We start from the raw sequence: 51,834 nt of genomic DNA, 5'->3' as shown, positions 1-51,834 counted from the left end.
AGTGGTCCTCGCGCAGGTCGGCGTCCGGACGCGCGGTCAGCCGCAGCTCCGTCGCGTGGGTGATCGTCATACGCCGACCGTAGGAAGAGACGCGGCAATATCGGTTCCGCATTAGATATATGCGAATTGCATATAATATCAGGGCATGAGCACATCGGAGCGGACAGAGGCGGCCGTGGGCCGTTGGCACGAGGTCGTGAACGGCGGGGACCTGGACGGCGTGCGCGCGGTCGTGGCCGACCCCGTCGTGGTCAACGGGCCCAAGGGGTCCGGGCCCATCACGCCCGGCGACTTCGCCGGCTGGATCGTGCGGTCGGGGATCGAGCTGCGTCCCCGCTCGTGGCATCCGGTCAACGAGCGGGTCGTGGTCGTCGAGCAGGACGCGCGCTGGCCGCAGGACCGCGAGTGGAGCAGGGTCGCGACCGTGTTCCGGGCCAGCGGGGACCGGGTCTCGGCCGCGTTGCGCTTTCCCGAACTGCGGGCGGCGCTCGAGTTCGCCCGCCTGTACGCCGACCTGGCCGCGACCGAATGAGCGGGCCGGGACCCGGACAGGCGCTGTTCCACTTCGTTCGCCACTGGTCGCGGCGCTGGAACGCGGGGGCCGAGCGCGGGCGCGACGTCATGGTGGCCGAGGCGGTCCACGCGCTGGACGGGCGGCCGGAGATCACCGTCAACGAGGTCGCCGCCGAGCTGGGGCTCGACCAGTCGGGCGCCTCCCGGCTGGTCGCCCAGGCGGCCGGGCGCGGCTATCTCGCCGTCACCGCCTCGGCCGCCGACGGGCGGCGCCGTACCGTCGAGCTGACCGAAAAGGGACGGGAGCTGCTGCGCGACGCGCACGCCTGGCAGGAGGCGGTCTTCGCCAGGCTCACCGGCGACTGGACCCCCGAGGAGCGCGCGGACCTCCACCGCGCGATGCTCCGGCTGATGAGCCGCTCACCGGAGCTCACGGCAGGGTTCGCGGGCGAGAAAGTTACGCGGGCTTGATCTTGTCTCGACGGCGGCCAGGCAACTGACAGGGCATGACCCAAGGCCGACCCGCCGCGGCGCTGGCCCGGCTCGCGCTGCCCGCGCTGGTCGTCGGCGTCGCCTGCAGCCTCATCCTGATAGTGGTCGACATCGCCGCCGAGGCGCTGCAGGAGGTTCTGTGGCACCACCTGCCCGCGGCGATGGGCCTGGACGGCGCCTCGCCCTGGTGGACGCTGGCCATTCTCACGCTGACCGGCCTGGCGGTCGGGCTGGTGGTGTGGAAGATCCCCACGGGCCCCGACCCGGCCACCGAAGGGCTGGTGGGCGAGCCGCTGCCGGTGTCCGTCGTCCCCGGCATGCTGCTGGCCACCGCGCTCACCCTCGCCGGGGGTGTCAGCCTCGGACCGGAGAACCCGATCACCGCCGCCAACGTCGCCCTGGCCGTCGCGGTGGGCGTGCGCCTGCTTCCCGGCGTCAAGGCGCCGGTCTGGCTGGGCCTGGCCGCGGCCGGGACGATCGGCGCGCTGTTCGGCACGCCCGTGGCCGCCGCGCTGATCCTGTCGGAGCTGGCGCTCGGCCCGAAGGACGTGCCGCTGTGGGACCGCCTGTTCGGCCCGCTGGTCGCGGCGGGCGCCGGGGCGATCACCACCGTCCTGATCGCCAGCCCGGTCTTCCACCTGGGCCTGCCCGACTACTCCATCCAGCCCCTCGACCTGCTCAGCGGCATGGTCATCGCGTGCGTGGCCGTCCTCGCGGGGCTGGCGGCCGTCTACGCCTTCCCGCACGTCCACCGCCTGTTCCACCTCATCCGTCACCCCGTGCCCCGGCTGACGCTGGCCGGCGTGGCCCTCGGCGTCGCCGGGATGATCGGCGGCCAGATCACCCTGTTCAAGGGCCTGGCGGAGATGAAGGAACTGGTCGCCACCTCTTACGGCGCCGCCGCCCTGGCCCTGATCATCCTGGTGAAGCTCGCCGCCCTCCTCATCGCCTCCACCGCGGCCTTCATCGGCGGCCGGATCTTCCCCGCGGTCTTCATCGGCGTCGCGCTCGGCCTGCTCGCCTCCGCCCTGGTGCCGGGTGTGCCGCCGTCGCTGTCCGTCGCCTGCGGCGTGCTCGGCGTGACTCTCGCCGTGACCCAGCAGGGCTGGCTGAGCCTGTTCATGGCCGCGGCCGTCGTCACCGACCTCGACCTGATCCCCGTGCTCTGCCTGGCCCTGCTGCCCGCGTGGCTACTGGTCACCGGGCGCCCTCAGATGATCATCGAAGAGAAGACGTGAAGAACGCGCGCAGGTCGGCTACCAGCAGATCGGGCCGCTCCATCGACAGGAAGTGGCCGCCCTCGCCCAGCTCGGTCCAGCGCACGACGTTGTGGTCGCGCTCCGCCCACGGCCGGATCGTCACGTCGTGGGCCGTGACCAGCACCCCGGTCGGCACCTTGCCGCGCTCGGGCGCTTCGCCCCATTCGACGGCCGAGATCTCCTCGTAGTAGATCTGCGCCGCCGAGCCCGCCGTGCCGGTCAGCCAGTAGATCGAGACGTCGGTCAGCATGCTGTCGCGGTCGATGCTCTCCTCCGGCAGGCCCTCCTCCGGGATCGTGAGCTCCTTGAACTTCTCCATGATCCAGGCGAGCTGGCCGGCCGGCGAGTCGTTCAGGCCGTAGGCCACGGTCTGCGGGCGCTTGGAGTTGCACTGCAGGTAGCCGTCGTTGAAGTTCTCCATGCGCTCCCACCGGCCCCGCTCGACCTCCGACAGCGCGTCCATCTCGCCCTCGGCGCCGGCCGGGAACGTGATCATGCCGTTCATGTGCACGCCGATCACGTGTTCGGGATCCTGCCTGCCGATCGCCGGGGCCACCCAGGAGCCGGTGTCGTAGCCGTGCGCGCCGTAGCGGTCGTAGCCGAGCTCGGCCATGAGGCGCACGAACAACCCCGCCATCCTGGCCGCGTTCATGCCCGGCCCCGCCAGCGGCGTCGAGAACCCGAAGCCCGGCAGCGACGGGATCACCAGGTGGAAGGCGGCCGACGGGTCGCCGCCGTGGGCGCGCGGGTCCGACAGCGGGCCGATCACGTCGAGGAAGTCGGTCACCGCGCCCGGCCAGCCGTGCAGCAGGAGCAGCGGCGTCGCGTCCGGCTCGGGGGAGCGGACGTGCAGGAAGTGGATGTTCTGCCCGTCGATCGCGGTGAGGTACTGCGGGTGCTCGTTGATCGCCGCCTCGTGCGCCCGCCAGTCATAGCCGGCACGCCAGTAGCCGGCCAGTTCCCGCAGGTACTCCACCGGTACGCCCCGGCTCCAGCCGACGCCGGGCAGCTCGTCCGGCCAGCGGGTCGCGGCCAGCCGGTCGGCCAGGTCGTCGAGCCGCGCCTGCGGGATCTCGACGCGGAAGGGACGGATGCTCATCGCGGTTCCTCTCGTTCGGTCGTTCACCCCTTGGGCGCAAGACGCGCTCTAGCGTCCGCTATTTCCGATGTAGCGTGACCGACAGCACCGCCTTGCCGGCCCAGCCGATGTTCCGCACGCTGCCGCCCGCCGCGAGCAGGTGCCACGCCGCGGCGAGTTGCGGCCCGCCCACGTTGTCGAGGATCAGGTCCACCGGCCGGTCGATGCCGTCCAGGCCGATGACGATCTCGTCCGCCTCCAGTCCCCGCGCGCGGGTGGGCGAGCCGACCGAGGCGATCACGTGCGCCCCGCCCATCCTGGCCAGCTGTACGGCATAGCGCCCCACCCCGCCCGCCGCCCCGGTGACCAGAACCCGGCGGCCCAGGATGTCGCGCGTACGCAGGGTGCGCAGCGCGGTGAGGCCCGCCATCGGCAGGGCGGCGGCGTCGGCCGGATCCACCCCGGCCGGGATCTCGGCCACCGCGGTGGTCTCCACGGCCATCCGCTGCGCCCAGGCTCCGGCCCCGAAGGCGGCGACCCGGGTCCCGGCGGCGGGCCCGGAACCGTCGGCGGCCGGGTGCAGCACGACCCCCGCCGCGTCGTATCCGTGCACGGTGCCCGGCGGGCGGCCGCCGGCGAAGGTCACCTCGCCGCGGTTGAGCGAGATGTGGCTCACCTCCAGAACGAGCTGCCCGGCCGCCGGCCGCGGTTCCGGCGCCCGCCCGGGAACGCCTGCTCGCCTTCCTCGGTGGGCTCTGCGCGATCGCGGAGGGCAACGCCGTCCTGCTCTCGGCGCACGAGCAGGCCTGCGCCGGCGACAAGTTCGCCGACCCGAGCTACCGCTTCTGGCACGCCCACCTCACCTCCCTGCTGGAGGGCGCGGGCACCGACCCCGGCTTCCTCGCCCACGCCCTGCTCGCCCTCTTCGACGGCGCCCTGATCCGGCACGTGGGACCGGGCCGCTTCACCGACTCCGTCAAGGACCTCGCCGCTACCCTGATCTAGGCCGCGAAGGTGCAGCAGGCTGTAGTGACGGTGCGCAGGCGCCGCCTGGAGACTGGGCGGCATGCGCGAACGATGGACCGCGGTGTGGCGCGGGCTTCGATATCTGCTGGTCAACCTGGTCTGCGGGCTCGCCACCCTGCCGCTGCTGCCGCTCGCCGCGCTCCCGGCCGCGGCGCCGGGGTTGCGGCGGTGGGCGGCGTGGAACCGGCGGCGGGCCGCGGCTCTCCTCGGGGTTCCCGCCCCGGTCACGGGCCCGGGGCGGTGGTGGGGCGTGGAGTTCGCGCTCACCGGGGCGCTCGCCGGGTTCGCCGCGTTCCTCGCCGCCGGCAGGGTCGTGGCGGTGCCGGTCTGGTGGCTGTACCCGGCGGAGCGGCCGCTCGTCCTGCTGGCGCCGGTGGACGGGTGGGGGCCCGCGCTCGGGTTCGGCGCCGTGGCGCTGGCGCTCCTGGTCGCGGGAGCGCCGCCGGTGGCCCGCCGGCATGCCCGCAGGACCCTGGCCGGGCCCGCCGACCTGGACCGGCTCACCGAGCGGGTCGCGGAGCTGGGTGAGAGCCGCGCCGCCGTACTGGACGCCCATGGGGCGGAACTGCGCCGCATCGAACGCGACCTGCACGACGGCACCCAGGCCCGGCTGGTCGCGCTGGCCATCAGGCTCGGCGTCGCCAGGGAGGCGCTCGGCGAGCGCGGACCGGTCGCCGACCTGCTGCGGGAGGCGCACGAGGGCGCGGAGGAGGCGATGGTGGAGCTCCGCGGGGTGATCCGCACCATGTACCCGCCGATCCTGGCCGACCGCGGGCTCGACGGCGCGCTCGCCGCGCTCGGCGCGCGGTGCGACGTCCCGGTCGACCTGCGCCTCGAAGGGGCCGGCGAGCTGCCGGCCGCGCTGGAGGCCGCGGCGTACTTCACCGTGGCCGAGGCCCTCACCAACGTCGCCAAGCACAGCCGCGCGAGCCTGGCCACCGTCCGCGTCGGGCGCGCGGACGGCGTCCTGCACATCGAGGTCGCCGACGACGGCGTGGGCGGCCTGGACGAGACGCGCGGCACCGGCGTCGCCGGCATCCGCCGCCGCGCCGCCGCCCTCGACGGCGCGCTCCGGGTGACCAGCCCGCACGGCGGCCCGACGCGCCTGGTGGTGGAGCTGCCGTGCGCGTCGTGATCGCCGAGGACAACGTCCTGCTGTCGTCCGGGGTGGAGCTCCTGCTGGCCGCCAAGGGCATCGAGGTGCCGCAGGTCGCCACCGACGGGCCCGGGTTCGTCGCCGCCGTGCGGCGCCATCGCCCCGACGTGACCATCGTGGACGTACGGCTGCCGCCCACCTTCCGCGACGAGGGCGTCAGGGCGGCACTGGAAGCCAGGCGCGCCGTCCCCGGCCTGCCGATCCTGGTGCTGTCGCAGTACGTCGAGCGCGTCTACGCCCGCGAACTGCTCGCCGACGGCGGCGGCGCGGTCGGCTACCTGCTCAAGGACCGCGTGGCCCGGGTGAGCGAGTTCGTCGCCGCGCTGCGCACGGTCGCGGCGGGCGGCACCGTCATGGACCCGGAGGTCGTCGCCCAGCTCATGTCCGGCCGCGAACGCCGCATCGACGCCCTCACCGCCCGCGAGCGCGAGGTCCTCACGCTCATGGCGCAGGGCCGCGGCAACGCCGACATCGGCGCCCTGCTCACGATCACCGGCAGCGCCGTGCACAAGCACATCGGCAACATCTTCACCAAGCTCGGCCTGCCGCCCGAGGAGGGCGGCCACCGCCGCGTGCTCGCCGTCCTGGCCTTTCTCGGCAGCGAGCGCTGAAACCCCACCATCGAAGGAGCTCTCCTTGCGTGTCCTCGCGCGCTTCACCGCGGCCGCACTCGCCGCCGCGACCCTCCTGTCCGCCACCCCCGCCGCCGCCACCGGTGACATCCGTGCCGCGCTGCGAAGTCATCTGCGCGACGCGGTCGCCGACGGCTCGCTGGCTGTCCTGGCCGAGGTGCGGGCGGGCGGCCGTACGCACAGGCTGGCCGAAGGCAGGATCCGGTACGGCGGGCCGCACCCGGCCCAGGCGGCGGGCAGGTTCAGGATCGGCAGCCTGACCAAGGCGTTCACCGCCACCGTCGTCCTGCAACTGGCCGCCGAGGGCCGCCTCACCCTGGCCGACCCGCTCGCCAGGTGGCTGCCCGGCGCCGTCCGCGAGGGCGAGCGCGTCACGCTGAGGGACCTGCTGCGGCACACCAGCGGCATCCCCGACTACTTCCCCACGCTCCTCGACGCCGCGGGCAACCCGCGCGAGCCGCTGCGCACCTGGCGCGAACAGGAGCTGGTGGGCCTGGCCGAGAAGCTGCCCCGCACCCCCGAGACGTTCGCCTACTCCAACACCAACTACGTGCTGCTGGGCATGGTCATCCGGGCCGTCACCGGACGCGGTTACGCCACCGAGATCACCGAGCGCGTCATCCGGCCAGCCGGGCTGACCAGGACGTCCGCTCCGGACGCGGTGCCGTCGATCAAGGGCCCGCACCCGCACGCCCACGCCCTCACCGGCGGCGTCGTCACCGACATCACCGCGCTCAACCCGACCGTCCTCGGCGCGGCCGGCGGCATGGTGTCCACCACCGCCGACCTCAACCGCTTCATGCGCGCCCTGCTCGGCGGACGGCTGCTGCCGCCCGCCTGGCTCGCCGAGATGAAGAGGCCCCTGCCCGGCGGCTCCTACGGGCTGGGCCTGGCGAGCATCCGGCTGCCCTGCGGCACCTTCTACGGCCAGGCAGGCGGCGTCGCGGGCTACTTCGCCGCCGCCTTCCGCAGCGAGGACGGCCGGCGCGAGGTCGGCCTGGCGGCCACGCCGTACCGGGGGGACCCGGGCCGCGCGCTCAACACCCTGCTGGCCCGGACTGCCTGCGAAAGTGGCGGGCCGTCGGCGTGAGGGCGGCGGCGGCCGGCGCCAGGAAGCAGACCAGGGCGCAGACCGCCAGGACCGGGGCGGCGCCGAAGGACTCCATGGCCGGGGCCAGGACGGCCAGGCCGACGGGGGCCAGGCCGTAGGAGAGCAGGAAGTCCAGCGACGAGACCCGGGCGAGCAGGCGCGGCTCCACCTCGCGCTGCGTCGCGGTGAACCACGGCACGTTGAACAGCTCGATGCCCAGCCCCGCCAGCAGGTACGCCCCCGCCACCAGCACCGGGTGCACCGGCAGCAGCAGGCTGAGCGGCGCGCAGCCGTACAGGGCGAGACCGGCGAGCGCGGCCCAGCCCTGGGAGCGCGGCCGCCAGCGCGCCATGAGCAGGGCCCCCGCCAGCGCGCCCGCGGTGTAGGCGGTCAGGGCGGCGGCCAGCACCGCCTCGGTGCCGTAGCGGTCGCGGCTGATCAGCGGGAGCGCGACGCCCGTGACCGAGTAGCCGGTGAAGACGACGGCGGTCAGCGCGGCCAGCCCGGCCAGGAACCACGGATGCCGCCGCGCCTCGCGCACGCCCTCGGCGAACTCCCCGAGCAGCGCCACCGGCGCGGCGGCGGGTGCGGGGCGGCGGCCACGGGGCGGCAGGAGCGCGGCCACCAGCCACAGCAGGCCGGTGCCGGTCAGCAGCGCCCAGGTGTCCAGGACGGTCGCGAGCAGCGCCGTCGCGGCGGGCGCGGCCAGCGTGGTGGCCCGCACCGCCAGCGTGATGGCGGCGTTGGCGCGCTGACGCCCGGCCTCGTCGACCACCTCGGCGGTCAGCGCCTGGAAGGCGGGCCGGCAGGCGCCCTGGCCCGCGCCGGCGACCGCGGCGGCCACGCTCATGAGCAGGACCGAGCGGCCGAGGCCCAGGGCGATGACCGGCGTGGCCAGCGCGGCGGCCAGCCCCGCCCACAGGACGACGGCGCGGCGCGAGTACCGGTCGGCGAGCACGCCGCCGAACGGCACCGCGACCAGGAACCCGGCGGTCCTGGCGGCCAGGACGATCCCGAGGCCGGTCGCGGTGAGGCCGCGGTCGAGTACCGCCAGCGCCAGAACGAACGGCAGCGCCCACGTCGCCAACCCGGAGGCGGTCGTGCCCGCCCACAGCCGCGCGAACGCCGGGTCGCGCAGAACGGTCGCCGTGCTCACCCGGGCAGCCCGCGCAGGTAGGCGGCGAAGCCCTCCAGGCCGTCGATGTTGCGCGGCCCGCTGATGCCCTCGTTGTAGTCCAGGACGTGGAAGCGGTCGTTGACGACGGCGGGCAGCTTGGCCGTCACCGGCGACTCCTTCAGGAACCGGATCTTCTCCGCGGCGGGCTTGTCACCGTAGTCGAGGATGATGATGACCTCGGGCTTGGCCGCCACGACCGCCTCCCAGGTGACCTCGCTCCAGCGGGCGTCCAGGCCGGCGAAGACGTTGCGGCCGCCGGCGAAGCGGATGATGTCGTTCGGTGGCACCTGGCTGCCGGCGGTGAAGGGCTTGTCGGTGCCCGAGTCGTACAGGAAGACGGGCACGGGCTCGCCCTTCGGCGCCTGGGCGCGTACCGCCTCGACCCGCTCGCGGTAGCCGGCGACCAGCGCGCGGGCGCGGTCCTCGACGTGGAAGATCCGGCCGAGGCGTTCGAGGTCGGTGTAGAGGCCCTCGAACGGCGTGACGCGCTCGGGGAAGCCCGGGTAGTTGAAGCACGACTCGGCGTGCATGAAGCTCTGGATCTTCAGCCCGTCCAGGATGGCCGGGGTGATGCCCCGCTGGTCGCTGAAGCCCGAGCGCCATCCGGCCACCACGAGGTCGGACTTGGCGTCCACGACCAGTTCGCGGTTGAGCAGGTCGTCGCTGAGGAACTTGGTCTTGGCGTACTCGGCGGCCCAGGGCGACTCCTCGACCGGCGGGTTGGCGGGCGGCATCACGTAGCCGTGCACGTGCGCGGTGAGCCCCAGCGCGAACATCTTGTCCGCGCTGCCCGCCTCGTAGACGACGGCGCGGCGCGGGGTCGTGTACTCGACCTCCTGCCCGCACCGCTTGACGCGCGCCTTCTCCGATACGGCGGCGCCGCCCTCGACCCGGGCGCCGCAACCGGTGAGCAGCAGGGTCCCGGTCAGGGCGCAGGCGGTCAGCATGCGGTTCACGCGGTGGTTCCTTCCAGATGGGCGGATCCCAGGTCGTACAGGACCTGGGGCACGCCGGTGAGGGGATGGGGGACGACGCTGGCCTCGACGCCGAAGACGTCGCGCAGCAGCGCCTCGGTGAGGACCTCGCCGGGTGTCCCGGCGCTCACGAGCCGGCCGCCGGACAGTACGGCCAGCCGGTCGCAGGCCGAGGCGGCGAGGTTGAGGTCGTGCAGGGTGACCAGGGCGGTGTGGCCGGCGGCGCGCAGCATCGACAGCAGCCTGATCTGGTGGTGCAGGTCGAGGTGGTTGGTCGGCTCGTCGAGGATGAGCACCCGCGGCTCCTGGGCGAGCGCGCGGGCCACGAGCACCCGCTGGCGCTCGCCGCCCGACAGCGACAGCACGCCGCGCCCGGCCAGGTGCGCGACCTCCATGCTCTCCATCGCCCGGCGGCACACGTCGCGGTCGTGCGCGCCGAGCGCCCGGTTGCCGCGCAGGTGCGGGACCCGGCCGAGTGCCACGGTCTCCTCGACGGTGAAGTCGAGGTCGGTGTGACCCTCCTGGGTGAGCGCGCCGACCAGCCGGGCGGACTCGCGCATCGGCAGGGCGGCCACGTCCCGGCCGTCCACGCGCACCACTCCTGCGCTCGGCCGCAGCGCGCGGTAGACGCAGCGCAGGGTGGTGGTCTTGCCCGAGCCGTTGGGGCCGACCAGGCCCACGACCTGCCCGGCCGCGACCGTCAGGCACAGGTCGCTGACGAGGTCGGCCGCGCCCGCGGAGACGGACAGGCCGTCGAGGAGCAGGGCCATGTCAGGCCCTCCCGAACAGGTAGCCGCGCCGGCGCAGCAACGTGACGAACACGGGCACGCCGACCAGGGCGGTGATCACGCCGATGGGCAGTTCCCTGGGCGCGACCACGGTCCGGGCGAGGAGGTCGGCCCACACCATGAAGATCGCGCCGGCCAAGGGGGCGATCGTGAGCACGCGGGTGTGGGCGGCGCCCACCAGCAGCCGGACCAGGTGGGGCATGACCAGGCCGACGAAGCCGATCGCGCCGCTGACCGCGACCATCGCCCCGGTGGCCAGGGAGGTGAGCACGAACAGGCCGCGGCGCAGCCGTACCGTGTCGACGCCGAGACTGGCGGCGCTCTCGTCACCCTGCGCGAGCACGTCCAGGCGGCGGCCGAGCCCGCGCAGGACGACGAGCGCGGCCAGCGTGACGGCGGCGATGACGGGCAGGGCGCCCCAGGTCGCCGCGCCGAACCCGCCCATCGACCAGTACAGGACGGTGCTGGTGGCCTCGCCGTCCGGCGCGAAGTAGACGATCACGCTCATCACGGCCTGGAAGCCGAACGCCGCCGCCACGCCGGTCAGCACGAGCCGCAGCGGTGTCAGCCCGCCGCCCTGCCGGGCGGCGAAGTAGACGAGGGCGGAGGCGAGCAGGGCGCCGAGGAAGGCGCCGGCGCTGACGGCGTAGATGCCGAGCGCGGTGAGCGCGCCGGTGACGCCGACCAGCACGGCGCCGGCCGAGGCCCCGGAGGAGACGCCGAGCACGAACGGGTCGGCCAGCGCGTTGCGCACCATGGCCTGGATCGCCACGCCGGCCGCGCTGAGCCCGGCCCCGACCAGCACCGCGAGGATCACGCGCGGGGTGCGCACCTGCCAGACGATCTGGTACGCGCTCACCTCGTCGGGCGTGATCGCGGCGCCGGACAGCGCCGCCCAGAGGTAGCGCAGGGTCTGTCCGGGCGGGACCGCCGCGGCGCCGACGCCGATCGCCAGCAGCACCGAGACCGCGAGGACGGCGGTCAGTAAAAGGACAAGGGATCGCACGATTGACTCCGATAACGGCAATCATTTTCACACGACCCTACCACCGGCGGAGCGGCCCGGGGGACGGCTACATGATCGGCTCAGCGCCTCCCTCGCAGCCGGTCCAGGAAGCCCCTGGCCTTCTGCCGTGTGCGGGGATCGCGGGCCATCCGCTTCGCCTTCTCGACGTTCTGCCTGCCACGCGGGCTGCGCAGGTACGCGCGCACCCGATCGATGATTGTCGCCATGCCCTTCCAGCTACCCCCGTGAGACGGTCTATGCGCCGGGTGAGGTAGACAGGGTGCGCAAACGTCGCGAGAGGACCCCATGAGCCGCTACGCACTGGTCGGCGCCCGGGTCGTGCTGGCCCGCACGATCGACGCCGACCTGGCCGTGCTGGTCCGCGACGGCGAGATCGAGGCGCTGATGCCGTACGGCGAGCTGCCGCCCGGCCTCACCCGCCTGGACGCGGGCGGGCGCTACCTGACCCCCGGCCTCATCGACCTGCACACCCACGGCGCCGCCGGGCACGGCTTCGACACCCCGGACGCCGCCGGGTACGACGCGGTCCTGGCGGCCCACGCCCGCTCCGGCGTCACCGCGGTGCAGGCGTCGCTGGCCACCTCCGCGCTGGCACACCTGGCCGAGTGCCTGTCCTTCGCCGCGGGCTACCGCCCGTCCGGTGTCCGGCTGATCGGGGTCCACCTCGAAGGGCCGTTCCTGGCGCCGGAACAGGCCGGGGCGCACGACCCGGCGCTGCTGCGCGACCCCGGACCGGAGGACGTGAAGGCCCTGCTGGAGGCCGGGTCGCCGACGATGGTCACGCTCGCCCCCGAACTGCCGGGCGGGATCGCGGCCACGCGGGCGTTCGCCGGGGCGGGCGCGGTCGTGGCCATCGGGCACAGCCAGGCGGCCGGGGCGGAGTTCGCCGCCGCGGTGGCCGCCGGGGCCACCCACCTGACCCACCTGTGGAGCGGGCAGTCCGCGCTGCGCCGCGAGGGGCCGTGGCGGGTGCCTGGACTGCTGGAGGAGTCGCTGGCCTCCACCGGGCTGAGCGCCGAGGTCATCGCCGACGACCGGCACCTGCCGCCCGAGCTGCTGCGCATCGCCTACCGGTGCCTGGGCGGGCGGCTGACCGTGGTCTCCGACTCGACGCCGGGGCTGGGGCTGGCGGAGGGCACGCCGTACCGGCTGGGAAATCTGTGCTGTGTCGTCGAGGACGGCGTCGGCATGCTGCCCGACCGCACCGCCTTCGCCGGGAGTACGACCGGGCTCGATCGCATGCTCGGCCACCTGCGCCGGGCGGCCGGGCTGAGCGTGCCCGAGACCGTCGCCACCGCGACCAGGGTGCCGGCCGCGGTGCTCGGGCTGCGCCGCCAGGGCACGCTGCGCCCCGGCGGCCACGCCGACCTGGCCCTGCTCGACGACGACCTGACCGCGCGGGCCACCGTCGTGGGCGGACGCTGGCTCATGGATCTCGACGGCGTGGCCGGTGACGGGGTTCTCACGAACTGAGCGGGATCCACTCCACGCTCGTGGTGCACGCCTCCAGCGCCTCGGGATCGGGCGCGATGCCGATGCCGGGGCCTTCCGGCACGGGCAGTTCGCCGCCGTCCAGGACGAACGGGCGGGTGATGTCGCGATGGTAGTAGCGCTCGGTGGCCGAGATGTCGCCCGGCAGCGTGAAGCCGGGCAGGCTGGCGAGCGCCAGGTTGGCCGCCCTGCCCAGGCCGGTCTCCAGCATGCCGCCGCACCAGACGGGCACCCCGCTGGCCTCGGCCACGTCGTGCACGCGCCGGGCCTCCAGGTAGCCGCCGACGCGGCCGGGCTTGATGTTGATGATCGAGCAGGCGCCCGTCCTGATGGCCTCGGCGGCGTCGCGGGCGCTGGTGATGCTCTCGTCCAGGCACACGGGGGTGTCGAGGCGGGCGGCGAGCGCCGCGTGTGAGCGCAGGTCGCCCGGCGCGAAGGGCTGCTCGATCAGCGCCAGCCCGTACGCGTCGAGCTGGGCCAGGTGCCGCAGGTCGGCCGGGGTGTAGGCGGTGTTGGCGTCCACGGTCAGCATCACGCCGGGGCCGAACGTCTCGCGCACCGCCCTGACCGGCTCCAGGTCCCAGCCGGGCTCGATCTTCAGCTTGATCCGGGCGTAACCGGCGGTCAGGTGCTTGTCCACGGTGTCCAGCAGCGCGTCCACGGTCTCGGCGATGCCCACCGAGACGCCCACGCGCACGCGCCGCCGTACCCCGCCGAGGTGCCCGGCGAGGCTGACGCGGTGGGCGCGCAGCCAGCAGTCCAGCACCGCCGTCTCCACGGCGGCCTTGGCCATGACATGGCCGCGCAGGTGCCGCAGGGCGGGCCCGACGGCGGCGGGGTCCAGGCCGGACGGCGCGAGGGCGGGCAGCACGAAGCGCCTGATCAGGTCGGCGGCGCCCGCCAGGTACTCGGGGGAGTAGGTCGGCTCGTCCTCGGCCGCACACTCGCCCCACCCCACGGCCTCGCCGCTCACCACGCGCACGAGCAGCGCGTTGCGCTCGTGCTGCGTGCCCAGCGAGGTGCGGAACGGGCTGACCAGCGGCAGCGCCACCTCACGCAGTTCGACGCCGTCGATCCTCACTTCTCGCCTCCCTTGGCCAGCAGGTACCAGCCGCCGCGGGTGAACCCGGTGACCTCGTAACCCCGGGCCAGCGCGCCGCCGAGCCCGTCCTCCATCGCCGCGCGCCACCGCAGCGCCTCCCGCGGCTCGGCCGTCCGCAGTGCCTCCACGTCGTCCGGCGTCGCGCACCGCAGCACGTCAGCGCCGTCATGACCGTGTACGGTCCCCGACTCGTCGACCACGACCACGCCCCGCTCGGCCCCGTCCGGCGCGGGGGAGGGGTCGGCGGCCCACGTCGGCCAGGTCACGAACAGCCGGTCGGAGGGACCGCCGTCGTTGATGCCGTCGTGCATCGGCCCGTAGAAGTCGGGCAGGTACGCCACCACCCGCGCGCCCAGCCTGGCCAGGTTGAAGAACGCGTTCCTCCTGACCAGCGGATCGAAGGTCCAGGAGACGGCGCTCAGGCCGCGATCGGCCGCCCACGCCCGCTGGTGCTCCTTCAGCGCCCTGCCGACGCCACGCCCGCGCGCGCCCGCCGCCACGCCCGCCACATGCGAGTGCAGGCTGCGGTCGCCCGCGATGAACCCGGCTGCCACGCCCGCGAGCTCGCCGTCCAGGAAGGCGCCGCCCACATACCCGCCGGTGTGGGCGAAGGCGCACATCAGGTCGAGCGCGAGCGGCGGGTCGTCGCCGGGTCTGGTCCCCCAGACCTCGCGCAGCAGTCGGTCGGCCCGCCGCAGCGCCGCGGTGCCGTCAAGGGAACGGATGAGGAGTTCGGCCATGGACCACAGCATCGCGGCGCGCGCCCGCGCGGGCGTTGGCGTGCGCGCCCAACTTCACCCGCCCGCCTTTGTGGCGCCGCTCAGCCGTAGCTGCAGGGCCAGCACCAGGCGGGTGTCCGGGTCGTCGAGCGCGATCAGCTCGCCGATCCTGCGCAGCCGGTAGCGCAGCGTGTTGGGGTGCAGCGACAGCAGCTCGGCGGCCCGGGGGACGTCGTAGTGGGCGCCGATCCAGACGGCCAGGCTGCGCACGTAGTCGGTGCCGTGCTTGGCGTCGTGGGCGGAGACGAGGTCGAGCGGCTCGCCGTACAGGGAGGGTTTGGGGCGCAGCGCCGCGTCCACGTCCATGAGGAACAGCGCGGCCGACAGTTCCCCGTGCGCGCCGACCGGCTCCTCGGCGAACGGCCCGCAGACCGCCCGCAGCGCCTCCTCGGCCTGGCGGGCGCCGGCCGGCACCCCGCCCACGCTGTTCGCGGTACGGCCCAGCCCGGCCCGCCACCCGCCGCCCAGGCGCTCGCTCACCCGGGCCAGCGTGTCCAGGGTGATCCGGCGCAGCAGCGGCGCGCCCGCCTCGGCCGCGACGATCGCGTAGGCACGGCCCCCCGATACGCCCGCCGCCGCCCTGATCCGGTAGGCCAGATAGGCGGTACGCAGCATGTCGGCGGCGTGGGCGGCGGCGAAGGCGTCGGCGGTGCCCGCGTACGGGCCGAGCGTCACCACGGTGAGCGGCTCGCCGGGCAGCAGGCCGAAGGAGGTGGCCAGCTCGTCCACGGCGCCGACCCCGCGCAGGAGCCAGCCCAGGCACTCGTCGCGCCGCCGCCGCGCCTCGTCGGCGGCCAGGTTGATCCGCGCCAGGTGCGGCGCCGCGGCGGCGGCCGCCTCCATGAGCGCCACCTCGGCGTCGGCGGCCAGGGGCTGGTCGGCCTGCACCGCCCAGATCGTGCCGAGCGCCTCGCCGTGGGCACGGATCGCGATTGCCAGGCGCGGGTAGAACTCGCGCGGCACGTAGCTCCAGACCGCGCCGTCGGCGCGCAGCACGCCCGCGTACTCCTCGGCGTTGGTCGGGTGCTCGGGCACTCTGCGGCCCAGGATGCCCTCCTTACGCAGGTCGTCGATGCGCTGGCCCTCCACGGTGGAGTAGGCGAGCACGCGCATCGCCAGGTCCTCGATCGCCACCGCGCCGCCCACCTTGCGGGCCACCTCGTTGGCCAGCGCGAACAGGTCGGCCGCGCGGGTGCCGCCCGGGTCCTGGGCCGGGGCGACCAGCGCGAGGAGGGCGTCGATGAGCGTGTACAGCTGGCCCCACGACAGCTCCGGCGGTACGGCCAGCAGCGCGGTGCCCGCCGCCCGCGCCGCCGCGGCCAGCGCGTCCGGGTCGCAGGTGCCGGGTTTGACGAACACCGCGGCCACCCGGCTCTCGCCCGCGCGGGCCAGGATCTCGGCCGAGGGCCGCCCGGTCACCAGCAGCGCCGCCCCGTCGAGCCCGGCGAGCGCTTCTTCCGGGTCGTAGATGACCGGCGAGCCGACCAGCGGCTCCCTGCCGCGCGGCAGGGCCAGCGGGCGCGCCACCTCGGGGCCGAGGCTGTCGACCAGGACGCCCAGCGTGACCCGCCCGCCGGCCGTCACCGGGCCCCTCGCCTGAGGATCCGGCCGTGCTGTCGTACGGCCGTCATCGTGTGCCTCGCCTGAGGATCCGGCCGTGCCTGCCGCCGGTGAACTCGCCGCCGGCGATCACCTGGCGCCCGGCGAGGAAGACGTGCTCGACGCCGGTGGGCCGTACGTCCGGCCGCTCGTAGGTGCCCGCGTGGCCGATCCGGTCCCGGTCGAGGACGACCACGTCCGCGATGGCCCCGGGCGCCAGCCAGCCGCGTCCCTCCAGGCCGAACTGGGCCGCCGCGGCGGAGCTGACCTTGCGGATCGCCTCGGGCAGTTCCTCCTCGGTGACGTACTCGCCCAGGTAGACGGGGAAGGCGCCGAAGGTGCGCGGGTGGTTGGGCCCGACCGGCGGCCCGCCGTCGGAGCCGACCGACACCAGCGGGTCGGCCAGGAAGGCGCGCAGGTCGCCCTCGTGCATGGTGTGGAAGACGCCGGAGGCCTGCGGGTCCAGCCGTACCAGGTCGCACAGCGTCTCCCACGGGTCGCCGCCCAGGTCGGACAGGCGCTTGCCGGCGATGCCCGGGTCGGTGTGCGTGAGGATCTGCACGTCGGCCGGGTGCAGTTCGCGCCAGATGCCGACGCCGGTGCCGGTGTCCGGGCTCTCGGCCAGCGCGCGCAGCGCCGCCCGCTCGGCCGGGTCGGCGAGCCTGGCCAGCAGCGCCTGCTCGCCGCCCTCGCACGCGGCCGGCGGCAGCACGGCCACCAGCCCGGTGCCGAAGGCGAGGTAGGGGTAGACGTCGGCGCGCACGTCCACGCCCTCGCGCCGGGCGCGGGCCAGCTTGTCCAGCACCATCGCCGAGGCGCCGTGCACCGCCCGTCCCGACGCCTTGCAGTGCGAGACCTGCAGCCGCACGCCCGCCCGCCGCGCCACCGCGATCGCCTCGTCGAGCGCGCCGGCCAGCCCCTCGCTCTCACTGCGCATATGCGTCGCGTACGGCAGGCCCCACCGCTTGCCCACCAGCGCCAGCGCGACCAGCTCGTCCACGTTCGCGTAGGCGCCGGGCACGTACTCCAGGCCGCTGGAGAGCCCGGCCGCCCCCGCCTCGAAGCTCTGGGCGGCCAGCTCGCACATGTGCGCCAGCTGCTCCGGCGTGATCTCGGCGTTCATGCCCGAGGCGGCCAGGCGCAGCGTGTTGTGGCCGACCAGGACGGCGAGGTTGTTGCTCGGACCGGCGGCCTCGGCGGCGTCGAGGTAGTCGCCGAACGCGCGGAACTCGTGGCTCGACAGCAAGGAGGGCATGAAGCCGCTGGTCGCCGGGTCTGTGGGGCCGCAGGAGAAGCCGCAGTTGCCGACGATCTCCGTGGTGACGCCCTGGAAGAGCTTGAACGGCTGTGGCTCGTCCAGGAAGGGCACGGTGTCGGAGTGGCTGTGCGGGTCCACGAAGCCCGGGGCGACGACGAGCCCGGAGACGTCGATCACCCGGCGGGCGGGGCCGAGGCCGCGGCCGACCGCGGTGACGCGGCCCCCGGTGATCGCGACGTCGGCGGTCCGGGGCGTGCCGCCGAGGCCGTCGTGCACGGTTCCGTCGCGTAGTAGCAGGTCATGCATGGTGAAAGACTCCCCTGCCCGGTGTCGCGGGCGCTAGTGAGAAAGGCTGAAATGTCATGGGATAGCTGGTACGGAGGCCAAGAGGCGGCGCGTGTAGTCGTGAGCAGGGGAGTCGAGGACCTCGGCGGTGCCGCCGCTCTCCACCACCTCGCCGCGCGAGAGCACCACCAGCCGGTCGGCCAGCTGCCTGACCACCGCGAGGTCGTGGGTGATGAACAACATGCTGCCGCCCACCTCCCGCAGCAGCTCCAGCACGTGGGCCTGGACCGAGACGTCCAGCGAGGCCACGGGCTCGTCACAGATCAGCAGCTCGGGCCGGACCGACAGCGCCCTGGCGATGGCCACGCGCTGCCGCTCGCCGCCCGACAAACCTGCGGGACGCCGGTCGGCGTAGGCGGCGGGCAGGCCGACGAGCTCCAGCAGGTCGCGCACGCCCAGCCTGCCTTCCTCCGGGCCCTGCGCCGCGGCGTCGGCCAGCGCGGCGCCGACGGTCATGGCCGGGTTGAGCGAGGTCGAGGGGTCCTGAAAGACGCACTGCACGAGCCGGTGCCGGGGACGTACGGCGTCGGCCAGCGCGATCGTGCCCGAATCGGGGGTGGCCAGCCCGAGCACGCAGCGGGCCAGCGTGGTCTTGCCCGAGCCCGAGCCGCCGACCACGCCGACGGTCTCGCCCCTGCCCACGTGCAGGGAGACGCCGCCGAGCGCGACCTGCCCGCCGTAGCGTTTGCGCAGGTCGGTGACGCGCAGCACCTCGACCTCCGCGGCCGGGCGCTCGGGCGGCGCGGCCTCCTCCACGCGGGGGCGGGGCCGCACCTCGTGCAGGCACGCCGTGCGGCGGCCGGGACTCAGCTCGCGCAAGGGCGGCCGTTCCTCCTCGCACGCGTGCGTCGCCTGGTCGCAGCGGGCGGCGAACGCACAGGTGGCCGCCACCTCCGCGGCCGTGGGAACGCTGCCCCTGATGCCGCTCAGCCGGGCCAGGCGCCGGTCCGCGGCCGGCACCGCGGCCAGCAGCCCGGCGGTGTACGGGTGCGCGGGGGAACTGGCCAGCTCGGCGGCCGGGCCCTGCTCGACGACACGGCCCGCGTACATGACGGCGACCCGGTCGCACAGCTCGAAGGCCACCCGCAGGTCGTGGGTGATGAGCAGCACGCCCATGCCGCGCGCCGCCTGCAGGCTCTTGATCAGCATGAGGATGTCGTGCTGCGTGGTGGCGTCCAGGGCCGTGGTGGGTTCGTCGGCGATGAGCAGCTCGGGATCGCCGGCCAGCGCGGCGGCCAGCGCCACCCGCTGACGCATCCCGCCGGAAAGCTGGAAGGGATGGCGCCCGGCCACGCCGGGGTCGTCGATCCCGACCTCCGCCAGCCGCCGCGCCACCTCCGCCCGGCTCTCGCGGCCCCGCAGCGACTCGGCGACGTGGGCGCCGGCCGTGCGCAGCGGGTTCAGCATGGCGAAGGGGTCCTGCATGAGCAGGCTCACCCGGGTGCCGCGCACCGAGCGCCACGTCCGCTCGCGCGCGCCCAGGAACTCCTTGCCGTCGAAGACCACCGAGCCCTCGGCCCGCAGCCCCTTCGGCAGCAGCCCGGCAGCGGCCCGCGCGGTCAGCGACTTGCCGCTGCCCGACTCGCCGACCAGGCCCACGGTCTCACCCGGCAAGACCTCCAGGTCAACACCGTCCACAATCAACCCAGCCCCGCGACCGGCCCCAGCCCCGGCCCCGGCCCTGGCCCTGGCCCCGGCCTCAGCCCCGGACTCGGTCGCGGTCCGGGGCCCGGCGCCTTCCCTGGTCACGCGCAGCGCGGAGATCCTCATCGCCGCCCTCCCTTCGACAGCGACTCGAACGCCCGGTCGCCCAGCAGGGTCGCCGCGCAGGCGACCACGGTGATCAGCGCCGCGGGGGCGATGGCCGCCCACGGGTTCAGGTCGAGCAGGCCGCGGTTCTCCTCGACCATCAGGCCCCAGTCGGGCGTGCCCGCCGGCAGCCCGACGCCCAGGAACGACAGCCCGGCCAGCGCCACCAGCGCGGCCACGAAGCTGAGCAGCGCGCTGGCCACCACCGTGGGCGCCAGGTTCGGCAGCAGGTGCCTGAACATGATCCGCGCCGGCCGCAGCCCCAGCGTCCTGGCCGCCTCCGCGTACGCGAGCTCGCGCTGGGCCAGGGTGAGGCTGCGGATCACCCGGATGTCGCCCGGCGTGAACAGCACCGCCATCGCCAGGACGGCCCAGCCGTACCCGCCGCCGAGCACGCCCACGACCACGATCAGCACGAGCATGCCCGGCAGCGCGATGGCCAGGTCGACCGCGCGCATCATGACCGCGTCCACCCAGCCCCGCCGGTAGCCGGCCAGCAGTCCGAGCGAGGTGCTCAGCAGCATCGTGCAGACGGCCACCACCACCGGCCACAGCAGCGCCGAGCCCGCCCCGGCCAGCAGCCGCGACAGCACGTCGCGGCCCAGGTCGTCGGTGCCGAGCCAGTGCGCCGCGCTCGGGCCGGCCGCGCCGAGCGCGAGGTCCTGCGCGCCCGGATCGTACGGCGCCAGCCACGTCCCCGCCACGGCCGCCACGAGCGCCAGCCCCAGCACGCCCATCAGGAACGCCCTCATGCCCGCCGCCTCACCCTCGGGTCGACGGCCACGTAGGCCAGGTCGATGAGCAGGTTCACGGCGATCACGATCGCGCCCCCGAGCAGGACGAGCGCCTGCACCACCGGGATGTCCTTCTGGCCGACGGCGCCGATCAGCAGCGCGCCGAGACCGTGCAGCCCGAAGGCCTGCTCGATGAAGACCGAGCCGGTCAGGTTGGCCGCCAGCAGCAGCCCGCCCACGGTCAGCACCGGCAGCGCCGCGTTACGCAGCGCGTAGCTGATCCACACGCGCCGCCTGGGCAGGCCGCGCGCTCTGGCGAAGGTCAGGAAGTCCTGCGCGGCCAGGTCGAGCGCGGCGGCGCGCATCTGCCTGACCACGATCGCCGCCTGCGCGGTGGCCAGCGCGATCGCCGGCAGCGTCAGGTGGGTCAGCCGTTCCAGCGGGGTGTCCCCGGCCCCGAAGACGGGGAACCAGCCCAGCGTGACGGCGAAGCCGTACAGCAGAAGGATGCTCAGCGCGAACGGCGGGATCGACAGCGCGACCAGCGAGGTCAGCGTGATGCCCTGGTCGAGGGCGCCGCCGCGGCGCATCGCGGCGGCCAGGCCGGCCGGCACGCCGACCACCACCGTGAGCGCGAGCGCGTAGCCGGCGAGCGCGGCCGTTACGGGCAGTCGCTCGGCGAGCACGGCGGTGACGGGCTCGCGGGAGTAGATCGAGGTGCCGAAGTCGCCGCGCACCGCGTCGCCGAGCCAGCGCGCGTAGCGGACGGGGAAGGGATCGTCGAGATGGTACTGCTCGCGGATGGCGGCCCGGGTCTCCGGAGTTGACGGGCGGCCGCCCAGCAGCACGTGTTCGGGGCCGCCCGGCGCCGCCGCCAGCAGGCCGTAGGTGAGCACCGACAGCACGCCGAGCAGCAGGACCGCGGAGCACAGGCGTTTGACGACCGCCATGTCAGCGGCCCGCCGGGCGCAGGTTGGCGAAGGTGTCGGTGGTCCAGGTGTCGAAGCCGACGGTGAACTTCTCGCTGAGGGCGGCCGCGTAGTCGGCGGAGTAGAGCGGGACGTAGGGCACCTGCTCGGCGATCTCCTTCAGCAGTGCGGTGACCTGGGTCTTCTTCTCCTCGCCGGTGGCCGAGGAGAGCACGTCGAGGCGCCTGTCGGTCTCGGCGGTGCCGTAGCCGGAGAAGTTGAAGCCCTGCGGCTCGGCGGAGGCGCGGCTGACCAGGTCGGGCAGCACCTCGATCGGCTCGGGCGTGCCGTAGGCCAGGTTGACGAACTGGATGGACAGGCGGTCGTGCTCCATGACGCGCGAGACGTACTGGTCGGTCGGGCTGGGCTCCAGGACGAGCTTGATGCCGATCTTGGCCAGGTCCGCGGCGACCGCCTGCATGACCGTGCCGGTGTCGCCGGTGGAGGCGTACGGGGCCTTCAGCTCGAAGCCGTCCGGGTAGCCGGACCTGGCCAGCTCCGCCTTGGCGGCGGCCAGGTCGTGGGCGTGCTCGGGCAGGCCGGGCAGGTCGTCGCCGTACAGGGCGGTGATCTGCGGCTTCGGCAGCATGATCGTCGCGGGGGTGCCGTGGCCTGCGGTCATCAGCCGCGCCACCGCCTCGCGGTCGACCGCGTGGGCGATGGCCTTGCGCACGTGCGGGTCCTTCAGCGGGCCTGACTTCAGCGCCAGCGACAGGTACGCGATCGCGTTGCCCGGGTAGAAGATCGCCTTGACCCCGGGCAGGTTCGTCCATTTGCGCGCGTCGCGGACGTTGACTCCGTCGGTGGCGTCCACCTCGCCCGACCTGACGGCCAGGCGCAGCGTCTCCGGGTCGGCGATGGTCTTGAACTCGATCTTGCGCAGCGCGGGCGGCTTGCCCCAGTAGGACGGGTTGCGCTCCAGCACCACGCCCGAGGTGAGCGAGAACCTGCTCACCTTGAACGGGCCGGTGCCCACCGTGCCCACCTCGGGGCTGCCCAGGTCCTTGGGATGCGCCTCGGCCAGCTTGCGCGGCGTCACCTGCCAGGCGGTCGCCGCCACCGCCAGGAACGCCGGGCTCGGCCGCTTCATCGTGACCCTGACCTGCCCCTCGCCCACGGCCTCGACTCGCTTGACCCCCGTGAAGTAGGAGGCGGCCTGCGAGGCGACCTTCGGATCGAGGTGGCGGCGCAACGAGAAGGCGGCGTCGTCGGCGGTCAGCGGGCTGCCGTCGGAGAAGCGGATCCCCTCGCGGAGGGTGAACAGGTAGGTGGCCGGGTCGGGCTGGGTCCAGCCGGCCAGCCTCGGCACCGGCTTGCCCGTGGAGTCGAGCGCGACCATGGTGTCGAGGACGGCGCTCTGGACGAGGGTCGAGGACTTGTTGAAGCCGTGCGCGATGTCCAGGCTGTTGGGCTCGGAGGCCAGGCCCCAGACCAGCGAGTCGCGGGTCTGGGCCGGGCTCGCCCCGGAGGAGCAGGCGGTGGTGAGCGCGAGTACGACGGCGGCGGTCGCGGCCTTCGCGTATGTCATGGGACCACCTCGGAAATGAACGGGCGGGGACAGTCGGACGCTAGAAGCCGGACAGCCGCCGTTCACTGACCCGGCAGCCAAAACCCGCGGTCCCCGCCTCGTCCTGCAGGCCAATCAGCGCATCAGCCACGTACGGGCTGAAGGCGCGTCAGCGGCGTACGGCCTGGAAGCGCACGAGGGGCGTCAGCCGCGTACGGGCAGGAAGCGCATGCGGCGCAGACCGCCGCCGCTGAGCAGCAGCTCGCCCTCGTGCAGCCGCAGCGTGAACGGCCCCGCCTCCCACACCCCGCCGGGCGCGGGCGTCAGCGGCTCGGCCAGGGTGCGGCCGACGCGCACCACGCCGTCGCGCAGGCTCGCCTCCACGCCCAGCTCGGCGCTGCGGAACACCCCGTCGGGCGGCGGCGCCTGGCCGGGTGCCGCGGCCGGGTAGAACACGACGGGACCACGGGCGGGATGGTCGGTGCCGGACAGCAGCCGCTCGCCATCCACTTCCAGCCAGGAGCCCTCGGCGTCGCCGGTGCCGTGCCAGCGGCCGTCCCGGCGGGCGGTGAACGTCCCGGCGCCCTTGACCTCCAGGCCGGACTCCGTGCTCGTCAGCGTGAGCGTCGCCTCCGTCACGGGATCGTGCCAGTACGGCTGCGCGGGCGCCGCCAGTGTCCCTGCCTCCGGTACGGCCGGCGGCTCCCGATCCAGCAGCAGCCCGAGCAGCCGGCCGGTCAGCCGCACCGGGTTGATCGCCGTCTGGTTCGACAGGATGGCGATGCCCACGCCCTCCTCGGGCAGGAACCACAGGTTCGACAGGTAGCCGTGCATCCCGCCCGCGTGCCCGAACCCGCCGCCGGTGCCGTGGTAGATCCCCAGCGCGTACGGCAGCGCCGTCCCATCGGCCAGCACCCCGCGCTCCAGCAGCCGCGCACGCAGGTCCGCCCCGAGCACCCGCCCGTCGGCCAGGAATCCGAACCACGGCGCCAGCCCGGACACGCTGGTCACCAGGCCGCCGTCGCCGACCGCGCTCTCCTCGGTGTCGGCCCGGCGCGGCTCGCCCCGCGCGGTGGCGTAGCCGTAGGCCAGCCGGTCCAGCGGCAGGGACGCGTCGTCGCGGAACAGCGCGTCGTCCATCCCGAGCGGCGTGAAGATCCGCTCGCGGGCGAACGCGGCCAGCGACGTCCCCGACACCCGGCCGACCACGATGGCGGCGAGCACGTAGCCGGTGTTGGAGTAGGAGAAGTCCGTGCCCGGCGGGAACGTCGTGCGCCTGACGCCCTTGACCATGTCCAGCAGCCGTTGCTCGGTCATCTCCGCGAGGGGGATGCCGGTCAGGGGTTGCAGGGCGTACCACTCGGGCAGGCCGCCGGTGTGCTGCAGGCACTGGCGCAGGGTGACGGGCGTGTCCAGGCTCAGCTCGGGGACGTGCGTGCGGACGTCGTCGTCCAGCGTCAGCTTGCCGTCGCGCTCCAGCAGCAGTACGCACGCGGCGGTGAACTGCTTGCTCGCGCTGGCGATGTCGAAGCGGGTGCGCTCGTCGACCGGTACGCCGAACTCCACGCAGGCCGCGCCGCCCACGGCGGTCAGGATCGCCGCGCCGTCCCGGTACACGGCCACGGCGATGCCCGGCGAGCCGGGGCCGACCAGCGAGGACACCTCGGTTTTGACTCGTTCGAGATCCATGCGGCCAGTATCGCCAGGCGGCCGGCGCACTCCTTTGGCGTGCGCGACGACGGATGGACCGCCGCCTTTGTGCCCTGCGCCCAACGACCGCGGCTTTTAGGCCGCGCCCGGAGAAGGCAGCTCTTAGGGCGAGCGCGCGGAGGAGGGGCTGTGGGGGCACAGGGCGCAAAGGCCGCGGCTTGGCGCGTGGGGCTCGAAGGTTGCGGTTTTTGGGTTGTGTGGCCGGAGGTGGTCAGGTGCCGGCGCGGGACTGGGTGAGGCGGTAGTGGGAGGGAGGGACGCCGTAGCGGCCGGTGAACGCCTGCCGCAGCGTCTCGGCGCTGCCGAATCCGCAGCGGGCGGCCACGGTCTCCAGGGGCAGCGAGGTGGCCGACAGCAGGTGGGCGGCGGCCTCCACCCGGGCCTGCCGGACGAACCTGCCCGGCGTCTGCCCCAGGTGGCGCAGGAACAACCGGGTCAGGTGGCGCTCGCTCACCCCCGCCCCCGCGGCCAGCGTCGCGACCGCGAGGTCGGCGTCGAGGTGGGCGGTGACGTGGTCGACCACCCGCTGGACCAGGCTGTCGGCCGGGGGCGGCGCGGCGGTGAACATGCTCATCTGCGCCTGGTTGCCCGGCCGCTGTAAGTAGGTGACGAGCTGGCGGGCCACGGTGCGGGCCACCTCGGCGCCGTGGTCCTCCTCGATGAGGGCGAGCGTGAGGTCCAGGGCGCTGGTGACGCCGGCGGAGGTGTAGACGTTGCCGTCGCGCACGAAGATGGGATCGGGGTCGAGCAGCACCTCCGGGTGCTGTTTGGCGAGCATGCCGGCCCAGTTCCAGTGGGTGGTGGCGCGCCGGCCGTCCAGGAGGCCGGCGGCGGCCAGGATCCAGGCGCCCGTGCAGACGGAGGCCACGCGGCGGCTCTCGCGGGCCAGGCGGCGCACGTGCGCGACGAGCATCCGGTCGGCCGCGGCGTCCTGGCAGCCGACGCCGCCGGAGATCAGCAGCGTGTCGATCGGGCCTCTGATGTGTTCGAGCCGCTCGCCGGGCTGGAGCGTGACGGTGGGGCCGCAGTCGATGGCGCGGGCGCCGGGCGTGGCCAGGCGGACCTTGTACAGGGGGTCGGCGCCGCGCAGGTTCGCGCTCTCCAGGCAGCCGACGACGCAGGCGATGTCGAGCAGCTCTGCGGCGTCGTAGCCGACGACCACGAAATGCCTCATGCGCCGACCTTAAGCCTCTTGACAGGCTAACGGCGTTAGCCTACTGTCAAGCTAACAGCGTTAGCCGCCATCCCAGGAGGTCCCCATGGCCGTCGTCACCGCTCCCGCCCGCCGTACCGTGGCCGCCCGCGCGGCCTGGGCCGCGCTCGCCCTGTTCCTGCTGGCCTTCACCGTCCTGGAGGTCGTCAACCACGGCGCCCCCGCGCTGGTGACCGCGATCGTGTTCGCGATCGCGCCGGACCTGACGATGTTCATCGGGGCGGGCGAAGGGGGCAACGGCCGCCTGTCGCCCAAGGCGGTGCCGTTCTACAACTTCATGCACCGCCCCTGGATCCCGCTGGTGATCCTCGTCGGCTACTCCTTCGGCCCGATCGACTTCGTGCCGCTGTTCGTGGCGGGCCTCGCGTGGCTGCTGCACGTCGCCGCCGACCGGGCCTTCGGGTACGGCCTGCGCAACAGCGACGGCTCGCGCGATGTCTGAGCGGGCCGCCCAGATCGTCACCGCCGCCCGCGACCTGATCGAGGACGGCGGCGCCGAGGCCCTGACCATGCGGGCGCTCGCCGACCGGCTGGGCATCCGGGCGCCCTCGCTGTACAAGCACTTCCCCGACAAGGCGGCGGTCGAGGCCCAGGTGATCGCGGTGGCCATGACCGATCTGGCCGAGGCGCTCGAAGCGGCCGGACCCGGTCTGCCCGCTCTCGGCGCCGCCTACCGGCGCTACGCGCTGGCGCACCCCCACCTGTACCGGCTGATGAGCAGCGGGCCGCTGCCGCGCGACCTGCTGCCGCCCGGCGTGGAGGAGCGCGCGGCGATGCCGCTGGTGCGCGCCGTCGCCTTCGACGAGGCCGCCTCCCGGGCCGCCTGGGCCTTCGCGCACGGCATGGTGATTCTCGAACTCGACGGCCGCTTCCCGCCCGGCGCCGACCTCGGCAGCGCGTGGGAGGCGGGGATGGCCGCCTTCTCCGTGTCCTAGCGCTCCGCCGGGGTCTCCCGCACGCGCAGGTCCAGGCCGCGGATTCCGGCCGGGGCGGCGAGGAGGGCCACCAGTGTGTAGGTGAGCAGGGAGGCGGCCACCGCGATGAACGTGGGCCAGCCGTCGAACGCCGCCCCGACCAGCGTGTTCGGTACGTAGAGCAGCGTGTTCTCCACCCCGTACATGGTGGGGGTCAGGGCGAACAGCGCCAGCCGTACCACCAGGCCGACCGACAGCGCGGCCAGGGCGGCGCGCGAGGAGCCGCGCCTCCAGAACATGCCGAGCACGAACGGCACCGCCAGGCACGCCAGCATCAGGTCGAAGGCCAGCGTGAGCAGGACGCCGGTCTGCGGCACCCGCAGGGCCAGCAGCACCGAGCCGCCGACCACCGGGAGCATCGCCCAGCGGGTCGCGCGCAACAGCGGGTCGGCGCGGCCCGGACGGTGCACGCGGCGCACGGTGCCGACGTTGCGGACGGCCACGGCGGCGGTGCCGAGGATCGCGCCGTCGGCCGTGGACAGCGACGCGCTCACGATGCCCGCCAGCACCAGCACGCTCAGCCCGACCGGCGCCGCCTCGTCGAGCAGCGTCAGCAGGCCGTGCCCGGTGGACACCGCGACCAGCGCGAACGGCACGCCGACCACCGCCGTGCCCGCGGCGGCCAGGAAGCAGGCCCGGCGCGCGACGTCGGGGGAGCGTGCGGAGAAGACGCGCTGCATGAAGTCGATCGCGACGATGTCGCCGATGCCGAGCGCGGCCAGCGTGGCCCAGTTGACCACCGCGCCCTGCGCCGGGTCGGACAGCTGCCCCAGGTCGAGCGGGCCCATGCCGGGCTCGTGCTTGAGCCCGAAGGTCGCCGCGACCCAGAACAGCAGCGCCAGCGAGGCGACCGCGGTGACCGCCACCTGCACGATCGAGCTGTAGGCGTCGCTGAGGATGCCGCCGGCCAGCGTGTAGATCAGCACGGCGGCCACGATGATGAGCACGCCCACCCCGTACGGCGTGCCGAGGAACTTCTCGAACAGGAAGCCCCCCGCCACCAGGTTCCCCGCGACCAGGATCGCGAAGGCCATGATCATCAGCACGGCGGCGGCGACCTCGGTGGCGCGGCCGTACCGGAGCCGGAAGAAGTCGGGCAGCGTCGTCAGGCCCATACGGTTCATGGGCCGCGCGAAGAACAGGCCGGTGAGCAGCAGGCACAGCGCCAGCCCCAGCGGGAGCGTGGCGCCCGCCCAGAAGCCGAGCTTCGCGGCCTGGTCGGTGGCGCCGAGAGTGGCGTTGGTGTCGACGGCCTGGCCCATCAGCGTCGCCGCCACGACGGGTAAGGCCAGGGTGCGGCCGGCGACCAGAAAGTTTCTGCTGTCACCCGCGACTCTGCGGGCGACCAGCAGGCCGACGACGATCATGGAGAAGATGGCGAGCGCCACGCCCAGAATGACCATTGCTGGACAGCCGATCGTTGCGAGCGAAGACTCCGAAGACATGACCAACGTAAATCAAGAAGGCGCCTGGGCCCAGCGGGCGGAGGCGGAACTTCCGACCATGCGGCACGACGAGGAGATCGAGCGGGCCCTGGCCCACGGTCTGGAGGGTGCGCCGACGATCAACGACAGGACGATTCCCACGTTCGCCCGGGGGGAGCGGCCACACTTCGCCGGCGAACGCGGAACCTTCCTGAAATGTCCCTACCTGGAGGACGTCCATGACGTCGGGGACGCCGAGGTGGCGATCTTCGGGGTGCCGCTCGACGCGGGAGCCACCTACCGCCCCGGCACCCGGTTCGGCCCGCAGGGCATCCGGCGCAGCACCAACCTGTTCGGCACCTACAGCTACGAACTCGGCGTCGACCTGCGCGAACAGCTCAACCTGGTGGACATCGGGGACGTGTTCACCATTCCCGGCAACCTGGAGAAGTCGTTCGACCAGATCAGCCAGGCGATGAGCCACGTCGTGCGCCAGGGGGTGATGCCCGTGGTGCTCGGCGGCGACCACTCGATCGGGTTCCCGACCATCCGCGGCCTGGCCCCGTACCACGAGGGCAACATCGGCATCATCCACTTCGACCGGCACGTCGACACGCAGGAGACCGACCTCGACGAGCGCATGCACACCACGCCCTGGTTCCACGCCACCAACATCAAGAACGCTCCCGCCACCAACCTCGTCCAGGTCGGCATCGGCGGCTGGCAGTCGCCGCGCCCCGGCGTCCAGGTGGGCCGCGAGCGCGGCACCACCGTGATCACCGTCGGCGACGTCGAGCGCGTCGGCGTGGAACGCGTGGCCGAGACCGCCCTGGAGATCGCCTGGCAGAACGCCGAGGCCGTCTACCTGTCCTTCGACATCGACGTCATCGACGCCGGGTTCGTCCCCGGCACCGGCTGGCCGGAGCCCGGCGGCCTGCTGCCCCGCGAGGCGCTCAACCTGGTCCGGCTGGTCTCGGAACCCGGGCTGGCCGGGATCGAGGTCGTCGAGTGCTCGCCGCCCTACGACTGGGCCGAGCAGACCGCCCTGCTCAGCTCCCGCGTCATCCTCGACAGCCTCGCCGTACAGGTCAGGTCGGGCAAGCTCGGCCGCAAACCGGCCACCGGGGCGCGGCCCGCCTGGGGACCCGCCGCCTGATCGTCCCGGCCTATTTCCCGGACATGATCAGGTCGCCGTTGATGGCGACCGCGGCGCGCAGGCCCGCGGCGGCGGCGCCGATCACGGTCTCCATCAGGCCCGACACGTTACCCGCCACCCACACGCCCGGCACGTCGGTGGCGCCCGTGGGACCCGCGGGGATCTGGCTGCCGATCAGGTGGCCGTCCATCTCCTGGATCACGGGTTCGATGCCCAGGTCCTTGAGGAAGTCCGCGCGGGCGTGCATGACCGGGCTGACGACGAGGACGTCGCGGGCGACGATCCTGCCGTCGGCCAGCCGTACGCCGGACAGGTGGTCGTCGTGCGTCTCCACGGCGGTGACGACGCCGTCGACCACCTCGATGTCGTGACCGGACAGGTCGAGACCGGCCACGGTGTGCGAGAAGAGGATCACGTCCTTGCTCAGCTGACGCCACAGCGACGCCTGGTGTACGGCCAGCGGCCCCGTAGCCAGCACCCCGATCGCCCGGTCACGCATCTCCCACCCGTGGCAGTACGGGCAGTGCAGCACGTCCCGGCCCCAGCGCCCGGGCAGCCCCAGGATGTCGGGGAGTTCGTCCCTCAGCCCGGTGGCGACCAGAATCCGGGAACCCTCGGCCACCCCGCCGTCGCGCAAGGTGACCGCGAAGGCGCCATCGGGCAGCCGGGTCACCGACGCCACACTGCCCTCGCGGATCTCGCCGCCGTAGCCGGTGAACTCCGCACGGCCCTTGGCCACCAGCTCGGACGGCGGCAGCCCGTCGTGTCCCAGGTAGTTGTGGACTCCGTCGGAGGGAGCGTTGCGCGGCTCGCCCGAGTCGATCACCAGGACCGCCCGGCGGGAACGCGCCAGCGCCGTCGCCCCGCTCAGGCCCGCGGCCGCGCCGCCTATCACGATCACGTCGTAACGTCGCATCTCTGTCATGCCGCAGAGAGTGCGCCATGAGCGGGCGAATTGACAAACACCGTTGCTGTTTTGGCAAACTGGGGCCGTGGAAGAACTGGCTGCCGTCCTCGGGTCCGTGGGGCCGAGGCTGCGCGCGCTGCGGGTCGAGCACGGCGTGACGCTGAGCGAACTGAGCTCGACGACCGGGATCTCGCTCAGCACGCTGTCGCGCCTGGAGTCCGGGCAGCGCAAACCCACCCTGGAGCTCCTGCTGCCGCTCGCGCAGGCGTACCGGGTGCCGCTGGATGAGCTGGTCGGCGCACCGGAGACCGGCGACCCGCGCATCCACCTGCGCCCCTTCAACCGCTACGGCCGGACCTTCGTCCCGCTGACCCGGCAGATGGGCGGCGGGCTTCAGGCGTACAAGATGATCATCTTGCGGCAGGAGGACATGAGCGAGCAGCGCGCGCACGAGGGCTACGAGTGGCTCTACGTGCTGGCCGGGCGGGTGCGGCTGCTGCTCGGCGAGCGGGATCTGGAGCTGGCGGCGGGGGAGGCGGCCGAGTTCGACACCCGGCTGCCGCACGCCTTCACCACCGCGGGTCCCGGGCCGGCGGAGCTGCTCTGCCTGTTCGGCGCCCAGGGCGAGCGCATGCACGTACGCGCCCGCCCCGCCGCTCGTTGACCGGGCGGGACCCGGGAGTAAAATCGAATCTTGCCGGCAGTCAGATCCGCTCCAACCCACAAGGAGAGGCGATGGCCGCCATCGTCGAACGGTACGACGTTCCCTCGCAGCACTTCTGGCTGCACGGCCCGCACGAGGGGCCGCCGGTCGCCTACGACGAGGCCGCGGGGATCTGGAACGTGTTCGGATACCCCGAGTTGCACGACGTCCTCGCCGACCCGGGCACCTACTCCTCCGACACCATGCGCCTGCTGCCCAAGGGAGCGTTCTCCGAGGACGAGGGGTTCTCGCTGAAGGGCTTCCTCACCCAGATCGACCCCCCGGAGCACGGTAAACTGCGCAAGCTCGTCAGCGCCGCCTTCACCCGCAAGGTCGTCGCCGACCTCGAACCGAGGATCGCCGCGCTCACCGGCGAGCTGCTCGACGCGGCCCGCGAGCGCGGCCGGCTGGAGCTCGTCGCCGACCTCGCCTACCCGCTGCCGGTCATCGTCATCGCCGAGCTGCTGGGCGTGCCCGCCGGTGACCGCGAGCTGTTCAAGCGGTGGGCGGACACGCTGTTCTCGCGGGAGACCAAGATCTCGATGAACGAGTCCGACCGGCGTGACCCCGGCACCGAGGCGGCGCTCGGGTCCTGGAAGGAGATGACGGACTACCTGGCCGGCCACGCCGCGGAACGCCGCCGCCGGCCGCGCGCCGACCTGCTCACCAAGCTGGTCGAGGCCGAGGTGGACGGCGAGCGCCTGCCCGACGAGCAGGTGGTCAACTTCGGGATCATCCTGCTGCTCGCCGGGCACATCACCACGACCATGCTGCTCGGCAACACGGTGCTGTGCCTGGACGCCTTCCCCGGGCGGCAGGAGGAGGTCCGCGCCGACCGCGGCCGGATCCCGGACGTCATCGAGGAGTCGCTGCGCTTCTTCACCCCGTTCGCCGCGCTGGGCCGCGCCACCACCCGCGAGACCGAGCTCGGCGGCCTGACCATCCCCGCCGACGCGATGCTGCTGACCTGGCCCGCGGTCGCCAACCGCGACCCCCGCCAGTTCGACCGGCCCGAGGTGTTCGACCCCGGCCGCGACCCCAACCCGCACCTGGCCTTCGGCCGCGGCATCCACTTCTGCCTGGGCGCGCCGCTGGCCAGGCTGGAGGGCAGGGTCGCGCTGAACATCCTGCTCGACCGGCACGCCACCCTGCGCACCGACCCCGCCGACCCGGTCGCCTTCATCCCCACGCCGACCATGACCGGCGTACGGCGGCTGCCACTGCAGTGAGGCTCATGTTCGCGGACATATCGTGAAGCCTGATGGGTAGTCCTTCGTTGCCCCCGACGTGACGGCGGATGACGATGACATCAGAACGAGTCGCCCTGGTCTCCCTGGGCAGTGAAGTGGTGCGGTGCGGCCTGTGCGCGATGCTGCGCGAGCTCGACACCCTGGACGAGGTGGTCGGCAGCTCCTGCGTCGACCAGAGCATGGGCATCCTGCACTCCGGCCGCCCCACCCTCTTGGTGCTGAGCGACACCCCCGAGCCACAGCGGGCGGAGAAGCTCGCGCGGACCGCCAGCGACCTCGGCGTCCGCGTGCTGCTGGTCCTGCGTACCGCCAGTGACAGGACGCTGGCCCAGGTGGCGCCGATCCCCGCCGACGGCTACCTCCTGGAGAACGTGCTCACCCGCGAGACGCTCTCCAGCGCGCTGAGCGACCTGGAGAGCGGGCTCGTGCCGATGCCCGGCGCGGTGGCGCGCAAGCTGATGGCCCAGGTCGGGCCGGACACCCGCAACCGTGAGGCGGCCCCGGCGGCGCGTGAGGAGACGCCGGACGCGCTTTTGAGCTGCCGTGAAATGGAAGCGCTTGCACTCCTGGCCGAAGGGCTGAGCAACAAGCAGATCGCGCGCCGGCTCGGCATCTCCGAGCACGGCGCCAAGCGGCACGTCGCCAACATCCTGGCCAAGCTCAACTGCCCGAACAGGACGCTGGCGACGGCGGTGGCGATCAGTCGGGGACTGGTTCGCGATCCACGGGATCCGGGGAACTCACGCCGCTCGCGAGGGTGACCTCCGGCCGCCGGGACAGCCCGCGCAGCGGGGCGCGGGCCTTGAGCAGCATCTCCTCGTACTCCGCCGCCGGGTCGGAGTCCAGTACGATCGCGCCGCCCGCGCCCACCGACAGCCGGCCGTCGCGGGCCACGGCGGTGCGGATCACGATGTTGAGGTCGGCGCCGCCGCCCAGGCCGAAGAAGCCGATGGCCCCGGAGTACACGCCCCGCGCCCGTCCCTCCAGCCGGTCGATGATCTCCATCGTGCGCAGCTTCGGCGCCCCCGTCATCGAGCCGCCGGGGAAGCACGCACGGGCCGCCGCCACCGCGCCGACCCCGTCGTTCAGGTGGCCGCGCACGGTCGAGACGAGCTGGTGCACGGTCTCGTAGGACTCCACCGCCATGAAGCGCGGCACGGACACGGAGCCGACGTCGCTGATGCGGCCCAGGTCGTTGCGGAGCAGATCCACGATCATGAGGTTCTCCGCCCTGGTCTTGTCCGAGGTCGCCAGTTCCTCGCGCAGGGCGGTGTCGGCGCGCGGCTCGGGCGAGCGCGGGGCGGTGCCCTTGATCGGCTTGGATTCGGCGACGCCGTCCCTGCCGACCTTGAGGAAGCGCTCCGGCGAGGAGCACAGCACGTGCGTGCCGCCCAGGCGCAGGTACGCGGCGTAGGGGGCCGGGTTGAGCCGCCGCTGGGCCAGGTAGAGCTCGAACGGGGAGCCGTCGAAGGGGATCTCGGCGGTGTTGGTCAGGCAGATCTCGTAGCTCTCGCCCGCCCGCAGCAGCCGCAGGCACTCCTCGATGTCGGCGACATAGCGCGTACGGTCCCTGACCAGCCACGGCTCGGGATCGAACCCCTCCTCTGGATCGGCGGGCGCCGCGGCCGGTTCCGGTCGCGCGGCCCGGCAGGCGGCGGCGGTCCCGGCGACCCAGGCCCGCGCCGCCGACCGGCTCGCGCCGCGGCCGTCGGTCAGCGCCAGCACCCAGGACTGCCCGCGCTCGTGGTCGAGCGCGACGAGCCGGGTCGCCGACATCCAGACCGCGTCGGGCAAGGGGGAGACGTGCGCGGCCTGAGCGCCGCAGTCACGCTTGAGCTCATAGCCGAAGTAGCCGACATAGCCGCCGTTCAGCTCGAAGGGCAGCTCATCCGGTACGGCCCGCGCCGCCACCCGATCGGCCAGCACGTCGAAGACGGAGGCGAACACGGCCGACTCCGCGCCCCCCGAGCTGACCACCACGCTGCCCGAACCCGGCTGGCAGGACAGCACCTCGCCATGCGGCCCGCCCGCGTCCCCCAGGAACGAGAACCGGGCCAGCCCAGGCTCGGCACGGCTGCTGTCCAGCCAGAACGCGTACGGCTCCGCCCCGAGCACCTCCGCGAAGACCCCCTCGGCGTCGGGCACGCCGTCCACCCGCTCCACCTCCAGCGACCAGACCGGAGCGGGGGCGAGGGTGACGGCGCGGCCGTACGCCAGATCGCGGAAGTTGCGCATCAGCGCCGGCCCGTGCTCGGTGGAGATCGACTCCGGATGGAACTGCACCCCCCACCAGGGCATCTCGCGATGCCGCAGCCCCATCACCACACCGTCGGCGCTCCACGCGGTGATCTCCAGATCGGCGGGCGGCGGCGTGGCCACGCACAAGGAGTGGTAGCGCACGGCGGCGAAGCCCTGCGGCAGCCCGCGGAACAGGTCGCGGCCGCAGTGCCGGATCTCCTCCACGTACCCGTGGATCGGGATGGGCGCCGGGACCACGTCGGCCCCCGACATCCACGCCAGCGCCTGGTGGCCGAGGCAGACGCCCAGCACGGGCAGGCCGGAACGCCGGATCACCTCCAGCGTGACGCCGACGTCGCGTTCCTTCTGCGGGCGTCCGGGACCGGGGGAGACGATGAGCGCGTCGAACCGGCCGAGATCCAGGCCGTCCCAGCGCGGGTCGTCGTTGGTCAGCACGACCGGCTCCACGCCGTAGGCCTGGGCGGCGAGCTGGAACAGATTGTAGGTGTAGGAGTCGTGGTTGTCCACGATCAGGGTGCGCACGGCTGCTCCCGCGCGGGCAGGACCGGCAGCACCGCGCGGTGGCTGACGGCCTGCCGCCACTCCGCCGCCCGCGCAGAGATCCGGGCCGCCGCCCTGGTACGGCCCGCCGCGTCGGCCCAGGCCCGGACCGGACGCAGCCCGTGCAGGGCGTTGACGCTCCAGGTCTCCAGCTCCATCAGCTCGGCCACGCTCACCCGCTCGTGCCTGACCGGGCAGCGCCAGCAGGCGGCCAGCCGTTCCAGATGGATCCTGGTCACCGACGGCAGGACCGGCAGGGCACGGTCGGGCACGCACAGCGTGCCGCCGCGCCACCACACCAGCGCGCTGTGCGCGCTCTCCAGCGCGGTGCCGCGACGGTCGTAGAGCAGCGCGTCGTCGGCCCCCCGCGCCCTGGCCCGATCGCGCAGCTCCGCCAGCACCCGCAGGTCGGGGCCCTTGACGGTGGGACGGCGGCGCGGGTCGGCGGCCGGCGGGATCCAGAGGGTGACCTCCGCCTCGCCCGGCTCTGGGGCGGGCCTGGGCCAGAGCGCCAGCCGGGGACGGGCTCCCGTGTACGCCTCGACCCGGGGGAACCAGCGGCCGTGGCCGGGCAGCCGGTGGCGTACCGCGCCGAGGAAGTCGTGGACCGCGGCGGCCCGCAGGCCGGGCACCAGCTCCGTGCTGGCGCGCACGAAGCGCTCCTCGTGCAGGGGCAGGTCGCGTACCCGCTCGTCGGTGACCAGCCACGAGTCCACGACCGCGGGCTCGCCGGGCGGCCGGTCGGGGGCGGGCACCAGGCCGGAGTCCGGGTCCCACGCCAGGCGCTCGTCCGCGCGGACGGTCAGCATGCCATCACCACTTTCCCTCGCGCACCGCGAAACGGCGCAGTTTGCCGGTCGGGGTGCGCGGCAGCGCGGGGCGTACCTCCACGCTGCGCGGCACCTTGTACGGGGCCAGCCGGCGGCGGGCCAGCCCGATCAGCTCGCCCTCCAGGCCGGGTCCGGCCGGGCCGGTGAGGACGACGAACGCGCGCAGCCGTCCGGCGCCGCGCTCGTCGCGCACGACCGCCACGGCCACCTCGGCGACCGCGGGGTGCTCGGCCAGCACCCGTTCGATCTCGACGGGGGAGACGGTGATGCCGCCGACCATCTCCATGTCGTCGGCCCGGCCGCAGTGCTTGAGCGCGCCGCCGTCCACGTACTCGGCCAGGTCGCCGGTGCGCAGCCAGCCGCCGCTCAGGGCACGGGCGGTCTGCTCCGGCCGCTCCAGGTACTCGATCATGACCGCGTCGCCGCGTACCCAGATCTCGCCCTGGCCGAGCGTGACCAGCGCGCCGTTCTTGTCGCGCAGCGCGACCTCGTAGCCCGGCAGGGGGCGGCCGATGGTGCCCGGTTCGTCGCTCCAGGCGGTGTTGGAGCAGAACGCGTGCCCGGCCTCGGTCGAGCCGAGCTGGTCCAGGACCGGGGCGCCGAGCAGGTCACGGGCCCGTTCGCCCAGCTGGGCGGGCAGGGGTTCGCCGGCGGAGACGGCCAGCCGTACCGTGGAGAAGGGGCCGGGCGGGCAGTCGGCGAGCAGGTTGGCGTAGGCGGTCGGGACGCCGTACAGGAGCGTGACGCGGTGGCGCGCCACGGCCTCGGCGAGGTCGCCCGGCGCGGCCCGGTGCGGCAGCAGCACCGCCGATGAGCCGGAGAACAGCGGGAAGACCAGCGCGTTGCCGAGGCCGTAGGCGAAGAACATCTTCGAGATCGACAACGTCACGTCGTCGCGGGTCACCCCGGTCACGCCGGTCCCGGCCGCGCGCATGTAGCGGGCGAGGTCGGCGTGGCGGTGCAGCGCCGCCTTGGGCGTGCCGGTCGTGCCCGAGGTGTACTGCGCGTACAGGGGAGTCCGGCCGCTGACGCTCCGCACGGGCCCGGCGGGCGCGCTCGCCGCCAGCGCCGTCAGCCGCTCATCGGCCAGTACGGCACAGCCGCCGAACCGCCCCGCGAGGTGGTCGTCGCTGACCACGAGCCGCGCCCGGCAGTCGGCGGCCATGAAGGCGTGGTCGCCGGCGGTCAGGTCGGGGTTGACCGGCACCGCCACCGCGCCCAGCCGGGCCGCGCCCAGGAACGCGCTCACCCAGGCGATGCCGTCGCCGAGGGCGATCAGCACCCGGTCGCCGGGCCGTACGCCGTGACCGGCCAGGACGGAGGCGGCACCGGCGGCCAGCGTGTGCACCTCGCCGTGCGTGTAGGAACGGCCGGGCGCGTGGAAGGCGGGCAGCTCCCACCACCCTTCGCGCCGGGCCAGGGCGGCCAGGTGGGTGGCGCAGTTACCGGCCGGTTCCCCGTCCGGCGGGGCGGAGCGTTGCCGGGGCAGGAGCTCACGCATGGCATGTCCTCGGGAGGGTGAGAGGGGCGATCACGAAGGCGCCGTCCACGGGACCGACCGGCCACCAGCCCCGAGCGACCAGCCCGGCGAGCGCCGCGTCCCCTCTTGGGACCGTGTTACCGGGGTCGTCGTGCCGGGCGGCGGGCGGTGTGCTGCCTGAGGCATCGGCCAGGGTGGTGGCGACCAGGGTGCCGAGCAGCCAGAGGATGGCGCCGGACTGGGCGAGGGCGTCGCCGTCGCCGGGCTCTGCGGGTTCGAGGCGCGGGGTGGCCACCAGCATGGCCACGTGTTCGGCCAGCTCCAGCCGGCTCTCGCGGCCCGCCGCCACCAGGCGCGTCCTGGCGCGGGCCCGGCGGCCATCCAGCGCGGCCAGCCAGCCGGGCTCCACGCGGTCGAGCAGCGTTGCGGGCACCCGGCCGGCCTGCCGCACCGGCAGGCCGTCCACCTCGTCCGGTACCCGGCCGGGCGCCGCGGACAGGCCGTCGAGCAGGGCGAGCACGTCCTCGCCTCCGGGCCCGAGCGCGGCGGGCAGGCCGGGAGGCGGGGCGGTCAGCTCGTAGTGGCGTTCCACCGCGTCCCCACCTCCGGATAGTCCAGGCCGAGCTCGTCACACAGCAGCACGCGGGTCCGCCGCACGAACTCGGCCCGCGACTCGTCGTTGTTCAGCCGCTTGATGCCCCAGCGCCGGAAGATCTCGTTGTTCCTGGAGTCGCTGCGGCCGAAGAGCGGCAGCGTCATCCGGATGAGGTGATGGGCCGAGGACCGCACCTCGTCACGCCGGGCGGGATCGGCGGCCAGCCGCGCGGCCGTTCTGGCGCCGAAGGAGACGTGGAAACGTTCCTCCCGCATCAGCGACCGGCACAACATACGCAGCGGCACGTACGAGCATTCGCACAGGTCTTCCATCAGCACGACCTCGGCCAGATCCACGATGGCCTTGGTCATCACATATCCGGTCCACGATGTCACCTGATAGTCGAAGACGGAAAGCGGCGGCCTGTCCTGGTCGTCTTCGAGGCCGAGCTGCGCGGCGAGTTTGTTGAACTTCAAATGATGTCCGTATTCCTCCATCGCCATTCTGCAGGCCAGCCATTTTTCGTGCGGCGTGGGTGCGAGTGAAATGGAGGGCTCGTCGAACACCGCCGCGCCCGCCGCCTCGTTGCGCACGTGGCTGTTGATGATCTTGCCGAGCGCAGTGACGTACTCCTCGCCGAGCGCGTGCGCCGCGGCGGCGTCGTGGACGTCGTCCATCAGCATCTGGGGCATATCGACGGAAGTTAAGGGCGGTTGGCGAGAGCGGCAAGTGCCCGGACGGGCACCTCGAAAGAGGGGGTGGTGACTTTTTGAGGTGTACCGAAAGGGCACGTTATTTCTTTCTCCGCAGAACACGCGCTTCCGGCCGGGTAGTTAGGTAAGGCTAAATTAATGACTGAACGGCTAGTCAGCGAGCGCCCAAAGAAAGTTCGGCATTTGTCGTGTGCTTCCGCCGCGTGCCAGCGTTGTTGACTATGACGGAAACAGCGACGCGTCTGCCTTTTCAGGATCGGCTGCTTTCCGCGCCTGAGCTCGAGGCGCCGGTGAGCGAGCTGACCGGGCTGGCCTGCCGTGCCGTGCAGATGGTTCCCGGTGGTGGGCTGGTGCTGCTGGTGGAGGCGGACGGCGATCGCGGGCCGTCGGCCGCGCGGGTGCGGGCCGCCGTCCTGGACGCCTGCGGCGAGGTGGCCGAGACGGTGGTGACACTCGCCCCGGGCTCGCTGGCGGGGGAGACGGCCGAGTTGGTGAACTTGTTGCGGCGCGGCGCGTTGCCCGTGCTGGCGACGGACTCGCTGGCCGTACCGGCTGGACGGGATGAACGGGACGTTCCGGAGACCAGCTCGCGAAGACCGCAGCGGCCGGATCTCGGACTGCGGGAGATCGCGCGGGCGGCGGCCGAGTTGCTCGGGGTCGCGCCCGAGGAGCTCGGAGCGCAGGACGATCTCATCGCCCTGGGCGCCGACTCCATCCGGATCATGCAGCTCGCCAACGACTGGCAGCGTCAGGGCGTCGTGGTCAAGTTCGGCGACCTGATGGAGTCGCCGACGCTCGCCTCCTGGCACACCCTCCTGAACTCGGGCGGTCCGGTCGCACCGCCGCCCCCGCAGACCGGGCCGCCCGACCGGCACGCCCCCTTCCCGCTCACGCCCCTGCAGCACGCCTACTGGTTCGGCCGCCGCGACCGCCAGGTGCTCGGCGGCGTCGGCTGCCACTTCTACGCCGAGTTCGACGGCCGCGGCCTCGACCCCGACGCACTGGAACGCGCCGCCCGCGCCCTGTTCGACCGGCACGAGCTGCTGCGCGCCCGCTTCCTCGACGACGCCACCCAGCAGATCCTGCCGCGGAGTCCGTGGCCCGGCCTCACCGTCCACGACCTGCGCGAAGCGGCGGACACCGAGGCGCGCCTGCTGGCGGTGCGCGAAGGCCTCTCGCACCGCCGCCTGGAGGTGGAACGGGGCGAGGTGCTCGACCTGACGCTCTCCCTGCTGCCGGACGGCGCCCACCGCCTGCACGCCAACATCGACCTGCTCGTCGCCGACGTACGCAGCATCCAGATCCTCCTGGAGGACCTGGCCACCCTCTACCGGGGCGGCACCCTGCCCCCGCTGACCTACGGCTTCCCCGACTACCTCGCCGGGCAGGAGCGGCAGCGCGCCGCCGACCGCGAGGCCGACCGCCGCTACTGGTCCGGACGCCTGCCCGGCCTGCCGCCCGGCCCGGCACTCCCGCTCGCCGTGGAGCCGGGAAAGCTGGAACGGGTACGGGTGGTCCGCCGCGACCGCAGGATCACCGCCGCCGACCGGGAACGCCTGTCCGAGCGAGCCCGCGCCCACGGCCTCACGCTGCCGATGACGCTGGCCGCCGCGCTGGCCGAGGTCGTCGGCGCGTGGAGCGCCTCGCCCCGCTTCGTGCTCAACGCCCCGCTGTTCGACCGGAGCCTGCCGCACCCCGAGGTCGAGCACATGGTGGCCGACTTCAGCAACCTCATCCTGCTGGAGGTGGACCTGTCGCGGCCCCAGACGTTCGCCGAGCGGGCCGCCTCGCTGCAGGCGCGTTTCCAGCGCGACGTGGCGCACTCGGCCTACACCGGCGTCGAGGTCCTGCGCGACCTCAACCGCGGCGGCCGCCACGACCAGGTGAGCGCCCCGGTGGTGTTCACCAGCGCGCTGGGCATGGGCGACCTGGTCACCGAGGACGTCCAGCGCGGCCTCGGCACGCTCGGCTGGATGGTGTCGCAGACGCCGCAGGTCTGGCTGGACCACCAGGTGGTCGAGGTCGACGGCGGCCTGCTGGTCAACTGGGACGCCGTCGATGACCTCTTCCCGCCCGGCGTCCTGGACGGCATGGCCGCCGCCTACGACCGCCTGATCGACTGGCTCCTGACCGAGGACTGGTCCGCGCCTCCGCCCCACCCGTCCCGCCCCGCTCCAGAAACGACCGAGACGCCCCTGCCCGAGGGCACGTTGCACTCCCGCTTCTTCGACCGGGCCCGCCGCGATCCGTCCCGGATCGCGATCCGTCCCGGCCTCTCCTATGGCGAGCTGTCGGATCGGGCGCTGCGGGTGGCGGGCTCCTTGGCCGAGCAGGGTGTACGGCCGGGCGACGCCGTGGCTGTCTGCCTGCCGAAGGGCGCCGACCAGGTCGCGGCCGTGCTGGGCATCCTGGCGGCCGGAGCCCTGTATGTCCCGGTGGGCGTCGATCAGCCCCAGGCCCGCCGCGACCAGATCCTGCGCCGCGCCGGAGCCCGGCTCCTGCTCACCGACCTCCCCTCCGGCCCGCCACTGGAGGCCCCGGTAGAGGTGACCCCTGAGGCGAGCGCGTATGTGATCTTCACCTCGGGCTCCACCGGTGAGCCGAAGGGTGTCGAGATCTCCCACCAGGCCGCGGTGAACACGGTCGTGGACGTCAACCGGCGCTTCGGCGTGACCGGCGAGGATCGGGTTCTGGCGGTGTCGGCGCTGGACTTCGATCTGTCGGTGTGGGACGTGTTCGGCCTGCTGTCGGCGGGTGGCTCCCTCGTCATGATCGGCGAGGACGAGCGTCGCGACGCCGCCCGCTGGGCCGCTCTGGTGGCCGAGCACGGGGTGACCGTGTGGAACACCGTCCCGGCCCTGCTCGACATGCTGCTCACGGGCACCGAGTCCGCGCTCACCTCGCTGCGCCTGGCGATGGTCTCCGGCGACTGGGTGCCGCTCGACCTGTCCGCCCGGCTCGCCGGTGAGGCCCCCGGCTGTGAGCTGATCGCGCTGGGCGGGGCCACCGAGGCGTCGATCTGGTCCAACTACTGCCCGGTTCCGGCAGACGTGCCGTCCGACTGGGTCTCCGTCCCCTATGGCAGACCGCTGACCAACCAGTGCTTCCGCGTGGTCGACGGGCTCGGCCGGGACTGCCCCGACTGGGTGGCGGGCGAGTTGTGGATCGGCGGGGCCGGGGTCGCCAAGGGGTACCGGGGCGATCCGGAGTCGACGGCCGCGAAGTTCACCGGCGGCTGGTACCGGACCGGCGACATGGGCCGCTACTGGCCCGACGGCACCCTGGAGTTCCTGGGCCGTCTCGACCACCAGGTCAAGATCCGCGGCCACCGGATCGAACTCGGCGAGATCGAAGCCGCCCTGCTCACCCACCCCCACGTCGAGCGCGCCGTCGCCACCAAGATCGACCGCCGCCTCGCCGCCGTGGTCGTCAGCGACGGTGACCTCGGCGACCTGCCCGACCGGCTGACGGAACGGCTTCCGCCGTACATGATCCCCGACCGGATCGTGCCCGTGCGGGACCTGCCGCTCACCCCCAACGGCAAGATCGACAGGACGGTGGTGCGAGGCATCCTCGCCGGCCATGAGCAGCGCGACGAGCCGTTCGAGCCGCCGCTGCCCGGCGTGGAGAGCGCCGTCGCCGCCATCTGGGCCGAACTGCTGGAGCTGCCCGCGGTCGGCCGCGACCAGAGCTTCTTCACGCTGGGCGGTGACAGCCTGCTGGCCACCCGCCTCATCACCCGGCTGCGCGAGGGCGGCGTGTCCGGTGGGCGGCTGACGAACCTGTTCGACCATCCCGAGCTCGCCGCCTTCGCCGCGACCCTGACGCCGGGGCGGGAGGAGGGCGAGCGGGCCGCGCTGCGCGCCGACCCGGAGCACCGCCACGAGCCCTTCCCGCCCACCGACGTGCAACGCGCCTACTGGCTCGGCCGCACCGACGACTTCGCGCTCGGCGGTGTGGGCTGCCACTTCTACACCGAGTACGACCTGGAGGACCTCGACCTGCCCCGGCTGGAAGCGGCCTGGAACCGTCTCATCGAGCGGCACGCGATGCTGCGCGCGGTGTTCCTGCCCGACGGCACCCAGCGGGTGCTGCCCGAGACGCCCCGCTTCGCCATCGCGGTCACCGAGGCGGGCGAGGACGCCGACGAGGCGCTCGCCGGGCTGCGCGCGGACATGTCGCACCAGCTCATCGACGCCACCCGGTGGCCGCTGTTCGACGTGAGGGCCGTACGTTACGGCGCGGGCCGCACCCGGCTGGGCGTCAGCTTCGACAACATCATCCTCGACGCGCTCAGCACCATGACTCTCCTGCGCGAACTGGACACGCTCTACCACGACCCGGCCGCCGAACTGCCGCCCGCCGGGCCCTCGTTCCGCGACTACGTGCTGACGGTCAAGCCGGGCCCGCGGGCGCTGCGCCGGGCACAGGAGTACTGGTCGGAGCGGGTCGCCGAACTGCCGCCCGCCCCGCAGCTCCCGCTGGCCGAGGAGCCGGAGCGCGTCGGCCGCCCGCGCTTCACCCGCCGCCAGGCCCGCGTGCCCGCCGAGCGGTGGCAGGCCGTCAAGGACGCCGCCAGGGCACACGACCTGACCCCGTCCACGGTGCTGGCCACCACGTTCGCCGAGGCGCTCGGCGCCTGGAGCGCCCGCCGCGACATGACGATCAACCTGACCCTGTTCGACCGCCGCGAGGTGCACCCGGACATCGACACCGTCCTGGGCGACTTCACCTCGCTGCTGCTGGTCGCCTACGAGCCGGGCCGTACCTGGCTGGACAGCGCCCGCCGCCTGCAGCGCCGGGTCGTGCGCGACCTGGAGCACAGCGACGTCTCCGCGCTGTGGGTGATGCGCGAGCTGGCCAGGCGTACCGGTACGGCCGACGCCGCGATGCCGGTGGTGTTCACCAGCACGCTCGGCATGGACGCCACCCCGTCCGGCGCGCTGTTCGCCGAGCCGTTCTGGGGCGTCTCGCAGACGCCGCAGGTCTGGCTGGACCACCAGGTGGTCGAGGTCGACGGTGACCTGCTGGTCAACTGGGACGCCGTCGAGGACCTCTTCCCGCCCGGCGTCCTGGACGGCATGTTCGCCGCCTTCGCCGGGATGCTGGAGCGCCTGTCCACCGATGACTGGGCCGCCGCCGTCCCCTGCCTGACCCCGTCGGAGCAGCTCGTCTCCCGCGCCGGCGCCAACGACACCGCCACCTCCCCGCCCGGGGGCACCCTCCACTCCCGCTTCTTCGACCGGGCCCGCCGCGATCCGTCCCGGATCGCGATCCGTCCCGGCCTCTCCTATGGCGAGCTGTCGGATCGGGCGCTGCGGGTGGCGGGCTCCTTGGCCGAGCAGGGTGTACGGCCGGGCGACGCCGTGGCCGTCTGCCTGCCGAAGGGCGCCGACCAGGTGGCCGCCGTGCTGGGCATCCTGGCGGCCGGGGCGCTCTACGTGCCCATCGGCGCCGACCAGCCGGAGCTGCGCAGGGAGCGGATGCTCCGCCGCGCCGGCGTCCGCCTGACCCTCACCGACCTGCCCTCCGGGCCGCCGCTGGAGGCTCCGGTCGAGGTGGATCCGGAGGCGAGCGCGTATGTGATCTTCACCTCGGGGTCCACCGGTGAGCCGAAGGGCGTCGAGATCTCCCATCAGGCCGCGGTGAACACGGTCATGGACGTCAACCGGCGCTTCGGTGTGACCGCCGAGGACCGGGTTCTGGCGGTGTCGGCGCTCGACTTCGATCTGTCGGTGTGGGACGTGTTCGGCCTGCTGTCGGCAGGTGGCTCCCTCGTCATGATCGGCGAGGACGAGCGCCGCGACGCCGCCCGCTGGGCCGCCTTGGTGGCCGAGCACGGGGTGACCGTGTGGAACACCGTCCCGGCCCTGCTCGACATGCTGCTCACCGCCGACCGGGGCACCCTGGGATCACTGCGCCTGGCCATGGTGTCCGGCGACTGGGTCCCCCTCGACCTGTCCGCGAGGCTCAGCCGCGCCGCCCCCGACTGCGAGCTGATCGCCCTGGGCGGGGCCACCGAGGCGTCGATCTGGTCCAACTACTGCCCGGTCCCCGCCAAGGTGCCACCGGAATGGGTGTCGGTCCCCTACGGCAGGCCCCTGGCCAACCAGTGCTTCCGCGTCGTCGATGCTGCGGGCCGGGACTGCCCGGACTGGGTGGCGGGCGAGTTGTGGATCGGCGGGGCCGGGGTCGCCAAGGGCTATCGCGGTGACCCGGAGACGACCGCCGCGAAGTTCACCGGCGGCTGGTACCGGACCGGCGACATGGGCCGCTACTGGCCCGACGGCACCCTGGAGTTCCTGGGCCGTCTCGACCACCAGGTCAAGATCCGCGGCCACCGGATCGAACTCGGCGAGATCGAAGCCGCCCTGCTCACCCACCCCCACGTCGAGCGCGCCGTCGCCACCAAGGTGGATCGCCACCTGGCCGCCTTCGTCGTCCCAGCCGGGGACCTCGGTGACCTGCGCGACCGGCTCGCCGACCGCCTGCCCTCCTACGCCGTCCCCGCCACGATCACCCCGCTGGACGACCTCCCGCTCGGCGCGAACGGCAAGATCGACCGCGCCGCCCTCGCCCGCCTGGCCCGCGAACCCGACGGCCAGAGCCGCGACGCCCCGCCCGCCGGGCCCACCGAGCAGGCCCTCGCCGCGATCTGGCGGTCCCTGCTCGACCTGCCGGACGTGGGCAGGCACCAGAACTTCGTGACGCTCGGCGGCGACAGCGTCCTGGCCACCCGCCTGGCCGAGGAGATCAGGATCGAGTTCGGCGCCGACCTCCCGCTGCGGGAACTGTTCGCCGGGCCGACGATCGCCGAGCACGCCGCCCTGATCGACCACCGCGACGACTCAGCCTTCGAGGAGGGCTCGCTATGACAGCCGGTCAGCTCATCGCCGAACTGGCCCGGGAGGGCGTCCACCTGTGGGCGGAGTCGGGGCGGCTGCGCTTCCGCGCCCCCAAGGGCGTCCTCACCGAGGAACGGCGCGCCCTGCTGGCCGCCCACAAGGAGGCGCTGCTGGAGCAGCTGAGCCGCCCCGCCCAGCCCGAGCTGCGCCCCGACCCGGCCGCCCGCCACGAGCCGTTCCCGCTCACCGACGTCCAGGCCGCCTACCTGCTCGGCCGGGGCGCCGCCTACGACTACGGCGGCACCGCCTGCCAGGTCTACGCCGAACTCGCCTTCACCGGCCTGGACCCCGGCCGCGCCGAGGACGCCTGGAACCGGCTGATCGAGCGCCACGACATGCTGCGCGCCACCGTCCACCCGGAGGGCTACCAGGTCACCGCCCCCGACCGGCCCCGCTACCGCATCGAGACCACCGACCTCACCGGCCGCCCCGCCGCCGAGACCGAGGCGCACCTGACGGCCGTCAGGGCCGCCATGGACAGCCGCGTCTACGATCCGGCGGCCTGGCCGCTGTTCGAGCTCCGGATCACCCGCACGGACGGACGCGACCTGCTGCACGTCTCCGTCGACTTCCTCATCGCCGACTACATGAGCATCCAGCTCCTGCTCACCGAGCTGAACACCCTCTACCAGGACCCCGCGGCGCACCTGCCGCCCCTGGAGATCACCTTCCGCGACTACGTGGCCGCCACCCGGGGCGAACGCGACGGCCCCGCCCGCGAACGCGACCGCGCATACTGGGAGGAGCGCCTCGCCACCCTGCCCGGCGCGCCGGAACTGCCCCTGCGCGAGGACGAGCGCGCCCAGGCCGGCGGCTCGTTCACCCGCCACCTGGCCAGGTTCGCGCCCGGGCAGTGGCAGGCGTTGCGCGAGCGCTCCGCCGCGCACGCCATCACCCCCTCCACCGCCGTGCTGGCCGCCTTCGCCGAGGTCGTCGGCCGCTGGAGCCGCCAGCCCGCCTTCTGCCTCAACCTCACCCTCCTCAACCGCCGCCCCCTCCACCCGCAGGTGGACGCGCTCGTCGGCGACTTCACCACGGTCAGCCTCCTTGAGGTGAACGGCTCCGCGCACGCCACCTTCGCCGCCCGCGCCGCCGCGCTCCAGGCCCGGCTGTGGCAGGACCTCGACCACCGGCTCCACTCCGGGGTTGAGGTGATGCGCGAGATCGCCCGCACGAAGGGCCGCGACGCCGCCCTCATGCCGGTCGTCTTCACCAGCACCCTCGGGCTCGGCGAAGCCGGCGACGGCATGGGCGACGTGGTGTACGGCAGGAGCCAGACGCCGCAGGTGTGGATCGACTGCCAGGCCCTCGTCGAGGACGGGACCCTGGAGGTCAGGGCCGACGTGCGCGACGGCGTGCTCCCGGCTGGGCTGGCCGAGGACCTGTTCGGGGCGCTGCGCGAACTGCTGGCCGACCTGGCCGCCGGCGACGACGCGTGGGCGGCGGCCTCGCCCGTGGGGCTGCCGGCCGTACAGGAGGCGCGGCGGGAACGCGCGAACGCCACCGCGGCGCCGCGCCCCGGCGGGCTGCTGCACGAGCCGGTCGTCGCCCGCGCGTCCACCACCCCCGGCGCGCCCGCCGTCATCGCGGAAGACCGCACGCTGACATACGGCGACCTGCTCGCCCGAGCCACCGCCGTAGCCGAAACCCTCACCCGAGGCGGCCCCATGGCGGACCCCCTCACCCCCGCCACCGCCCGAGCGGAGCCCCTCACCCGAGGCGGCCCCGCGGCGCAACCCCTCACCCCCGCCACCGCCGTGCCGGCAGCCCTCACCCCCGCCACCGCCGTGCCGGAGCCCCTCGCCCGAGGCGGGGCGCCGGTGGCGATCCTCATGGACAAAGGCTGGGAGCAGGTGGTCGCCGCGCTCGGCATCCTGCTGGCCGGAGCCGCCTACCTGCCGGTCGACACCGGCCAGCCGCCCGCCAGGCGCGCCCGCATCCTGGCCGACGCCGGTGTGGACACCGTCCTGACCCAGTCGTGGATCGGCGAGCGTCCCGACGGCGTGCGCTGCCTGGACGTGGACACGCTGGCGCCCGCCACCACCTCCGTCCCCCGAAGCGCCGCGCGGCCGGGCGACCTGGCCTACGTCATCTACACCTCGGGCTCCACCGGCGACCCCAAGGGCGTGATGATCTCCCACGAGGCCGCCCTCAACACCGTCGCCGACATCAACCGCCGCTTCTCGGTGACCCCGGCCGACCGCGTCCTCGGCCTGGCGGCGCTGGGGTTCGACCTGTCCGTCTACGACGTCTTCGGCGTCCTGGCCGCGGGCGGCACGCTGGTGCTGCCCGGCGCCGCGGGCAGGGGCGACCCGGCCCGCTGGGCCCGGCTGGTCGCCGAGCACGGCGTCACCCTCTGGAACTCCGTGCCCGCCCAGCTCCAGATGCTGGAGCACTACCTGGCCACGCAGCCGGAGACCACTCTGCCGACGCTCCGGCTGGCCCTGCTGAGCGGCGACTGGATCCCGATCACGCTGCCCCCGGCCATCCGCGCCCGCCTGCCCCGGCTCGACCTGGTCAGCCTGGGCGGCGCCACCGAGGCGTCGATCTGGTCGATCTTCCACCCGATCGGCGAGCCCGAGCCCGGCTGGACGAGCGTCCCGTACGGCAAGCCGCTGGCCAACCAGACCTTCCACGTCCTGGACCACCACCTGCGCCCCTGCCCCGACTGGGTGGCGGGAGAGCTGTACATCGGCGGCGCGGGCGTAGCGCTCGGCTACCTCGGCGACCCGGGCAAGACCGCCCGGCGCTTCGTCGGCCACCCCGCGACCGGCGAACGCCTCTACCGCACCGGCGACCTCGGACGTTACCGCGAGGACGGGCTGATCGAGTTCCTGGGCCGCGAGGACCGGCAGGTCAAGATCCGCGGCCACCGGATCGAACCGGCCGAGGTCGAGGCCGCGGTCCAGGACCATCCCGCGGTCGCCGCCGCGCACGTGCTGGTGGACGGCGACGGCATGGAGCGCCGCCTGGCCGCGTTCGCCGAGCCGGCCCGCCGTACCCCGGAGGTCATGGACGGGGCGGCGGAGGAGCTGCGCGCGGCCGGATCGCGCGCGGGCGACCCGCACACCGCGCACATCTCCCGCGAGGAGCTGACCGAGTTCATCGCCCGCCTGGACCGGGCCGCGGTCGTCGGCATCGTGCGCGCCCTCGCCACCCGCGGCCTGTTCCGGCAGGTGGGGGACACCGCCACGACCGAGCAGGTCATCGCGGCCCTCGACGCCGCGCCCCGCCACCACCGGCTGGTGCGCCGCTGGCTGCGCGTGCTGGAGCACGAGGGCTACCTCGAACGCGGTCCCGCCGGCGTGCGCACGGCCGTCCGCACGGCCGGTCCCGGCGACCTGGACGCCGCCTGGCGCGCGGTCGGCGAGCTGCAACGCGAGGACAGCTACCCGGCCGAGCTGATCGCCTACTTCAGGACCAGCACCGCCCACCTGCCCGAACTGGTCAGGGACGAGTTGGACCCGCTGCCGCTGCTGTTCCCGGAGGGCCGCCTGGAGATCTCCGAGGCCGCCTACCGGGAGAACATCATCAGCCGCTACGTCAACCACGCCGCCGTCGAGATCCTGCGCCGCATCGCCGCCGGGCACCCCGGCCGCCTGCGCGTGCTGGAGGCGGGGGCGGGCGTCGGCGGCACCAGCGCGCGGACGATCCCGGCCCTGGCCGGGCACGACGCCGACTACCTGTTCACCGACGTCTCGCCCTTCTTCATCAACGAGGCCCGCGCCCGTTTCGGCGAGCTGCCCTGGGTGCGTTACGGCCTGTTCGACATCAACGAGGACTTCCGCGCGCAGGGCTACGCGCCCAACGACTTCGACGTCATCCTCTGCGCGAACGTGCTGCACAACTCCCGCCACGCCGGCCGCGTGCTGGAGCGGCTGGTACGCATGCTGCGCCCCGGCGGCTGGCTGGTCTTCATCGAGACCACGCGGGACAGCTACCAGATCATGACCTCGATGGAGTTCATGATGCCGGACAAGGACCCCCGCAAATGGGACTACGAGGACCTGCGCCAGGGCCTCGACCAGACCTTCCTCGGCCGGGACCAGTGGCTCGGCCTGCTGCGGGAGGCGGGCGCCGGCGCGACCGTCTGCCTGCCCGGCCCCGGCGACGTGACCGGCCCGCTCGGCCAGAACGTGTTCGCCGCCCGGTTCAAGACCGACCGGCGGCCCCTGGACGTCGCGGGCCTGGCCGGGCACCTGGCCAGGCGGCTGCCCGACTACATGATCCCGGCCCACCTGCAGATCGTCGACGAGCTGCCGCTGACGGCCAACGGCAAGGTGGACTCCACCACGCTCCGCTCATGGCTGCCCCGCGCCGCCGCGAGCCGCGCCTCGGCCGGTGGGCCGCCCCGCGACGACCTCGAACGCGCGCTCGCCGGCGTGTGGGCCGAGGTGCTCGGCGTGGGCACGGTCAACCGCGACGACGACTTCTTCGACCTCGGCGGCGACTCGCTGGTGGTCGCCAAGCTGGCCGCCACGCTGCGCGAGCGCGTACCGGCCGCGGCCGATGCGCACTGGGACGACCTGGTCCGCCGCATCCTGCACCAGCCCACCGTGGCCGCGCTCGCCGACGGCCTGCGCGACGGCGCCGCCGAGGAGGACGGCGCCCCCGCCGAGCGCACGCCGCTGATCCCGCTCGGCGGCGATCCACCCGGCGACGGGCCGCTGCGCGTGCTCGTCCACGAGGGCAGCGGCACCCTCACCCCCTACCGCGCACTGTCCCGCCTGCTGACCGCCAAGGGCGGCCCGCTGGCCGGACTCGCGATCACCGACGTGGACGCCTATCTGGCCGAGGAGCCGCGCGGCCTGATCGCCCGCCGCGCCGCCCGCTACGCCCGCACCCTCCTGGAGACCGGCGCGCACTCCTTCCACGTGGTCGGCTACTGCATGGGCGGCCTGCTGGCCACCGAGGTCGCCAGGAACCTGACCGAGTCCGGCGCCGACGTCAGCGCCCTCACCGTGGTCAGCAGCTACACGCTGCCCCGGACCATCGAGGACGACCTCGTGGCCGAGTACGTCTTCGCCAAGGTCATGGGCGTGGACCCGGCGGCGGCCGGCTACCCCGCCGACGAGGAGCTGATGGCGAAGGTCTTCGCCGCCCTGCTACGAGAGGACCCCGGCCGCGTGCCCGCCGGCTCGGTCACCGCGCTGACCGGCGACCTCGCCCCCGCCGCCGCGGCCTTCCGCGCCCAGGCCGCCCGCCCGCAGGCCGAACGGCTGGCCGCGATCGGCCACGCCGCCACCTCCGGGACCGCGGGCCCCGACGTCGAGCGGCACGTCGCCACCTCCTTCCAGGTGGTACGGCACAGCCTCCTGGCCGTCGCCGCCCACGAGCCGGAGCCGTACGCGGGCGACATCGCCTTCCTGCGCCAGCGCGGCGGCACGAGCTTCCTGCCGTGGCTGCGCGACGACATGACCGGCTTCTGGCGGGAGCTGTGCCTGGGCGAGCTGACCGTCACCGACGTGCCCGGCGACCACTTCACCTGCCTGCGCCCGCCCCACGTGGACGAGGTCGCCGCCGTGCTGGAGGAGTCATGACCATCGGCGTGAGCGGATGCTACGGCGCCGTCGGCCGCGCGCTGACCCGACGGCTGCCCGGCCCGCTGCGGCTCGGCGGCCGGGACCCCGCCCGGGTGCGCGCCCTGGCCGGGCCGGACGACGAGGCCGTCATCCTGGACCTGGACGACGCCGCCGCGCTGGCCCGGTTCTGCGCCGGGTGCGAGGTGGTGGTCAACTGCGCGGGGCCGTCCTCGGACATCCGCGACACCGTGGCCAGGGCCGCGCTGGCCGCGGGAGCGCACTACGTGGACGTCGCGGGCGACCGGCTCGACCTCGACCCCCTCACCGGCCTGGCCCTGCGGGCGCCCGGCGGGCCCCGCGGCGCCGTGCTGGCGGCGGGCATGATGCCGGGCCTGTCCGCGCTGCTGCCGCGGGCGATGGCGGGGCCCGCGCCGTCCCGGCTCGTCGCCCATGTCGGCGGCCTCGACCGCTTCACCAAGGCCGCCGCCCTCGACTACATCGCCTCCCTGACCGGCGAGTACGCCACCCCGCAGGCCGCCTGGCGCGGCCACCGGCAGGTCCGCGGCGCGCTGCGCCCGCTCGACCGGGTACGGCTGCCGCACTTCCCCGGCCGTGTCAGCGCCTATCCCTACCTCAGCCGCGAGAGCGCCCGCCTGGCCCGCGAGCTCGGGCTGGCCGAGGTCGAGTGGTGGGGCGTCTTCGACGGCGAACGCGCCCCGCGCGCCCTGGCCGGCGCCGCGGACAGGGATCCCGGGCAGGCGGCCCGGGACCTGGAACTGGCCGCCCGGCTCGACGCGGTGGGGCGGGAGCCGTACTTCCAGCTCGTCTTCGACCTCGACGGCAGGATTC

At 73.8% G+C, this 51,834-nt stretch carries 41 protein-coding genes; 16 read left to right on the top strand and 25 right to left on the bottom strand.

Annotated features, from left to right (window positions below):
* Positions 1–145: 145 nt before the first annotated feature.
* Genes ACFWYW_RS54205 through ACFWYW_RS54195 form a run of 3 tightly spaced genes read left to right on the top strand, consistent with a single transcriptional unit; the run spans position 146 to position 2,243 of the window.
* Positions 146–532, top strand: a complete 387-nt coding sequence (locus tag ACFWYW_RS54205) for a hypothetical protein (RefSeq protein ID WP_379612800.1) — start codon at positions 146–148, stop codon at positions 530–532.
* A complete protein-coding gene (locus tag ACFWYW_RS54200) occupies positions 529–984 on the top strand; it encodes a MarR family winged helix-turn-helix transcriptional regulator (RefSeq protein ID WP_379612799.1) in 456 nt (151 codons plus the stop codon). Before ACFWYW_RS54205 ends, ACFWYW_RS54200 begins: the two co-directional genes overlap by 4 nt.
* A 35-nt stretch (positions 985–1,019) precedes the next feature.
* Complete coding sequence (locus ACFWYW_RS54195) at positions 1,020–2,243, top strand: ion channel protein (protein ID WP_379612798.1); 1,224 nt, start codon at positions 1,020–1,022, stop codon at positions 2,241–2,243.
* Here the strand turns inward: ACFWYW_RS54195 and ACFWYW_RS54190 are convergent.
* From ACFWYW_RS54190 to ACFWYW_RS54180, 3 genes are read right to left on the bottom strand one after another with little or no spacing between them, the layout of a single operon-like run.
* Positions 2,224–3,363, bottom strand: coding sequence for an epoxide hydrolase family protein (locus tag ACFWYW_RS54190; RefSeq protein ID WP_379612797.1), 1,140 nt, complete (start codon positions 3,361–3,363; stop codon positions 2,224–2,226). The two genes, ACFWYW_RS54195 and ACFWYW_RS54190, sit on opposite strands and share 20 nt — an antisense overlap.
* A 58-nt stretch (positions 3,364–3,421) precedes the next feature.
* Complete coding sequence (locus ACFWYW_RS54185; RefSeq protein WP_379612796.1) at positions 3,422–4,018, bottom strand: hypothetical protein; 597 nt, start codon at positions 4,016–4,018, stop codon at positions 3,422–3,424.
* Positions 4,015–4,410 (bottom strand): hypothetical protein, encoded by a 396-nt coding sequence (locus tag ACFWYW_RS54180; RefSeq protein WP_379612795.1) that lies wholly within the window; start codon positions 4,408–4,410, stop codon positions 4,015–4,017. Before ACFWYW_RS54180 ends, ACFWYW_RS54185 begins: the two co-directional genes overlap by 4 nt.
* On the opposite strand from ACFWYW_RS54180, the gene ACFWYW_RS54175 reads away from it, so the two are divergent.
* The 3 genes from ACFWYW_RS54175 to ACFWYW_RS54165 are packed head-to-tail and all read left to right on the top strand — an operon-like array spanning position 4,409 to position 7,246.
* Positions 4,409–5,503, top strand: coding sequence for a sensor histidine kinase (locus ACFWYW_RS54175; protein ID WP_379612794.1), 1,095 nt, complete (start codon positions 4,409–4,411; stop codon positions 5,501–5,503). The genes ACFWYW_RS54180 and ACFWYW_RS54175 overlap by 2 nt on opposite strands.
* Positions 5,491–6,135, top strand: coding sequence for a response regulator (locus ACFWYW_RS54170; protein ID WP_379612793.1), 645 nt, complete (start codon positions 5,491–5,493; stop codon positions 6,133–6,135). The genes ACFWYW_RS54175 and ACFWYW_RS54170 overlap by 13 nt, the downstream gene beginning before the upstream one ends.
* A 25-nt stretch (positions 6,136–6,160) precedes the next feature.
* On the top strand, positions 6,161–7,246 hold the full coding sequence (locus ACFWYW_RS54165; RefSeq protein ID WP_379612792.1) for a serine hydrolase domain-containing protein: 1,086 nt from the start codon (positions 6,161–6,163) through the stop codon (positions 7,244–7,246).
* On the opposite strand, the gene ACFWYW_RS54160 is transcribed toward ACFWYW_RS54165, so the two are convergent.
* The 5 genes from ACFWYW_RS54160 to ACFWYW_RS54140 form a co-directional block, all read right to left on the bottom strand.
* Complete coding sequence (locus ACFWYW_RS54160) at positions 7,194–8,402, bottom strand: MFS transporter (protein WP_379612791.1); 1,209 nt, start codon at positions 8,400–8,402, stop codon at positions 7,194–7,196. The two genes, ACFWYW_RS54165 and ACFWYW_RS54160, sit on opposite strands and share 53 nt — an antisense overlap.
* Positions 8,399–9,370 carry an ABC transporter substrate-binding protein gene (locus tag ACFWYW_RS54155; RefSeq protein ID WP_379612988.1) on the bottom strand — a complete coding sequence of 324 codons (972 nt, stop codon included), beginning with the start codon at positions 9,368–9,370 and terminating at the stop codon, positions 8,399–8,401. Before ACFWYW_RS54155 ends, ACFWYW_RS54160 begins: the two co-directional genes overlap by 4 nt.
* A gap of 5 nt (positions 9,371–9,375) precedes the next feature.
* A complete protein-coding gene (locus tag ACFWYW_RS54150) occupies positions 9,376–10,167 on the bottom strand; it encodes an ABC transporter ATP-binding protein (RefSeq protein ID WP_379612790.1) in 792 nt (263 codons plus the stop codon).
* Between the two features lies 1 nt (position 10,168).
* Positions 10,169–11,191: a FecCD family ABC transporter permease gene (locus ACFWYW_RS54145; RefSeq protein WP_379612789.1), complete on the bottom strand. Its 1,023-nt coding sequence runs from the start codon at positions 11,189–11,191 to the stop codon at positions 10,169–10,171.
* Between the two features lie 80 nt (positions 11,192–11,271).
* Complete coding sequence (locus ACFWYW_RS54140) at positions 11,272–11,418, bottom strand: hypothetical protein (RefSeq protein ID WP_379612788.1); 147 nt, start codon at positions 11,416–11,418, stop codon at positions 11,272–11,274.
* 79 nt (positions 11,419–11,497) lie between these two features.
* Here ACFWYW_RS54140 and ACFWYW_RS54135 point away from each other — a divergent pair, with 79 nt between their 5' ends.
* Positions 11,498–12,685 (top strand): N-acetylglucosamine-6-phosphate deacetylase, encoded by a 1,188-nt coding sequence (locus ACFWYW_RS54135; RefSeq protein WP_379612787.1) that lies wholly within the window; start codon positions 11,498–11,500, stop codon positions 12,683–12,685.
* On the opposite strand, the gene menC is transcribed toward ACFWYW_RS54135, so the two are convergent.
* The 10 genes from menC to ACFWYW_RS54085 all read right to left on the bottom strand — a co-directional run bounded on the left by menC (position 12,675) and on the right by ACFWYW_RS54085 (position 25,688).
* Positions 12,675–13,784 carry an o-succinylbenzoate synthase gene (menC, locus tag ACFWYW_RS54130; protein WP_379612786.1) on the bottom strand — a complete coding sequence of 370 codons (1,110 nt, stop codon included), beginning with the start codon at positions 13,782–13,784 and terminating at the stop codon, positions 12,675–12,677. The two genes, ACFWYW_RS54135 and menC, sit on opposite strands and share 11 nt — an antisense overlap.
* Complete coding sequence (locus ACFWYW_RS54125) at positions 13,781–14,545, bottom strand: GNAT family N-acetyltransferase (RefSeq protein WP_379612785.1); 765 nt, start codon at positions 14,543–14,545, stop codon at positions 13,781–13,783. Before ACFWYW_RS54125 ends, menC begins: the two co-directional genes overlap by 4 nt.
* Positions 14,546–14,599: 54 nt before the next feature.
* Entirely contained in the window at positions 14,600–16,168 is a 1,569-nt protein-coding gene (locus ACFWYW_RS54120; RefSeq protein WP_379612784.1) for a PucR family transcriptional regulator, read from the bottom strand.
* Between the two features lie 43 nt (positions 16,169–16,211).
* Positions 16,212–17,747 (bottom strand): amidohydrolase family protein, encoded by a 1,536-nt coding sequence (locus ACFWYW_RS54115; protein ID WP_379612783.1) that lies wholly within the window; start codon positions 17,745–17,747, stop codon positions 16,212–16,214.
* A 54-nt stretch (positions 17,748–17,801) separates the two neighbouring features.
* Positions 17,802–19,556 (bottom strand): oligopeptide/dipeptide ABC transporter ATP-binding protein, encoded by a 1,755-nt coding sequence (locus tag ACFWYW_RS54110; protein WP_379612782.1) that lies wholly within the window; start codon positions 19,554–19,556, stop codon positions 17,802–17,804.
* Positions 19,553–20,347, bottom strand: a complete 795-nt coding sequence (locus ACFWYW_RS54105) for an ABC transporter permease (protein WP_379612781.1) — start codon at positions 20,345–20,347, stop codon at positions 19,553–19,555. Before ACFWYW_RS54105 ends, ACFWYW_RS54110 begins: the two co-directional genes overlap by 4 nt.
* A complete protein-coding gene (locus tag ACFWYW_RS54100; RefSeq protein WP_379612780.1) occupies positions 20,344–21,279 on the bottom strand; it encodes an ABC transporter permease in 936 nt (311 codons plus the stop codon). The genes ACFWYW_RS54105 and ACFWYW_RS54100 overlap by 4 nt, the downstream gene beginning before the upstream one ends.
* Position 21,280: 1 nt before the next feature.
* Complete coding sequence (locus ACFWYW_RS54095; RefSeq protein WP_379612779.1) at positions 21,281–22,825, bottom strand: ABC transporter substrate-binding protein; 1,545 nt, start codon at positions 22,823–22,825, stop codon at positions 21,281–21,283.
* Positions 22,826–23,008: 183 nt separating this feature from the next.
* Complete coding sequence (locus tag ACFWYW_RS54090; protein WP_379612778.1) at positions 23,009–24,493, bottom strand: serine hydrolase domain-containing protein; 1,485 nt, start codon at positions 24,491–24,493, stop codon at positions 23,009–23,011.
* 232 nt (positions 24,494–24,725) lie between these two features.
* Positions 24,726–25,688: a GlxA family transcriptional regulator gene (locus tag ACFWYW_RS54085; RefSeq protein WP_379612777.1), complete on the bottom strand. Its 963-nt coding sequence runs from the start codon at positions 25,686–25,688 to the stop codon at positions 24,726–24,728.
* An 85-nt stretch (positions 25,689–25,773) separates the two neighbouring features.
* On the opposite strand from ACFWYW_RS54085, the gene ACFWYW_RS54080 reads away from it, so the two are divergent.
* Positions 25,774–26,169 (top strand): DUF4260 family protein, encoded by a 396-nt coding sequence (locus tag ACFWYW_RS54080; protein ID WP_379612776.1) that lies wholly within the window; start codon positions 25,774–25,776, stop codon positions 26,167–26,169.
* On the top strand, positions 26,162–26,662 hold the full coding sequence (locus ACFWYW_RS54075) for a TetR/AcrR family transcriptional regulator (RefSeq protein WP_379612775.1): 501 nt from the start codon (positions 26,162–26,164) through the stop codon (positions 26,660–26,662). The genes ACFWYW_RS54080 and ACFWYW_RS54075 overlap by 8 nt, the downstream gene beginning before the upstream one ends.
* On the opposite strand, the gene ACFWYW_RS54070 is transcribed toward ACFWYW_RS54075, so the two are convergent.
* Positions 26,659–28,104, bottom strand: coding sequence for a sodium:solute symporter family protein (locus ACFWYW_RS54070; protein WP_379612774.1), 1,446 nt, complete (start codon positions 28,102–28,104; stop codon positions 26,659–26,661). The two genes, ACFWYW_RS54075 and ACFWYW_RS54070, sit on opposite strands and share 4 nt — an antisense overlap.
* A 40-nt stretch (positions 28,105–28,144) precedes the next feature.
* Between ACFWYW_RS54070 and ACFWYW_RS54065 the strand changes: the two genes are divergently transcribed.
* The gene (locus tag ACFWYW_RS54065) at positions 28,145–29,281 is read left to right on the top strand and encodes an agmatinase family protein (protein ID WP_379612773.1); all 1,137 of its coding nucleotides are present in this window, start codon (positions 28,145–28,147) and stop codon (positions 29,279–29,281) included.
* 10 nt (positions 29,282–29,291) lie between these two features.
* Here the strand turns inward: ACFWYW_RS54065 and ACFWYW_RS54060 are convergent, their stop codons facing one another.
* On the bottom strand, positions 29,292–30,206 hold the full coding sequence (locus ACFWYW_RS54060; protein WP_379612772.1) for an NAD(P)/FAD-dependent oxidoreductase: 915 nt from the start codon (positions 30,204–30,206) through the stop codon (positions 29,292–29,294).
* 67 nt (positions 30,207–30,273) lie between these two features.
* On the opposite strand from ACFWYW_RS54060, the gene ACFWYW_RS54055 reads away from it, so the two are divergent.
* The 3 genes from ACFWYW_RS54055 to ACFWYW_RS54045 all read left to right on the top strand — a co-directional run bounded on the left by ACFWYW_RS54055 (position 30,274) and on the right by ACFWYW_RS54045 (position 32,902).
* Positions 30,274–30,852 (top strand): helix-turn-helix domain-containing protein, encoded by a 579-nt coding sequence (locus tag ACFWYW_RS54055; protein WP_379612771.1) that lies wholly within the window; start codon positions 30,274–30,276, stop codon positions 30,850–30,852.
* Between the two features lie 71 nt (positions 30,853–30,923).
* The gene (locus ACFWYW_RS54050; RefSeq protein WP_379612770.1) at positions 30,924–32,120 is read left to right on the top strand and encodes a cytochrome P450; all 1,197 of its coding nucleotides are present in this window, start codon (positions 30,924–30,926) and stop codon (positions 32,118–32,120) included.
* A 74-nt stretch (positions 32,121–32,194) separates the two neighbouring features.
* Entirely contained in the window at positions 32,195–32,902 is a 708-nt protein-coding gene (locus ACFWYW_RS54045; protein ID WP_379612769.1) for a response regulator transcription factor, read from the top strand.
* Here ACFWYW_RS54045 and pabB read toward each other — a convergent pair.
* Genes pabB through ACFWYW_RS54020 form a run of 5 tightly spaced genes read right to left on the bottom strand, consistent with a single transcriptional unit; the run spans position 32,841 to position 38,537 of the window.
* Entirely contained in the window at positions 32,841–34,922 is a 2,082-nt protein-coding gene (gene pabB, locus ACFWYW_RS54040) for an aminodeoxychorismate synthase component I (protein WP_379612768.1), read from the bottom strand. The genes ACFWYW_RS54045 and pabB overlap by 62 nt on opposite strands.
* Positions 34,910–35,749 (bottom strand): aminotransferase class IV, encoded by an 840-nt coding sequence (locus ACFWYW_RS54035; RefSeq protein WP_379612767.1) that lies wholly within the window; start codon positions 35,747–35,749, stop codon positions 34,910–34,912. The genes pabB and ACFWYW_RS54035 overlap by 13 nt, the downstream gene beginning before the upstream one ends.
* A gap of 4 nt (positions 35,750–35,753) precedes the next feature.
* Positions 35,754–37,271 carry an AMP-binding protein gene (locus ACFWYW_RS54030; protein ID WP_379612766.1) on the bottom strand — a complete coding sequence of 506 codons (1,518 nt, stop codon included), beginning with the start codon at positions 37,269–37,271 and terminating at the stop codon, positions 35,754–35,756.
* The gene (locus ACFWYW_RS54025; protein WP_379612765.1) at positions 37,264–37,842 is read right to left on the bottom strand and encodes a hypothetical protein; all 579 of its coding nucleotides are present in this window, start codon (positions 37,840–37,842) and stop codon (positions 37,264–37,266) included. Before ACFWYW_RS54025 ends, ACFWYW_RS54030 begins: the two co-directional genes overlap by 8 nt.
* Positions 37,821–38,537 (bottom strand): Phenylacetic acid catabolic protein, encoded by a 717-nt coding sequence (locus tag ACFWYW_RS54020; RefSeq protein ID WP_379612764.1) that lies wholly within the window; start codon positions 38,535–38,537, stop codon positions 37,821–37,823. The genes ACFWYW_RS54025 and ACFWYW_RS54020 overlap by 22 nt, the downstream gene beginning before the upstream one ends.
* Before the next feature lie 311 nt (positions 38,538–38,848).
* Here ACFWYW_RS54020 and ACFWYW_RS54015 point away from each other — a divergent pair, with 311 nt between their 5' ends.
* The 3 genes from ACFWYW_RS54015 to ACFWYW_RS54005 form a co-directional block, all read left to right on the top strand.
* The gene (locus ACFWYW_RS54015; RefSeq protein WP_379641376.1) at positions 38,849–45,433 is read left to right on the top strand and encodes an amino acid adenylation domain-containing protein; all 6,585 of its coding nucleotides are present in this window, start codon (positions 38,849–38,851) and stop codon (positions 45,431–45,433) included.
* Positions 45,430–51,003, top strand: coding sequence for an amino acid adenylation domain-containing protein (locus ACFWYW_RS54010; protein WP_379612762.1), 5,574 nt, complete (start codon positions 45,430–45,432; stop codon positions 51,001–51,003). The genes ACFWYW_RS54015 and ACFWYW_RS54010 overlap by 4 nt, the downstream gene beginning before the upstream one ends.
* Positions 51,000–51,834, top strand: an 835-nt coding sequence (locus ACFWYW_RS54005) for a saccharopine dehydrogenase NADP-binding domain-containing protein (protein WP_379641375.1), incomplete at its 3' end; no start/stop codon positions are given. The genes ACFWYW_RS54010 and ACFWYW_RS54005, both read left to right, overlap by 4 nt.

Source organism: Nonomuraea sp. NPDC059023 (assembly GCF_042740095.1).
Lineage (GTDB): Bacteria > Actinomycetota > Actinomycetes > Streptosporangiales > Streptosporangiaceae > Nonomuraea.
The sequence above is the reverse complement of the archived record's forward strand: the minus strand, read 5'-3'. Positions and strand labels throughout refer to the sequence as shown.

Coding starts and splice junctions, on each gene's coding strand:
- ACFWYW_RS54205 (WP_379612800.1), top strand. CDS start 146: ATGAGCACATCGGAGCGGACAGAGGCGGCCGTGGGCCGTTGGCACGAG.
- ACFWYW_RS54200 (WP_379612799.1), top strand. CDS start 529: ATGAGCGGGCCGGGACCCGGACAGGCGCTGTTCCACTTCGTTCGCCAC.
- ACFWYW_RS54195 (WP_379612798.1), top strand. CDS start 1,020: ATGACCCAAGGCCGACCCGCCGCGGCGCTGGCCCGGCTCGCGCTGCCC.
- ACFWYW_RS54190 (WP_379612797.1), bottom strand. CDS start 3,363: ATGAGCATCCGTCCCTTCCGCGTCGAGATCCCGCAGGCGCGGCTCGAC.
- ACFWYW_RS54175 (WP_379612794.1), top strand. CDS start 4,409: ATGCGCGAACGATGGACCGCGGTGTGGCGCGGGCTTCGATATCTGCTG.
- ACFWYW_RS54180 (WP_379612795.1), bottom strand. CDS start 4,410: ATGCCGCCCAGTCTCCAGGCGGCGCCTGCGCACCGTCACTACAGCCTG.
- ACFWYW_RS54155 (WP_379612988.1), bottom strand. CDS start 9,370: ATGCTGACCGCCTGCGCCCTGACCGGGACCCTGCTGCTCACCGGTTGC.
- ACFWYW_RS54150 (WP_379612790.1), bottom strand. CDS start 10,167: ATGGCCCTGCTCCTCGACGGCCTGTCCGTCTCCGCGGGCGCGGCCGAC.
- ACFWYW_RS54140 (WP_379612788.1), bottom strand. CDS start 11,418: ATGGCGACAATCATCGATCGGGTGCGCGCGTACCTGCGCAGCCCGCGT.
- ACFWYW_RS54135 (WP_379612787.1), top strand. CDS start 11,498: ATGAGCCGCTACGCACTGGTCGGCGCCCGGGTCGTGCTGGCCCGCACG.
- ACFWYW_RS54125 (WP_379612785.1), bottom strand. CDS start 14,545: ATGGCCGAACTCCTCATCCGTTCCCTTGACGGCACCGCGGCGCTGCGG.
- ACFWYW_RS54115 (WP_379612783.1), bottom strand. CDS start 17,747: ATGCATGACCTGCTACTACGCGACGGAACCGTGCACGACGGCCTCGGC.
- ACFWYW_RS54110 (WP_379612782.1), bottom strand. CDS start 19,556: ATGAGGATCTCCGCGCTGCGCGTGACCAGGGAAGGCGCCGGGCCCCGG.
- ACFWYW_RS54105 (WP_379612781.1), bottom strand. CDS start 20,347: ATGAGGGCGTTCCTGATGGGCGTGCTGGGGCTGGCGCTCGTGGCGGCC.
- ACFWYW_RS54100 (WP_379612780.1), bottom strand. CDS start 21,279: ATGGCGGTCGTCAAACGCCTGTGCTCCGCGGTCCTGCTGCTCGGCGTG.
- ACFWYW_RS54095 (WP_379612779.1), bottom strand. CDS start 22,825: ATGACATACGCGAAGGCCGCGACCGCCGCCGTCGTACTCGCGCTCACC.
- ACFWYW_RS54090 (WP_379612778.1), bottom strand. CDS start 24,493: ATGGATCTCGAACGAGTCAAAACCGAGGTGTCCTCGCTGGTCGGCCCC.
- ACFWYW_RS54085 (WP_379612777.1), bottom strand. CDS start 25,688: ATGAGGCATTTCGTGGTCGTCGGCTACGACGCCGCAGAGCTGCTCGAC.
- ACFWYW_RS54080 (WP_379612776.1), top strand. CDS start 25,774: ATGGCCGTCGTCACCGCTCCCGCCCGCCGTACCGTGGCCGCCCGCGCG.
- ACFWYW_RS54075 (WP_379612775.1), top strand. CDS start 26,162: ATGTCTGAGCGGGCCGCCCAGATCGTCACCGCCGCCCGCGACCTGATC.
- ACFWYW_RS54070 (WP_379612774.1), bottom strand. CDS start 28,104: ATGGTCATTCTGGGCGTGGCGCTCGCCATCTTCTCCATGATCGTCGTC.
- ACFWYW_RS54065 (WP_379612773.1), top strand. CDS start 28,145: ATGACCAACGTAAATCAAGAAGGCGCCTGGGCCCAGCGGGCGGAGGCG.
- ACFWYW_RS54060 (WP_379612772.1), bottom strand. CDS start 30,206: ATGACAGAGATGCGACGTTACGACGTGATCGTGATAGGCGGCGCGGCC.
- ACFWYW_RS54050 (WP_379612770.1), top strand. CDS start 30,924: ATGGCCGCCATCGTCGAACGGTACGACGTTCCCTCGCAGCACTTCTGG.
- ACFWYW_RS54045 (WP_379612769.1), top strand. CDS start 32,195: ATGACATCAGAACGAGTCGCCCTGGTCTCCCTGGGCAGTGAAGTGGTG.
- ACFWYW_RS54035 (WP_379612767.1), bottom strand. CDS start 35,749: ATGCTGACCGTCCGCGCGGACGAGCGCCTGGCGTGGGACCCGGACTCC.
- ACFWYW_RS54030 (WP_379612766.1), bottom strand. CDS start 37,271: ATGCGTGAGCTCCTGCCCCGGCAACGCTCCGCCCCGCCGGACGGGGAA.
- ACFWYW_RS54020 (WP_379612764.1), bottom strand. CDS start 38,537: ATGCCCCAGATGCTGATGGACGACGTCCACGACGCCGCCGCGGCGCAC.
- ACFWYW_RS54010 (WP_379612762.1), top strand. CDS start 45,430: ATGACAGCCGGTCAGCTCATCGCCGAACTGGCCCGGGAGGGCGTCCAC.